Genomic DNA, 48,458 nt, shown 5'->3' on the forward strand with positions numbered 1-48,458 from the left:
GCTCAGCCCCTGCAGCGCCCTGCTGCTGCCCGCCTTCTTCGCGTACTCGATCGACTCGGCCGGCCGGCTGATGGCCCGTACCGGCATCTTCTACCTCGGCCTGGCCACCACGCTGGTCCCGCTGGGCGCCGCCGGCTCCTTCGCCGGACGGCTGTTCTACGGCCACCGCGACCTGCTGGTCTCGGTGGGCGGCTGGCTGATCGTCGCGCTCGGGCTCGCCCAGATCGTCGGGCTCGGCTTCGCTTCGCGCCGGCTGCGGGAGGCGTCGGGCCGGATCCGTCCGACCACGGCGCTGTCCGTGTACGCGCTGGGCGCGGTCTACGGGCTGGCCGGGTTCTGCGCGGGACCGATCCTCGGCAGTGTGCTGACGGTCGCCGCCGTGCGGGGCAACCCCGTCTACGGCGGGGTGCTGCTGGCGGTCTACGCGCTGGGCATGGCCGTACCGCTGTTCGTGCTGGCGCTGCTGTGGGAGCGGTTCGACCTGGGGCGGCGGCGATGGCTACGCGGGCGGGAACTACGGCTCGGCGGCCGGCTCCGGCTGCACACCACCTCGCTGCTGTCCGGACTGTTCTTCGTCCTGCTCGGCGCGCTCTTCCTCGCCTTCGACGGCGCGGCAGGACTGCCGGGGCTGACGGATGTGGACGGCGCGTTCGCCGCGGAGACCTGGGCCCGGCGGGTGGGCGACGCGGTACCGGACGGCGCGCTGCTGGCGGGGCTCGCCCTCGCGGCGGGCGCGGTGTGGGGAGTGCGCGCGCTGCGGAGCCGCCGCCGGAGCGCTCCCGGACCTGACGGAGGCAGAGTGCCTGAAGTGTCGGAAAAGTAACGGAAAGCACCTTGTGCCCGCTTAGTGTGAGGGGCATGAGCGAGGAACCCGAGTGGTCCGAGCACCGCGCCGAGGACCCCAGCACCGATCAGGCCCGTCACCCGCACGGCAAGCACGGCGGCCCCCGGCGCACCCCGGCCCGGAAGTGGCAGGACTTCAAGGACTCGCCCTTCTTCCCGGCCACCGTCCTGGTGCTGATCCTCGCCGCCGGCGCCGGTCTCTTCGCCGGGTCGTACACCTACGCGATGGCCAACCCGACCCCGCACCGTGTGCCCGTCGCCGTCGTCGGCGAGCCCGAGAACAGGCGGGACCGCAGCGAGTTCGTCACCGGCATGGAGAAGGCGCTCGGCTCCTCACTGAAGCTGCGGCACTACCGCACACAGACGGCGGCCGAACACGCCATCGAGGCCCAGCAGGTCTTCGCCATCATGCGGGTGGAGCGGCCGAAGGGCGTCGAGCTGGATGTGTCCAGCGCCTCCGGCGCCTCGGTGGCGGAGCTGCTGGAGGAGGCGGGGCCGAAGGTCGGCAAGAAGATCGGCGTCCCCGTCGAGGTGCGCGACCTCAAGCCCCTGGACCAGGGCGACCCGCGCGGCCTGGCCATCTTCTACATCTCGCTCGCCGCCGTCATCATCGGCTTCGTCGGCGCCATCCAGCTCAGCGTCCACGCGCGGGCCCTCAACCCGCCCGAGCGCATCGCCTTCACGCTCGCCTACGCCCTGCTCGGCGGCTTCGTCATCGCTGCCGTCGTCGACTGGGGGCTCGGCGCGCTGGACCTCCCGTTCGTCCACTCCTGGATGATCCTCGCGCTGACGCTGTTCACCAGCGGCATGGTCTTCACCATGTTCAACACCCTCGTCGGCCGCTGGGCCATGCTGCCGACCTGGGGCCTGATGGTGCTGCTGGGCAACCCCTCGTCCGGCGGCGCCGTCTCCTGGCCCCTGCTGCCCTCCGTGCTCGGCGAGATCGGCCGCTGGCTGCCCCCCGGCGCCTCCGTGAACGCCCAGCACACCGCGGTCTACTTCCCCGACCACCAGCTCCTCCAGCCCTATCTGGTGCTCGCCGCCTGGGCCCTGGTCTCCTGTGCCGTCTTCTGGATCTGGCGCCACCGCCACCCGGGTGGCCGCCCCCGCTCCTCGTCGCCCTCCCACGCCGCGGCGGCCGCGGGCTGAGGCCCGCACGCCGGGCCCTCGCCGTAGGGGATCAGATCAGCCGGAAGAGGTCGGCGGCGGCGTGGACGTCGGTGAGGTCCTCGATGGAACGGAGGTTGTCGCACAGGGCCCCCAGGACCGAGTCGCTTCCGGCGGCCTCCGGGGCGCCGACGACCACGCCGAACAGCCGGAAGCCCAAGCGGTGCTTGGCGTCGTTCCAGCCGCGCGTCCATTCCTCGGTGACGCCGCACTCGTCGTCGGTGATCATCACGATGTCGCCGCGCCTGCGGGCGGTGTCGTCGAACTCCTGCTCCAGCAGTTCACCGGCCGCGGTCAGCGGCGCCTGGTAGCTGGTCCCGCCGCCGAGGAAGCATTCCGCGAAGTCGAGGACCCGGGGCAGGTCGGCGGGCTCGTCCGCCGGGAAGCGGAAGACCTGGAGCTTGTCGGCGGCGGAGAACAGGACCCCGACGAAGTCCCGCCCCGCCTGGCGGGCCTGATCCAGCAGCGCCAGGGCACACGCCTTGGCCCACGCCTCCCGGGAGACCCCGCCGGGACCTGTCTCGTACATGGAGTGCGAGGTGTCCACACACGCGATGACGGCTCCCTTGCCGGTGGCCTGCTCCTCCTGGCTGTCGTAGAGCATCAGCTCCCCGGCGGCATACCGCACGGCGAACACCGCCCGCAGCTCGGGCAGACCCAGGTTGGCCAGCTCGGAGGGGATGACGCGGGAGAGGTCGTTGCCCAGCGTGACGCCGACCAGCTCCCCGGTGGCGTTCTCCACCTTGCGGGCGCGCTCACCACCGGCCATCTGCCGGAAGCGGCCGATCAGCTCGGCCCACCGGGCCAGACGGCTGGAGCGCAGCCGCTCGGCGAGCCGGGCGCGAGCGTCGAACGGCATCCGTTCCAGCTCGCCGGGGGCAACACCCCATGCCCGCATCAGCGCGGCCTCCTCCCGTACGGACCCGGCGGCCTGTGCCGCCGCGGTCCGCGCGCCGGCCCGCAGACCGGGGGCCGCCGCCGCGAGGGCCTGCGCGGCGGCCTGGCCGGCCTGCCGCGCAGCGGCCTCGGCGGCCCGGGCGGCCACGATCGCCTGCTGCACGGCGTCGTCGGCCGGGACCGGCACAGCGCCGGAGCCCGCCTCGGAGCCTGCCCCGGGACCGAACCCGGCCTCGGCCTCGGCCTCTGCGTCTGCCTCGTTGGCGGCCTCGGCCTCTGCCTCGTCGGCGGCCTGCCCCAGTGCCTCGCCCACCCCCCTCGCCGCGTCTTCGGCACCCCGCTGGGCAGTGTTCGCCTGCTCGGCCTGTTCCCAGGCGGCCCGGCAGCGCTCCAACAGCCCGCGCAGCGCGGGGGCCTGGGCGAGCACGGCCATGGCGGCGGCGTAGGGGTCACCGACCGTCTCCCGCCGCAGCTCGGCGAACTCCTGTGTCTCCAGCAGCGAGGTGATGACCTGGTGGTTGACGAGCCGGGAGGGAGCCATCTCCGCGCGCTCGCGCAGCCGCGGACCGGTCTTGTAGGCCGCCAGGAAGGCGTCGATCAGCAGGTCGGAGGTGCACTCGTAGCGCGCGCTCAGCTCCGCGGCCAGCTCGCGCAGCCCGGCCGACTGCGCGTAGGTGTCGCGCCATGCGATCCGGTCGAACCGGTCCGTGACGACGGCCGCGGTGTGCCGCCGCCCGGGATCGGCGGCCGACGGGCCCGGCCACGTCCCGTCCCGCCCCGCCGACTCGCCGAACTTTCCCGCTGCCCCGCCCACGCCGTGCCCCTCGCCCCTGATCCCGGTTCCTGGCCCCGTCTCCCCGTCCGCGTCGTCGTCGGTGCTCAGAGCTGGGCCTGCACCATGCTCGCGTCCACGCCGAGGGCCTCGGTGAGAACGCGGGCGCGGACGGCGCGCTGATGGCCGGTGACCCGGTCTATGGCGGCGGTGGAGCGGCCCGCGCCCGCCGCCTCCTCGCGCAGCTTCTCCAGCCGCTTCCCCGCCATGGCGAGCTTGTTGTGCGCCTTCTTGATGACCCACTCGCTCAGCGCCTCCCGGGACTGCCCGGCCATGGCGTCGAGCTGGGCCTCCAACTCGTCGAGGACGTCGGACAGGTCGAGTGCTTCCTTGGCGTCCGGACTGACCAGTTGCAGCACCTCGCGCTCGACGGTCGGGCGCTGGGCGGGGGAGTCCCACAGCACATGCGTCAGGATCGACAGATCGGTCTCGGCGACCGCCGGGCGGCCGTCGAGGTACGCGGACGCCTGGAGCAGGCCCACCGCCTGCCGCCAGCGGCGGTCGGAGGCGATGAGTTCCTTGCGGCGCAGGGCGGCCCGCAGCGTGCACACCGCGTCCACGATCGAGTCCGGGACCTCCACGGCCGGGACGGCCTCGGTCACGGCGTGCTGCAGCGCGGTCAGTTGGACCGTGGTCCGGGTCGGTGCCGTCGGGCGGCTGACGGCGGAGCGGACCAGCGCGGCGAAGTTCGAGGGGTCCGCCAGGTACCCGACCTCGACCCGCACCAGCAGCCGGTCGTAGATCGCGGCCGAGTCCTCTCCGCCGGGCAGTTCGTTGCTCGCCGTGATGGCCCCTATCAGCGGGCAGTGGATCGGCTCGCCGCCGCTCTCGGGATGGTAGATCCGCTCGTTGAGGTAGTCCAGCGTCTCGTTCAGCGCCGCCGTGGAGCACTTGAATATCTCGTCGATGAACGCGACGTGCGCGGTGGTGGCGCGGCCGTCGTAGACCTGGCGGTACTCGCCCCGGGCCAGCGCCGCGACATCGATGGGGCCGAACATTCTCGTCGGCGCGGTGAACTTCGACAGGAGGATTTCCCAGTAGGCCGCCCCCTCGATCCTGCCGGTCAGCTCCCGGGCCATCTCGGACTTGGCCGTGCCGGGCGGACCGAGTATCAGCGAGTGCTGCCCGGCCAGCAGCGTCACCACCAGCGTCCGTACCACGTCGGCCCGCTCGTAGAAGCGGTCCGACAGCTCGCCGGTGATCGCCCGCAGTCTCTCGGCCGTGTCCTGCGCGTCCTGTGCGCCCATCTGCAACTCCATGCCTGTGACGCCCTGTCGGGCTGTCGGGAGGGAGGCCCTTTCTCCCTCCCCAGAAACTACGACGGCCCCGAACGAGAGGTTCCGGCTGCCGACCACGATGCTCCCTGCGGGGCAGCCGCGAGGGCACTGCGGGGCAGCCGCTGCGGGGCAGCCGCGGGAGGAGGGGCCGGGCGGCTCGGGGGCGCATTGCCGCTGTTCCGGTTCCTTGGCAGCCTGATCGTCCACGGAACGCCGACGGGGCGAAGGGGCGAGAGAGGCAGGACCGAGGCAGGACAACGGAGAACGGCCCCGCCGAAGATCTTCGGTGGGGCCGTTTGCCCTGGTCAGGGCGGTGGTGGCTGGGGCCGGGGTCGAACCGGCGACCTTCCGCTTTTCAGGCGGACGCTCGTACCAACTGAGCTACCCAGCCCGGTGTTGCGGGGCCTGAGCCCCCGATCGGGCAGGCCATCAAGAGGCGAAGCGACTTGATGGCAGCGGTCCTGACGGGATTTGAACCCGCGGCCTCCACCTTGACAGGGTGGCGAGCACTCCAAACTGCTCCACAGGACCAAGTGTTTGTGCGAGCTCCAGTCTCGCACAGTGCGACGAGTGCTCCCAACCGTTTTCCGGGGCCTTTGGGGGCTCCCCAGCAGGCGTGACGTCGCCGGAAAAGAGTAACAGACCCCGGCGGCCGCCCCGAACCGTCACCGGGTGCCGGTGCTCCGTTCGGGGGCGCTCGCCCGCCACTGGCGGCCGATGGTCAGCAGCATCTGCTGGTAGACGCCCAGGTACCGGAAGGGCTTGATGCCCGCCATGTACAGGGTGCCGAGGGTTCCGTTCGGCCTCACCAGGACGGTCAGCTGCCCGCGGTACCCCCCGGGGGCTCTGCTGTCCGGGACCCAGCCGACGTGCATCACTCCCTGCATCGTGTGGTTGGCCAACTCGGCCGCCCATTCGTCGTGCGTCTGGTAGACGGAGGTGAACGGGACGGGCACCCCCTTGAGGTCCGGCCCGCGCGGGGCCTCCCGCAGATCGGCGGGGAGCCGGTCGCGCAGGGTGGGGACGCGGGTGCCGAGGCCCGATTCGGGGTCGTCCCAGCCCAGGAGTGCGCCGAGCTTCCAGCGGGCCGCGAACAGGAAGCGTGAGACGGCGGTGGACAGGTGCGCGTCGGCGCCGTTCGCCATCTGGTCGACGAGGTGGGCGAAGTCGTCGGGGCCGCCCGGAGTCGGGATCCGCCATACGTCCTCGACCCGGAAGTCGGGTGCGATCTCGTGGATGCGCCACGGGTGGCGGGTGTGCGCGGTGCGGGGAAGTCTCATGGCCGGCCCCTGTCTATACGGCTCCGTATAGCTAGCAGGCTAGCGCGATGTGTACGGTGCCGTATAGAGGCTTCATGAAAGAAGGCTTCAGACGTCAAAAAGCCCTGCCACCCACGAATTCGCGGATCACAGGGCTGATTGAAGGATGGTGCTGTGCCCCCAACGGGATTCGAACCCGAAATCGTTACCTCGCTGACCTGCAAGGATGCCGTAGAGGCGGGCAATCGACCCGGTTTCCATCGCCCTCGATCGCTCTCGATCGGCCTCGGTCTGGGTGCGGTGCTGACGTGTCAGCACCGCACCTGAGTCGTTGCTCAAGCAATCTTGAGCGGTTCTCCAGGCCGTCAGAGGTCGTCGGGCAGCAGTCGGAACGCCTTGTGGCCGGTCAGCGGTCGGACCATGCGGAAGTGGCGGTCGGTGGTGAACAGTACCTCGGTGCCGTACGCGGCTGCCAGCGCGACGTTCATGGCGTCCGTCATCCCGATCCCTTTTCCTCCGTCTGCGTCCGCGTAGCCCTCGGCGACGGCGATCGCCGCGGACAGGTGCGCGGCCACCGACGGCACCTCGAAACGGCGGGTGAGCGTGTAGCGCTCAACGAACCGTGCCGCGGTCAGGGCCTTGCGTGCCCCGGCACGCGCAGAGATCAAGTAGTCCAGCTCGGCCAGGACCATGGGCGAGATGACGAGGTGGCTGATCGCCGCGAGTCCGTCCTTATGTGCCTTGTGCTCCGGAAGGTGCGGATCGAGGAGCCGGTAAAGGGCATTGGTATCGGCAATAGCGATCACGAAGACGTCCCCATCCCCTTCAGCACGTCCTCGATCTCGTCATTGCTGAGATCGGGAAGGCCGAGGTCGGGAAGGTCGATTTCCCCCATGGGGTCGGTGGGGTAGTTGGGGATCTCATCCGCGATGGGCACCACGCGCGCGACCGCGACACCGTTCTTGGTGACGGTGATGGTCTCGCCCTGGCTCGCCGCTGCGAGGATCTGGGACGACTTCTGATTGAACTCCCGGGCCGTAGTCTCCATGTAGTACATGTTACTACCGTTGTGTCGTGCTGTGCGGCGGATGTGTCACCGGGATCGGGCTTACAGGCCGTGTTCGTCCATCAGCCGCATCAGGTTGCGCTTGCGCTTGTGGGCGGTGCGCAGGGCGGTGACGTACGCGGTGCACTCGTCCGGTGTGCCCAGACGGTTGTGGCAGTCGCGAATGCTCAGCAGCAGGCTGACGAGCTGTTCGTAGACGGTGTTGCCGGTCTGGCGGGTGAGCGGCTCGGTCAGGCGCAGGTAGACACCGAGTGCGTCAGCGGGGCGGTCGGCACGGGCCTGGTCGGCGAGGGTGAGCCACTGCCGCTCGTCGGCGCCGGATTCCTCAGCGGCGTGCCAGGCAGCGTCGGTGTCCTTGTCGTCGAGCAGGGCGTCGACCAGGACGGGGCCGGCGTGCCAGAGCTCCTGCGGTCGCCCGGCGTCGGCGCGCAGCAGGGCCAGCGCCCCCGCACGCTCGTCCTGCCAGCAGTCGGCGGCTCGCGCGGCGGCGCGCAGTTTCTGGTAGGCGAACAGGGTGGGGCGAGCACCGAAGTGGTCCCGGCGCAGGGCGACGGCGTCGGGAAGCCGGTCCGCCCGCGTGAAGCGGTCACAGAGATAGTCGATGAGAGCGGTGTCGACGGCGGCGAGGTCCCTCACGTCCGGGAGGGCGCGCTCCGCCCAGCTCAGGGCCTCCTCGGAGCGTCCTGCGGTGTCCAGTTCCCCGGCGATGACCAGGTGGGTGTGGCCGGAAGGCGCGAGGTCGGCCGCGTGCATCGCGACCACTGCGTCGACGTCGCCGCCCGCCTTGGCCAACCGCTCCACCAGGTATTTTTCGGCCCAGCCCGTGCGATTGGCCCGCCACGCCCCGACCGCCAGCTCCCGTAGAACGGCCATGCCCTGCTCGCCGAGCACGTCTTCGTAGTCGAGTGGATCGATGTCGGTGAGGTCGTCGAAGTCGCCGAGCACATGGCTGACCAGCCAGTGCGCGAGTTCGCCGGGGTCGGGGTGGGCAGCACGGCATGCATCGAGGTGGGCGTCGGCGAGGGCCGCGCCGATCTGGCCGAGCCATCCATCGGAGTCGTCGACGCTCTCCACCGATTCGGCCAGCAGCCGCATGGCCTCTCGGGCCAGGACGATCGCGTCGGCGGCCCGGCCTGATGCGGTCAGGGCCGTGATCGCGGACACCGACTGCCCGGCCTGGTCGGTGTAGGCACGGGCGTCGGCGTACGCGACGTACCCGTACTGCGCGAACGGGCCGATATCGAGCAGCTCACGGATGCGCGCCCGGACTCCGGCGAGGTCTCCCCGCGCGCTCGCGGCCCGCAGCTCCAGACGGCGGCGCAGCGGACCGGTCCTCGGCGATCTGCTCGTGCACGAGGGCGAGCAGCTCCTGCCTGGACAGGCCGGACAGCCAGGCGTCGAGGTCCTGTGCACGTTCCTGAGCTGATCTCCGTTGCTCCGGCAGGGTCTCCTGCTGAGCGAGCACGGTCAGTCCGAGGGCGACCAGGTGCTTGCAGAAGTTCCCTTCCAGGCCGTAGGGGCAGTCGCACTCCCCGGCCAGCCCTTCGGGGTCGTCCAGGATCAGCTCCACCTCGTACCGCTCGGTGCCGTGCACGGTCGCGGTGACCCAGGTGTCACCGACCTCGACTCCGGACACCGCATCGAGATACCCGAGCCCGCGATCGAAGGAACGGGCCCCAGCCAGCGCCCTGAGACTCTCCTCGCAGAGCCCGTGCACAGATCGCTCCATCCGACTCCACTCCTGCTAGTGCCGACGGTGAGCTTAGGCCCACAGGGCGGCCCACTCCGCCGATCCGCCGGAAAGCAGTCTCATGGACGACGCCCGGCGCAGCAGAGTGACCACCGACGGCCGCATAGCTCCCCACCAAGTGACGGCCGTTGGGAATCCCATGCCAACTGGACTACGTCGCCGTCACGCGTGCCCGCCGCCACCTCGACCCCGCAGGTCTGGCCTGGATCCATCGCCACCCCAATCCCCGCAGCGCTGGGTGAGGTGTTCCTCGCAACGATCTACGGCAGCGTTCCCGCTGGCCGTGCTCTCTTGTGAGGTGGTGTGGACCGTCGGCTATGGGGTGTCGTCGGCCTGTTGCGTCCGCGCGTGCTCAAGTGTGGGCCGCGGGAGTTCCGTGCCGTATGCCCGGGTTTGGTTGAGCAGCTTCGTCAGGCCGGCGGGGGCGTGGTGCCAGTGGTCGGTCAGGCTCACGTACGTACTGATGTCGTCCATGAGCTGGGAGATGACCCAGGCGGCTTCCGTGGGCCGGTCCCCTCCGCCGGGGCCCCACCACAGATGCTCCCCGGGGGTGCACGGCCCGGGGTGGATCCGGCCGTCCGTGGTCTGTATCCACACGGTGTCTTCCAGGATCACGGACTCGAGCTGGGCGCCTTGGTCCGGTAGCCGCAGTGGGGCCAGGAATATCCAGGAGACGTCGCGGGAGGACCCCTTGCGGACGGCGGGAATGCCGGTGGTGGGGTCGGTGTAGAAGGTCACGTCCTGGGCGCCGTTGGCAAGGACGGCGTGCACGGCGGTGGGGGTGCACGGCGTGAGTTGTTGCCCCCACCGGTGGGTGGCGGGGCCTCGGGCGCGTGCTTTGGTGTGCGGGCCGTACGGCAGGAGGTCGGTCGCGTAGTGCATGCCGATCTCCATCGGCTCGTAGGCTTCGAAGAGCTGGCTGGAGGCGATGGTGCGCCAGCCAGCGGCAAGCACGTCACGGTCACCGGAGCGGGGCAGGGGATAGACGTCGGTGCGGTGGCGGGCGGCGATGAGGAGTGCGTCGCCGTGGGGATGTCCACCATGCTTGCCGAAGATGCGTATCTCGCTGGCGAGGCTGTCGATGCGCTGATTGCGCATGGAGTTGGCCAGGTCCAGGAGCGCCGTTGCCGCAGCGTCGTCGGGCCATCGGACGGTGGCTGCCTGCCGCAGGGTGGTCTCCTTCTCGTCGGGCAGGACTTCGGCGAGGGTGACGGGTGCGCCCGGCGACCACTGGCTGACCACGTCGGAGCGTCGCAGCGCGTGGGGCCACCAGGGCAGCGGCTGGCCGACGAGGCGGGTGAGAAGGCCCCACTGGGCTTCGTACTCCAGGGACGGCTGTGCGACGTCGGCCGCGATCAGGGCCGGTCCTGAGAATCCGATGTCGCCGAACAGGGCGCATACGGTGATGACGCCCTGGGCGCCGGGGTCCTCGGCCAGTTCTTCGGCCATGGCGCAGGCCGCGCCATGGCGAGTGGTGTGGACGATGCGCACGACACCGAGGTCTGTTTCCCAGTCCATGGCCGGGCCCTGTGAGGTGGGCTGGAATCCGAGCCACTTGCCGGGAGCGACTGGCCGTGCGTCCAGGGACGGATCAAGCAGCACGGCTCCTTGCTCACGAAACCGGCTGGACCGGGCGGCCCAGGTGTAGACCGAGCCGCCGTCCCACGTCACGGAGGGCTCCTTGTCGAGTGCCTGGTCGAACAGGTCGTGATGTTCCCGGGACCCTTCAGGGAAGCCTTCGTCTTCCTCCAGCAGACGATCCAGCTCGCCTTCTTCCAGATGGAGGAGCTTCTCCACTTCGTATCTGTGCAGGTATGCCATGTTCCGCCCGGCCACGTTGGCCCCTCCTTAGTGCAGTTGATCCTCGAGCACGCGTGCACCGACCGTGTCCGCCACCGGACCTCGATGGGCCGCATCCATGAGATGCCGCGACCCCCCAGCTGCTACCAGCGACATTGCGTCAACTTCGTTCATGTCGTGCCCAGTTGAACACGATGGCTTCTACGATGCTGCCTCGGCCCAGTGGTGCCTGCCGTACGGGGCGTCAGGTGTCAGCCCCATACGGTTTCCCGTCGCTCTCGGGCCGCGGGATGCGTTCGCTGCTCAGAGGAAGGCGTGGATGCCGAGCGGAATCTGGCACCTGGAGCCCCGACGGATCCGACCCTGGTACGAGCGTGCTGTGACGGCGTCAATCGAGCACCCAGAGATCCGGGCGTATCTGGATCTGGACCGTCCGCGGGTTACGGACGAGCACTTGCGGCAGGCCTTCGACCAGCCCCGGCTCATCTCCGAAGTGCTGCGGGCCGATCTCTCCTACTCCGATCTGCGACGGAGGGCGGCGCGCGTCGACTCCTTGCGTCAAAAGTTCATCGAGTTCCGGGATCGATGCCGCGTCACACCCTTCCTGTCCGTCGTGTTCCTGGTGGTGCTCGTCTACTGGCTGGCTGATGCAGCGGTCGGAGTGCCCTGGTGGGCGGGGATCACGGTTCTTGTCTGGCCTATCGGCTACTGCGGCGTCAAGGAGTTCAGGGACGCGGACAACCGGAGGAACTTCGTCGAGCAGATGCGGACCGCCGTGTGCGGCGTGCTGTGGGCCGCCTGCGCGGCCGACACCGAGATGCGACTGGGCTGGTGGGCGCTCGTAAAGCTGAAGAAGACAATGGACCCGATCACGCGGCGTGAGATGACGGTGCTGCTCGGACCTGATCACGAGTCACTGCTGGTGGCCCGCAGCCATGACGGCCTCATCGACGCCGGCAACTCCCGGTACTGGATATCGACTCAGGTCGAGGCCACGCTGCAGCGCAAGCTCGACCAGATGAGCGGCGGCGCGATCGCGATCTGCGGCCCTCGGGGCGTCGGCAAGAGCACCCTGCTGAAGAAGGCCTGCCAGGGCCGACTCCCGTCTCCCGAACCCCATTTCCACACCATCGTCCAGACGCCGGCCAACTACCGCCCCGAGGAGTTCCTGCTCTCCCTGTTCCAGTCGGTATGCCGGGACTACCTCGCCCTGTACGGCCGCCGTCCGCGTGCCCCGTTTCTGTTCCGCTCGCGGGCCCGTGCAGCACAGCGCCCCCGGCGCCTTTATTACTCGGCCCGCCGGTGGGCCCAGCTCCTGGCCGGGCTCGGCCTGGTCGTCCTGGCGGTTCAGAGGGAAGTCCGCGATCTCGCCGATCTCGTCTACCAATCCGCTCACCCCGCCGCCGCGGGATGGGCGGTGGGTCTGTGGGAGTGGACGCTGACCGCATGGCAAGAGCATCCCGTGGTCTCCCGACTGGTGCTGCTGGTGGCAGGGGCGCTGTTGCTGTGGTGGGCCGATCCGAGGAGTTGGCTCACCAGGCGGCCGGTGCAGCGCTTGGTGCACGACTGCCACAACTACCTGAATCTGCTGCAGCACATCCAGTCCGTCGGCACCTCGACCTCGCTCGGCGCGTCGGCCCGCGCGCTCACCCTGGGATTCGGCCGTACCAGCGGCAGCAGCTCCCGCACCTTCACCTACCCGGAGCTGGTGTGGGAGTTCCGGAGTCTGCTGTCCCGCATCAGCGCCATCGAACGCGAGGACAACTGGAAGGTCTTCGTCGGCATTGACGAGCTCGACCGGCTGGGCTCGAGTGAGCAGACACGCGCGTTCCTTGCCGAGATCAAGGCCATCTTCGACGTACCGCGCGTGTACTTCGTGCTATCGGTGTCGGAGGACATCGGGTCGGCCTTCATCCGCCGCGGACTGCCCACCCGTGACGTCACCGACAGCTCGCTGGAGGACGTCCTGGTAATCGAGGCTCGCACCCTGGAGGAGTCCAGAACGCTGCTGCAGATACGGGTCCCGGGATTCACCGATCCCTTCGTCGCACTCGTCCACGCGCTGTCGGGCGGGCTCCCGCGCGACCTCATCCGCTACACCCGCAAGGTTACAGAGTCCCACCGGCGCACCCGGCAGCCCGGATTGGCGGTGCTCGCCCGTGAAGTGCTGTGGGAGGAGGCCGCACAGGCCCTGGCCGGATTTCGCGAGCTACTGGCTCGCCACGACGACTCCGCCGCCACCGCGCAGACCGTGCACGACCTGCACACCCTGATCACCCTGATCCGCGAGGCCGACTCCAGCCGGGCCAACCCCGAACTCGAGCAGCGCATCCTGCACCTGGCACATGCAGTGCCCCCTCCCCACCCCGAGGGCACCGATACCGTCGGCGAACCTGCCCAGCGGTGGGAGGAGTTCTCCTGCTACCTCTACTTCATCGGCACACTGCTCGAAGTGTTCGCGCGACGTAACTTCGCGGCCCGCAAAGAGGCCTATACCGGCACCGACAAAGCACCCGCCGATCTCCAGCGACTGGCCGAAGCTCGCCTGGAGATGACCGTATCTCCGCATAGCGCTCGCAAGATCCTGGAACAGTTCCGCGTGCACTGGGCACTGCGTCCAGCCACCCTTCCACGGATCGTGCCGCAGCCCGGAACGGACGCGGAGCCCAGGCGATCCGCTGCACGCGGCCCTTCCTGACACCGTCACCCGACGTCTGATCACCGACGGCCACCACGGGCGTGTCCGATGGGTCCCATGGCGGGTCTGGCGGCGGATCCCGTTGGCGAGAGCGAGGTGGGGTGGACAGAATCACCGCCTCCCGCAAGGCAACGTAGCAGTGACAGAGCGTCAGCTCCTCGGTCATCGAGCGACGGGCCGGAACCTTAGCGCCCCTGTAGTAATGCCGTGCAGGTGCATCTCGTGCACCGATCTGGCGCCGCGCTAGCAAGGGCAAGCAGGTCATCGTGGTGCCAAACACAACAGCTCCGACAGCGCCAAGGCCATCATCCGCTACGGCGACGACTCGAAGCAGCGCCCGACCCTCATGGGAAGCGGCGCGTTCGTCCGGGCGGCGGAGCTCTCCGCCGATATCCCCGCCCAGGGCGATCCGGGCCTCGCCCCCCACGTCCATGCCTTTAACGCATCCGGCGAGGAGATCTACAACCAGCAGAAGGAGCCGCAGTTTCCGACCAACCGTAGGCGGGCCCTTCAACTGCCTCGGTACTGCCCGGCGATGTATCGGGGGGCAGTGCTGACGGGCTCGGCTACCGACCGCAGTGTCAGTTGGCCCGCATCTGACGGCGCAGCTGATTCAGTACCGTGCGTACGTGATCCGTCTCAGGAGATTCCGTCCCCTGGGTGCGGAGCAGGTCGTGGTAGAGGGTAACCAGCACGTTGAACGCCTCCGACAGCCGGCCGGCAGAGTGCAGCAGCAGACCGTGCCGACGACGGGTGGTCAGGACGAACGTGTCAGTGGGCGAGAAAGCCTTATCCACCGCCTTCAGTACGGCTTCGAATGCTTCCAACGCTTGAGCCATTTCGCCCAGCTTCATCAGGCAATAGGCGATCTGACCACGGGCCTCCAGCCCTTCCGTGCCGTTCTCCGCTCCTCGGGCGGCGAGCGTGGCCACGAACTTGCGGTACAGCGGCAGCGCACGCCCATATTCCTCCTCCCCGAACAGAGCGTCCGCCTCCTGGAGGCTATCCGAGTCCACAGCCGGTGCCTTCTTGTCGGCCGAAGGCACGGCGAACCACGCGGGCTCCGGATGTACGAGGGGGCTGAGTCCGGACGGCTCCCCTCCCGCCACCCCCGTGCCAACCGACCGGTGCCCCCTCGGGAAGAACGGGAGAAGACGCGCGAAGACCTCCTGAGCAGTCGCGGGCCGGTCCTCCGGGCGCTTGGCCAGCAGGTCCAGCACCAGAAGGTCCAGCTCGGGGCCAGCCTCCGGGCGCAGCTCCCGCACGGGAACAGGAGGCTCGTGCACATGGTGATAGAGGAGACTGGCCGCGTTGTCCTGCGTGAACGGCGGTCGTCCGGTGAGGAGTTCGTAGAGAATGCAGCCCAGCGCGTAGAGATCACTCCGTGGGGTGAGCTCGACCGCTCGCGCCTGCTCGGGGGACATGTACCGAGGCGTGCCGACAGGAAAGCCCTCCGGGGTCAAGGGGGTGTGGTCGCCTTCGAGTAGCGCGGAGACGCCGAAATCCAGCACCATCGCGAGACCGCTGTCCGTGACCATGATGTTGGCGGGTTTCAGGTCGCGGTGGACGAGCGGCACACTCCCGGTGTACGTCAGCACCGAGCACAGATGCGCACCCAGGCAGGCCACCCACGGGATGGGCAGTCGGCCGAAGTTCCGGCAAATGTCGTTGAGCGGGGATCCGAACAGCCGCTGCATGACGATGTAGAGACGTCCACCGCCCGCAGGATCGGTGAAGATGTCGTAGATCTGCGGGATGCCCGGGTGGGCAAGCCGCGCCATGATCCGGGCCTCGCGGCGGAAACGGACGACGGCGGCATCGGAGCGGGTGGAGCCCTCCCGGGGGTGAATGAGCTTGATGGCGATGTGTCGGCCCAGTCCGGGGTCGCGTCCCGCCCAGACCTGCCCCATCCCTCCCCTGCCGATGAGTTCTCCGAGTTCGTAGCGACCCACGCGACGGTGTACCCCCGGCACGCTCACTCGCCCGTGTCCTGATGAACCTCGGCATTCTGGGGGGATTCGAGGTCCCAGAGAGCTTCGGCGAGGTCGGAGAGGCTGCCTTCGCCGGGGACCACCCAGAAGCGAGGACCCTGGACAGCACTCCATGCCTCGCGCCAGTCGGCACGCTGCCAGATGTGCCGGATCAGTCCGTTGATCGAGTACAGACGCCCGTCGGCTGCCCAACGCAGCGGCTTCCGGGGATCGTTGTTCCAGGTCGCGAGGTAGCGGAGAGGGTCCTCGTCGAGCCAGTGGGCGATGGCCGCTTCTTCCACTTTCCCCGGCTGATACAACACCTGCGTCCCGTCAAGAATCCGTCGGTGAGCGACGAGAAGCTGGGCGGATCCCGGCCTTCTCCGCGGTTTCGGCGGGGACGCGACCACAAGCTGTGGGGTTCGCTCCACGTAGGCGAGAGTGTGAAGAGCCGCATCTGCGAGTTGGTGACAACGTCCGGTCTCCCGGAAGGTCGTCGCGACGAAGGAGTTTCGGCCGAAGAGGTCGTCCACCAGCGGGATCAGAGCTGCCAGCACGGAGCGTACGAGCCCGGGCACTTCGTCCAGGAGCTGTTCCCATTCGGCGTCGGGCTCGTCGATACCCTCAGCTCCGCGGAGCCGGAAGACGAGATGGGTGACGAGCAGGGTTCCGCGCTCGGCGATGGCTGCCGAGCGCCCGTTCAGACGGGGTCTTAGTTCGTGGAGGGCTTCTCGGACGGCGCGGAGTAGGAGGACAGAGCGCCAGATCTGAAGTGCGCTCGGCTGTCGTCCGAATAGGCGGGTGTAGGCCCCCTCCGACGTCGCTTCCCACAGGTGCTCCGTCGACGCATTGGCCAGGGCGCTGAGGGAGGCGTTGGGGTGGCCGCATGCGAGCGCCACGGCCGCCTCCTCCAATGAGCAGCCCGCAGCAGGAGTGGGGATCAACTCGCCTCGCCTGAAGACGTACTCCTTGTTGAGGTTGATTCGAAAGTCGTCCCGGATATGTCCCTGGACCTCGTCGAGGGCAACGAAGTCCCGGGCCTCGGTGTGGTGTTGAGTATTTGTTGCGGCACCGACGGAGCGGGCGAAGTCCTCGGGTGCGTTTGCCCGGGAGATGAACCGCACCTGGACACTGGCCTGCACGACGTTCTGGGGATGCATAGTGTGCGCGTAGTAGATGGAGGCGACGGTCTGGGCGCCGTTGACGACCGTGGCACCTGTGAGCCGCAGTCGTACGGGAGCGCCTTCGACCGGGCGGGAGAAGAATTCGGTCTCGATGGAGTCGCACAGCACTGTGATGCCGTTGTTGAAGTACCAGAAGTTCTCGGGGACGGTCCGCAGCGTCTCCACGATCCCGAGGTTGGGCGGGGTCATGCCGAGGGGGTTCCGGATGTTCCGGTCGAACAGGCGGGCACCGTGCTCCTCGTACCAGAGCGCGACCTCGTCGGCGTTGACCGACCCGACGACAGCCCGATGGGGGAAGTCCCGCGCGAGCCAGCTGCCGGGCAGGGTGGCGACGAGTTCGACACTCTGGGGCAGTGAACTTTGGTGGGCGGCGGAGTGGAAGTCGGGGAGCGCCAGGACGTGACACTCGACCTCAGAACCGAAGTCCGCAGCGGCTTGCTCGATCAGCTGGCGGGCCTGCTCCTTTGTCGCCTGTTCGCCCATGACGGCCACGACCAGGTGCACACGGCACTCCGGTGATTCGAGGATGTCCCGGACACGGGCGGCGTGCCGCTGCACCCGGTTGTTGAACCGGTCGAAGTGGCGGTTGTCCAGCTGCCGAAGACCATGCAGCAGTTTCAGGGCACCGTCCACCCCGAAGCTCGGGGTGGACTGTGCCCTTGTCGCTCCACTTGGCCTGGACCAGCCACAGGTCGGGTGCCGACGTGGAGTACCCGATAGCATCGATCCCCTGGTCGTCCCGCCCGTCGGTGATCGATGCTGCGGCCTCGTCCGGCGAGCAACCAGTGAGCAGCTGGAGTGCCGAGGCGGCCAACGCGCGGGAGGCGAAGACCCGTGCGGACTCGAAGGCCGTCCGCTGGTGCGTGTCCCCGAGGTCGATGAGCCCGGCGTACTGGCGGGTGAGGAAGTCCCGGATAACCTCGGCGGCCTGGCCGCGTCCCGTCCCCACATCGTCGCCCGCACCCATAATTACCCCTGGTATGGTCCGACGGCCGCAATCCTACGTGCGCGGGATGAACTGGCCTGCACATAGTCAGTACGCGGTGGACGCGACATCGCCACAGACGGCATCTCGTACGGGGCCAGCCGCTCCGGCAGTCCGGGCTCGATCTGCACCCGAGGCGGCGAACGGTGCCCTCGTGCTTGCCACTCGGAGTGCTGGACACCTCCGTCAACTGCTCAATATCGGCCCGTTCGCGCAGCACGGGTACGTCGCGTACACCGACGCCCGTGCCTACTCCGACCGGCCGGGCAGACGGTATCCGCGATCACTGCTCCCCATCTTCACCAGTCGAGCCGCAGTCCATGGCCCGAACGATCTGCTTCATCTGCAGCGGCGGGGAGAAGTGATACCACGAGTCCGCGCAACATGATCAACCAGTACGGGAGTGGAAGAGGGGCTGGAAGCCGAATGTGCCCAGGTTGCAGCGGTTCTTGATTGTTCGTGTCAGCACCCTGATGTTGACGCGTCAACACGCAGAAACGGGACAAAAGAGCCCTCCTGCCTGCGTTTCCGCAGGTCAGGAGGGTGATCATTGGTGCCCCCAACGGGATTCGAACCCGTGCTACCGCCTTGAAAGGGCGGCGTCCTGGGCCACTAGACGATGAGGGCGAAACGGCCCGGCCGGGCGCCTGAACAGCGCTTCGGCAGGCTCGGGCAGCATATGGGATGCACGGACGGTTCGCCAAAACATATTCGGGCGCGGGCAGCACCCGTCCCCCGGCGGTCGTCGGCCCCGGCGGCCCTGCGGTCACTGGTCCCCGGCGGTCGGCGCCCCCGGAGTCCAGCGCCCTCGGCGGTCAGCGGCCCGTCGCCGGGCTCGTACCGGTGGGGCTCGACGAGGAGGGGGACGGCGACGGGGACGAGCCGGGCTTTATCTCCTCCGGAAGGTGGCGGGAGACCTCCGCCTTGGACAGCCCGAGCCCGCCCAGGTTGATCTCGTCCCACGCCTGGAGCCGATCGCTGTCCCGGTCCAGGTAGAGCACGGAGGCCTGCACCTTGTCGGGCGTCTCCCCCTCGACGGCGCGCAGCCCGCTGCCGCCCGTGGAGCCCTCGATCATCAGCCGGGTGCGGTGCTGCAGCACCCGCGTACTGCGGTTGTGGGTGTGCCCGGCGAGGGCGAGGGGGACGAGGCCGTCGGTCTGCTCGGCCAGTACGGGGTTGTGGCCGACGGCGATGTCCACCGGGGTGCCGGCGTCCCGCTGGGCACGCAGCGTTTCGGCCAGTTTGCGGCCCTCCGCCCGTTCCGCCGGGTCACCCTCGGGGGCGACCGAACGGTCCGGGGTGAACTGGGGGTCGCCCCAGCCGGAGATCCGCAGCCCGGCGACGTTCACCGGTTCGCCCTTGTCCAGCACGTGCACCTGCGACCCGCGCTCGTCGGCCAGTTCCTGAAGGGCCTGCTGGGTGGTTTCCGAGTCGTGGTTGCCGCGTACCCACACATAGGGCGCGCCCAGGTCCGGGATGGGCTCCAGGAATCCGTTCTCGGGGGCCGTGCCGTGGTCCATGGTGTCGCCGGTGTCGATGATCACGTCGATCTTGTACTGCTCGACCAGCGACCGGATGATGTGCCAGGCGGCCGGGTTGAGGTGGATGTCCGAGACGTGCAGCACCCGCGTCGTCGAGGGGTCCGGCTGGTACGCGGGGAGGGTCGAGGCCGCGTCGTACAGCTTCGTCACATTGGTGACCAGGCGCGCCAACTCCTTCTGGTAGACGTCGAACTCCGTGGCGATGCTGCGGGCGTTGCCCACCACGGAAGGGGCGCTCGCCAGCAGCCCGGAGAACCGCGGCTCCAGCACCGACTTCGGGTTCCAGGTCGCCGCCGCCGTCGCGCCGCAGGTCACCAGCAGGGCGAGGGAGAGGCCACCGGCGGCGAGCGCGGTGCGGGGGCGGCGGTAGACGGCGAGGGCGAGCGCACAGGAGCCGGTCAGTACCGCGACGGCCGAGCGCAGTCCGAGGTCGAGGGCGCCGGCCCGGACGTCCCCCGAGATCTCGTCCTCCAGGCCCTCGATGCGCTCCGGATGGTCCACGAGCGCCGTGGCGCGCTCCTGGTCGAGCTGGTCGACGTCGACGTCCAGCCGCAGCGGCGCGGTGTGGCTGTGCAGCTCCAGGGCGCCCAGCGGGGAGACGTTGATCTTGGTGCCGCCGGTGAGGGAGGGGCGCAGCGTCATCGTCGTGTCGACGGGGCCGACGGGCGTCCGGACGTTGCCCACGACCAGCAGCCCCAGCCAGGCGCCGAGCAGAGTGACGGCGGCCAGCCCGGCGGCGCGCCGGTAGGGGCGAAGGCGGGGGCGGGGGCGGCGGACGGTGGCGGAGAGCCGGTCGGCGAACTGTCTGAACCAGCTCCCCGCTGCACGCGACGGCTTGGAGACAACGCTGGCCATGTGGGCCCCTATGCCCTTTGTGCGGCATCTGTATGCCCGCGGGCGGGCCGGCGTATGCCTTGCGGGCGGGTGGCGTATGCCCGCGGGCGAGGCGGCGGCGGAAGCCGGAGGGATGATGCCTCGGCGCGGATGCTGGTCGACAATGGGCGCGTGCTGGAGATGACGCGTGAGGACTTCGAGGAGCTGGTCGCCGAGGCCCTCGACCGGATACCGCCCGAACTGACCAGGCTCATGGACAACGTCGCGGTGTTCGTGGAGGACGAGCCCCCGGCGAGCGACCCCGAGCTGCTCGGGCTCTACGAGGGGACGCCGCTGACCGAGCGCGGCGAGTGGTACGCGGGCGTCCTGCCGGACCGCATCACGATCTACCGGGGGCCGACGCTGCGCATGGTCGAGCGGGAGAGCGCCGAGGAGGGCGAGGCCCGGGAGGGGGTCGTGGAGGAGGTCGAGATCACGGTCGTCCACGAGATCGCCCACCACTTCGGGATCGACGACGACAGGTTGCACGCGCTCGGGTACGGGTGAGCGCTTGCACCCGCTCGGGTACGGGTGAGCGCTTGCACCCGCTCGGGTGCCGGGTGAGCGGAGGCCGCGGGGTCGAGTGGGTGGGGCCGAGCGGGTGCGGGCGGCGCCCTCGGTGGGGCGCCTGTACGGGAGAGCGCGCGCGGCGCCGCGCGCCGTGGGCGCCGTGCGGCGTGACCTGTTGGGGTGATGGGGAGTTGGGCATGGCACTCGCCCGCAGTCCCGCGCAGGAGGTCCCGCCGTGCGCCGCTCCCGTACCGCCGTGCCCACCGCCACCGTCGTCGCCCGGACGACGACCGCCGGCGCCCTGATACTCGCGGCGGTCTCCACCCTCAGCGGCTGTATGACGGTGCAGGGCACCGGCGACGCCGGTGAGGGCGCTGCTCCCGTGGGAAGCAGGGCCGACGACGACGGCGGGGCCACCGAGCCCGAGGGCGGACTGGACGGCACCGCGTACCGCAAGGGCCACGCCGGCGAGGACCACGGCGGTGCCGACGGGCGCGAGGGCCGGGACCGCGACAGGGACGGCAAGGGCAAGCACGGGAAGCGCGGTGCGCACGACGACGAGCGGTCCGGGGACCGGGACCGCTCCGACGCCGACGGCACGGCGGGCCGGGACGCCTCCTCGGGGGCCGACTCCTCCGGCTCGTCGTCGGACAGCGACCGGCACCGGCCCAGGCCCCGTCCGAGCGGGGACGGCGGCGGTTCGGGCGGCTCCGGAGGCAGCGGTGGCTCGGGCGGTTCCGGGGGCGGCTCGGGCGCGCCGACAGGCTCGCCCAGTCCCACCCCGCCCAAGCCGGACCCGGAGCCCTCGCCCACCCGGACCACCGCCTCGCCCGGGGGTGTCTCCCGGTCGGCGACCGGGGGAGAGGACACCCTCGCCCACCGCATCCAGGCCAGCACGGCCTGAGGGCACGGCCGTGCCCGGGGCCGGGGCGTTCCCGGGTCCGGGGGCCGCCCCGGACCCCGTTTGCGCGTTGCTCCCCGAGCCGCGTATGCTGGTAGATCGTTTGATCCCATTTGCCCGGCGCCGTCAGCACAGCGCGCCGTGTGGCGCGTTCTCTCCGGCCGTGGCTGACCGCATCGAGGCGGTTCTTTGCGAATTTCACGGAGTTATGGGCGCGTGCCGAATGACTCCGGAAGGTTGTCGCAACTCGCATGTCTGTCACCACCCCTGCCGCCGTACGCCCCGAGGACTTCCCCGAGCCGACCGCTGAGACGGTCGCCGAAGCGGCCCCCGAAACCACTGGAACGGCCCCCGAGATGACGGAAGCGGCTGCCGCGGCGGCCGAGGTCGTCCAGACCGACACGGCGGCCGAAATCACCGAGGCCGTCGAGACGGAAGGCGCGGCGGAGGCGGCCGAGACGGCCGAGACGGCCGAGACCGCCGAGACGAAGATCACCTTTGGCGCCCTCGGGCTGCCGGACTCCGTCGTACGCAAGCTCGCCCAGAACGGCGTGACCGCGCCGTTCCCCATCCAGGCCGCCACCATCCCCGACGCGCTGGCCGGCAAGGACGTGCTCGGCCGTGGCCGTACCGGCTCCGGCAAGACGCTCTCCTTCGGCCTGCCGCTGCTCGCCCGCCTCAGCGGTGGCCGTACCCAGCGCAAGCGCCCGCGCGGCGTCATCCTCACCCCGACCCGCGAGTTGGCGATGCAGGTCTCCGACGCGCTGCAGCCGTACGGCGACACGCTCGGCCTCAAGCTGAAGGTCGTGTGCGGCGGTACGTCGATGGCCAATCAGATCTCCGCGCTCGAACGCGGTGTCGACGTCCTCGTCGCCACCCCGGGCCGGCTGCGCGACCTGATCAACCGCGGCTCCTGCTCCCTGGAGGACGTCGAGACGGCCATCCTCGACGAGGCCGACCAGATGTCCGACCTGGGCTTCCTGCCCGAGGTCACCGAGATCCTCGACCTGGTCCCCGAGGGCGGCCAGCGGATGCTCTTCTCCGCCACGATGGAGAAGGAGATCGACTCGCTGGTGCGCCGCTACCTCGTCGACCCGGTCTCGCACGAGGTGGACGCGGCCCAGGGCGCGGTGACGACCATGACGCACCACGTGCTGGTCGTGAAGCCGCGCGACAAGGCGCCGGTCACCACAGCCATCGCCGCCCGCAAGGGCCGCACCATCATCTTCGTCCGTACCCAGCTGGGCGCCGACCGCGTCGCCGAACAGCTGCGCGAGTCCGGCGTCCGCGCCGACGCGCTGCACGGCGGTATGACCCAGGGCGCGCGCACCCGCACGCTGGCCGACTTCAAGGACGGCAAGGTCAACGTCCTGGTCGCCACCGACGTCGCGGCCCGGGGCATCCACGTCGACGGCATCGACCTGGTGCTGAACGTCGACCCGGCCGGCGACCACAAGGACTATCTGCACCGCTCCGGCCGTACGGCGCGCGCGGGCGAGTCCGGGACGGTCGTCTCGCTGGCACTGCCCCACCAGCGGCGGCAGATCTTCCGGCTGATGGAGGACGCGGGCGTCGACGCCTCGCGGCACATCATCGGCCGCGGCGACGTCTTCGACGAGGACGTGGCACGCATCACAGGCGCCCGGTCGCTGACCGAGGTGCAGGCGGAGTCCGCCGCCAACTCGGCCCGCCAGGCCGAGCGCGAGGCCAAGCAGCTCAGCCGCCAGCTGGAGCGGCTCCAGCGGCGCGCCGCCGAACTGCGCGAGGAAGCCACCCTGCTGACCGCGCGTGCCGCGCGGGAGCGTGGTGAGGACCCGGACGCAGCTGTCGCAGCCGCCGCCGAGGCGGAGGCGGCCCAGGCCGCCGAGGAGGCCCGCGCCGAGGCCCGCCGCGAGGCGAAGGCCGAGGCCGAGCGCCGGGAGCGCGCCGACCGCGAGCGCCAGGACCGCGACCGCGGCGACCGGGGCGGACGCTCGTCCTCCGACCGTCGCGACCGCGGCGACCGCCGCCCGTACGACCGGGGCGGAGACCGCGGCGGCGACCGGGGCGGCTTCCGCCGCGACCGTGACCGCGACGACCGCCCGTACGGCCGCGACCGCGACCGTGACGACCGCTCGTACGGCCGCGACCGGGACCGCCGGGACGGCGGCAAGGACAGTGGCCGCGGCGGCTCCGGCGCGGGCTACCGCCGCGACGACGTCCGCCGTGACGACCGCCGCGAAGGCGGCGACCGCGGCTTCCGCCGCGAGGGCTTCCGTGGCGGCGAGCGCCCCTACCACCGCGACCGCCGCGACGACCGCCGCCCGCACGGCCGCGTCGGCGAGCACCGCTCCGGCTCCCCCGCCCCCGGCCGCAACGGCGCCCGCACCCCGGACCGCCGCGCGGACAAGCCCCGCTGGAAGCGCAACGGCTGACGGCCGGTGAGGGCCACGGCCCTCCGCACACGTACTCGACAGCAGCCTCGAAGGCATTCAACCCGGAATGCCTTCGAGGCCCGCCCGACCCCCGGGCTATGCTGCTCCGTGCGGGCCGTTAGCTCAATTGGCAGAGCAGTGGACTTTTAATCCATTGGTTGTGGGTTCGAGTCCCACACGGCCTACCGCCAGCAGGGCGGGCTTCGTCCGCTGACCTGCAAGGAAGCGCCCGGACCGAGTGATCGGTCCGGGCGCTTCGGCGTTTCGGAGCGCTGTGCCGTCGGCCTCGCACGCGGCGGCACCGAGCTCGGCGCCCGGCCCCGACGGATCAAGTGGTTCAGCAACACCGCCTGCCGAGCGCATCGCGGAACTCACCCGGCGTGGTCGAGGAGGGGGACGTTCGCTCCGTGATCGCCGCTGTCCTGCTGATGGAGGCCATTGCCGAGGCCCGCCGCGGGCTCGGACTCGAGGCGGGAGGTGTACGAGGAAGCACGTCATGGGCACGGTACGCGCGTGGTGCGCCACCCACCTCGTGTCCCTCGGCTTCTGTGACGTCAGTAGGCGTTGTGCGGGGGAGCCTTGCGGGTACGGGGCCGCGTGGTGGCGCTGCGGCGCAGGAGGAGGAGCAACAGCCCTGCCGCGCACACCACCACGGGTACGGCGATGGCGGGCACGGTCCACCACGGGATGCCGCTCCACACCGCAGGCAGGCCGACTCCGAAACAGGTCACGCTGATGGTGATGAGCAGCCAGGTGCCGTACGGCCTCCAGGTGAGGGGCTCAGGGGCACCGGGCCTGACCAGTCGCGCCGTACCGAGGGCGAAGAGCTGGGCCGCGAAGAGCCCGGCGAACACACCGACGGCGGCGTTCATCTGGAGCTCGTCACGGGGCGCCTCCGAGGTGTTCTGCCGTACACCGTCCTTGCTGAGCGCCACGATGTCGCGGCGCCAGGCGGTGGCCGCGACCCGGTCGCCGGGTTCGAGCTGCGCCAGGAGCGGGCCGGGGTCACCGAAGGACACCGTTCCCCGCCAGGAGCCGTCCTGGTCCTTGAGGGTCGCCTCGTAGGAGGAGCTTCGCCCGGCGGACTTGTTCACCGTCTTCTCCACGGTGAGGTGCCAGGTGCTCAGACAGTCCGTCTGTCCCCGCTGCATCGCCCGGGAGGAGCACGACTCGGCCGCGCGGTAGTCCTGGTAGCGCTCGCTGTCGGAGGGCAGCCACCAGCTGAACGCCAAGTAGCAGCCCGCTGCCGATACCAGGGACAGCAGGATCAGCAGCACGCCGGCGAACCGGGACCGGCCCGGCGACCGACGACGACCGGTACGGCCCTCGCTCGGCGGCTCGCCTTTGCTGTGCATCGTGGCCCCCACCCGTGTAGTCATCGCCTGCCTCCTCCGCCTCAGCTTCCGTCAGTCGGAAACCGGCACACAACGAGGTCGGACGGCAGCCTGGGCGGGACAGCGGCTGCCGTGTCCCGGCAAGTGCGCAGCGGCGAAGGGGCCCGTGACCTCCTCATGGCGTACGGCCCGTTGGCCGGCGACGTCACCTGCCCCTGTCGGAGACGAGCTCGGCCAGGTGGCGCAGCGAGTCGGGGAGGTGTTCAGGGGCGAACGGCGGGAACCGGATGTACTCCCGGATGGACTGCGGCACCGCCGACCAGTCGTAGGTGAGTGTGACCTCGGTCTTCGACGGGCCGAGCGGCGCAAGGTCGTACCGCCAGCTCCAGCCGCCGAACTCCAGCTGGCCGTCGTCCTTCTCCTGCCCTGTCAGCCAGCCGATGGAGAGGGGCGGGGCGAGCAGGTGGACCTTGTTGGCCACCCGGTAGTCACCGTCGGGATGGTCGGCGTGGTACATGTCCATCCGGAAGATCTGCCCCACCTCGGTCAGTGGCGCCCGGTCGACAGCTTCCTGGACCCAGCCGGTGCCATCGATCGCGGAGTGGGTCACCGGGTCCGACAGCACCGAGAACACTTTCGTGGCGGGCACGTCGACAGTCAGTGTGGCGCTCACGTTCTCCTGGGTCATGGACTCCTGATCGGTGGTGTGCACGCTCGCTCCTTGTCGTCTCGTCCCCGGTCTCCCGCAGGTGCGGAAGGGGAGGCTTCCACGGTGCAGACGGTGTGGCGGGACGGAACTCATCGGTCACCTCCCGGGGCTCTGCGGTGGCGGCAGGCGTTCGGCGGGCGGCGTATGACGTACGGCGTATGACGTGCGGGGTGCGGCTGGCAGCGGTGGGGCGGGCCTTCCCGCCTCGGCTCCTGCTGCTTGCCGGTGCCGACGGGGCCCACCGTGACCTTCTCGTCCGCACCCGCCTGGACCGGGATGCTGATGCTGACCGACAGGTTCTCGCCCCCCCCGTGTGGGGCTTCGGCCCGGGAGTGGGTGGCGTGCCCTCTTCAACCGGAGGTCCGCACGGCGGCGTCTGTCCCGCACGGTGCGGAGGTTACGTACGGCTCGCGGGGCAGGCGTGGGGAGTCTGGTTCTGGTGCGCGGCGTGCTGCACGGTGTCGCAGGAGTACTGGGCTTCGTCCATCAGTCGGGTGGCCTCGGCCAGGAGGATCCCGTACGGCCGGGAGGGGTCGCTCAGGGGAAGCGACGTGTTCCGGGTGCGTTCGATCAGCTGAACACGCCTGTGCTGGGCGGCTTCGGCGGCCTCGCACAGCTCCCGGGCCTGGTGCGGGAGCTGCTTCTCGTCGATCCCGCCGAAGTGGTCGATGATCGTCGCGAGGGCTTCCAGCAGCTCGGCGAAGTTCTTGAGGAAGTCGCGGCATTCGTCGCCTGTCTCGTCCTCCGGCCAGTGATGGAGACTGCGGGTGGTCGAGGCGACCTGATAGGTCACCCGCTCCAATGCGTTGAGGATCTCGCCGTAGGCCGTGAAGTGCTGGTGGTGCCGGCGGCGGGACAGCAGGAGGCGGGGGTTGTAGCGCTTGCTCTCCTGCGCTGTGCGCAAAGCGGCCTGGCTCCGGCCGGCGGTCTCGCCCAGGTCGGCGGCGCGCTGCCGCCACCCGCTGGTGCGCCGTTCGTCGAGTTCCGCGTTCCGCAGCGCCGGGTACATGTCGGCCAGCAGGCAGCACAGTGAGGCGGCGAGGCGGCGAATGCCCTCTTCGGCGCTGCGGTGACGTATCGGCGGGAAGATGAGGACGTTGACCAGAAGGCCCACCCCGCAGCCGATGCCGACCATGGCGATGATCAGGGAAAGCTGCTGGATCCGTTGCGGGTCACTGGTCGAGGCGGAGTAGGTGGAGAAGGCGAAGAAGGCCGCGGTGGCCGCCTGGGTGCCCTGCGAGCCGAGCCGGTTCCAACGGGCCAGGCCCAAGGAGATCAGCGCGACCAGGAGGAAGGTCATCAGGTCGGGTCCGGCCAGGAAGCCCAGCGCCGACTGCACCGCCACCCCCGCACAGACCGCGGCCATGTACCGCAGCGCCTGCCACAGGAACTGGTAGACCGTCAGCTGAAGGATCAGTACGGCCGAGAAGGGTGCGAAGGCCGGCGTCTGGGCCCCGACGAGGTCGTGGGCGATCCACCAGGAGACGGTGGCCGCCACCGTGCCCTTGCCGACCTGTTCCAGCGCGTGACGCTCCGGCCCGCCCGGCCTCTTCGCGCGGGCCGCCCACCGCGCCAACCGCGCCCATGCGCCCGGCGGCCCCTTCGGTCCGTCGCCCGGCGGTCCTTTCGGTCCGTCGCCCTGTGGCCTCTTCGGTTCGCCCCGCGCCGCGTCCGTGTCCCGTCCGCCCACCACCCGCACCGTTCGCCCTCCCACCGCTCAACTGTTCGCTCGGCATCGGAGACCTTCTTCGGCCCGGCGCGCCGGTTACCCCTCGGAACACCGGCTCATTCCCTCCCAGGAGCCCCGGCACGGGGAGCCGGGGTCGGACACGCCGCCCTCGGTCAAACGCCGAGGGTGAAGTCTCAGGCGGTGCGGGTTGAGGCCCGAGCGAGGGGAAACCAGCTGGAAGTCGGCAGCGGGAGGTTCACCCGCCTGCTGGCCGACTTCGAGCAGTCCGTCAGCGACCACGCCGACCACGCCGAGCACGAGGAGCAGGAGGAGTTCCCCGCGCTGCGCACCCGGCTCAGCGAGGAGGACCGCACCAAGATGGGTGAGCGCATTCTGGCGGTGGAGAAGACCGCGCCCACCCGACCCCACCCGACAGCGGCCGGCTCTCCGGCTCTGCAGTGGACGGTGGGCCCCTTCGCCTCCGTGCTGGACCGTGCTCGCGACGCGGTCTCCTCCACGGGTTCCTCCTCGGGCAGATGACGGCCGGGCAGGCACCGGCGCGCAACGTTTCCGCATCCGGGAGGTCACATTCGGCCGTGGCCTGTTTGCCGCCCGGAGTACGCGGCAACGCACCGGGAGGCGCGAAGTGACGTCCTTCGCGCAGGCACCGGCAGGTTGGTCCGACAGCCGCCGGTGCCGCCTTGTGTTTCAGTGCGCTCGGCACCCCCGGTGTCCGCGGCGCTCGCCGTGTTCGCGGCGCTTCCGATGTTCGGCGCCTTCCCATGGTCGCGGCGGCTGCCCGCAGGGGATGTGCGGTGCATCCGGATGAGAGAGGGCTGCCGAGCGTGTGTCGGCCGCAGCGGGTCCGTCGGCGGACGCCCGGCCGCGGGGTATCCGTGACGGCATGATGAAGCGCGCACTGTGGCAGGGACTCCTCGCCGGGGCGGCCGGGGTCGCGGTCATGACGCTGGGCGAGAAGGTGGAGCAACGGCTGACCGGTCGGCCCGACTCCCACGTCCCGGCCCGGACGCTGGAGCGGTTGACGGGGATGCCGGAGCGGCCGGGGCGGCAGCCGGTGGCGGTGAACTGGGCCATGCACCTCGGCCAGGGCGCGCTGCTGGGCGTGCTGCGGTCGGTGATGGCCCACGCCGGGCTGCGCGGGCCGTGGTCGTCGGCGCAGTTCGCCGTGGTGCGGCTGACGAACGACCAGATCCTGGAGAACGCCACGGGCGTCGGTGCCCCGCCTCCGGCCTGGCCGCGCTCGGAACTGGCGGTGGACCTCCTGCACAAGGCCGTCTACGCGCTCGCCACGGGGGCTGTCGCCGACGCGCTCGCCACCCGCTCCGATCCCGCTCCTGGACTGCTGCACGCGGCGATGCGGCCGGGGCGGCACGCGGATGTCGGACCACCGCCGCGCCGCGAGACCTACGGACGTTAGGCCCGGCCGGCCCTACCGGCACCCGACCCCGGAGACCGGTCCTGGCGCGGCAGGGGGACGCCGACGGACACGTTGGACGCCGAAGGACACGAAGGACACGAAGGACGCCGAAGGGGCTGTCCGTGCGTGTCTGCGCCAGTCTTGTCCCGTAATGCAACGGTATACACCCTAAGGTGGCGTGCGGGCGAGCGAGAGTGTGACGACATGAGACCTGTCCTTGCACGGGGTGGCTGGCGTCTGGCAGGGCAGATGCTGCTGCTCCAGGTGGGGGTCGTGGTGCTCGTCGTCGGTATAGGCGCCGCGGTGAGCATCGGCTTCTCGTTGCGGGCGGCCAACGCCGAGAGCCGCGACCGGATGCTCGCGATCAGCCGGACGCTCGCCCGGGCGCCCGGTGTGGTCGGCGCCGTCCAGTCCTCCGATCCCTCCCGTCTGCTGCAACCCGTGGCGCGGAGGATCCAGGAGGACACCGGAAGCAGTTTCGTGGTGTTCATGAGCCCGAAGGGCATCCGCTACACGCACCCGAATCCCGACCGGATCGGGCAGCACTTCGTCGGGAACATCGAGCAGGCTCAGCGCGGCAGGGCGTTCACCGAGACCTACCGCGGCACGCTGGGCGAGTCCGTGCGTGCCGTGGCACCGATCGAGGACGACGGCCGGGTGGTGGGGCTCGTCTCGGTGGGTGTCCTGCTCCGTCAGGTCAGCACGGAGGCCTCGCGCCAGATCCCGGTTCTGGTGGGACTGGCGGTGCTGGCGCTGGCCATCGGCACCGCCGCCTCGGCCCTGTTGGCGCGCCGGGTACGTCGGCAGACGCTGGGGCTGGATCCGGCCGAGATCGCCCGGCAGTACCAGCACCATGACGCGGTGCTGCACGCGGCACGCGAAGGCATCCTGCTCGTGGACGGCGACCGGCGGCTGACGCTGGTCAACGACGAGGCCCGCCGCCTGCTGGAACTGCCGCCGGACGCCGAGGGCGCCCGGGTGGACCAGCTGGACCTGCCCCGGGGCAGCGCGGCACTGCTGTTGTCGGGGCGGGAGGCCACTGACGAGATGATCACGGTGGGTGACCGGCTGCTCGCCGTGAACCAGCGCCGCACCGACGAGTACGGCGTTCCGGGCGGCACCGTGGTGACCCTGCGCGACTCCACCGAGCTGCACGTACTAACCGGCAAGGCCGAGTCTGCGCGCAGGCGACTGGAACTGCTCTACGACGCCGCCGCCGACATCGCCACCACCTTGGACGTGACCCGGACGGCGGAGGAACTGGTCCGGGTCGTGGTGCCGCGGCTCGCCGACTTCGCCAGCGTCGATCTGGCGGAGCCCGTGCTGCGGGGCGAGGAGCCGGCCCTGGTGCACGGCCTGGTGCCGGTGCGCCGGGCCGCGATCCACGGCGTCCGCGACGATCACCCGTTCTTTCCGGCGGGCGCCGAGCTCACCCTGCCGCCGACCACGCCGCAGGCCGGGGTGCTCGGCGGCGAGGGGAGCGTGCTGATGGCGGATCTGCGTACCGCCTCCCGCTCGTGGATGGCGGTGGACCAGGAGCAGGCGCGGCGGGTCGTCGACTACGGCATCCACTCCCTGATCCTCGTCCCGCTGCGGGCCAGAGGGGTGCTGATGGGGATGGTCAACTTCTGGCGCGGCAGCGGTTCCGAACCGTTCGGGGAGGAGGACCTCTTCCTCGCCCAGGAAGTCGTCGCCCGTGCGGCTCTCGGCGTGGACAACGCCCGCCGCTACACCCGGGAGCACGCCACCGCGATGGCGCTCCAGGAGAATCTGCTGCCCGGCGCCCAGGTCACCCACAGCGCGCTGGAGGTGGCGCACCGGTATCTGCCCGCCAAGGCCCTGGTGGGCGGGGACTGGTTCGACGTGCTTCCGCTGACCGGGTTCCGCGTCGCGTTGGTGGTGGGAGACGTCGTGGGCCACGGTCTCCAGGCCACGGCCACCATGGGCCGTCTGCGGGCGGCCATCCACACCCTCTCCGACCTGGATCTGCCGCCCGACGAACTCCTGGCCCGCGTGGACGAGTTGGTCACCCGTATCGATCAGGAGGAGACGGCACCCGACCGGACCCCCGTGGCCGGGGCCACCTGTCTGTACGCGATCTACGACCCGGTCGGCGGCTGCTGCACGCTGGCCCGCGCCGGGCATCTGCCGCCCGCGCTGGCCACCCCGGACGGGGAGGTGGAGTTCCTGGATCTGCCGCCCGGCCCGCCGCTCGGGGTGGGAGGTATGCGATTCGAAGCGGTCGAGCGGCAGCTTCCCGAGGGGAGCCGGCTGGTCCTCTACACCAACGGCCTCGTCGAGGACCGCCGACGGGACGTCGAGGCGGGCCTCGACCTGCTGCGCCAGGCGCTCGCCGGCAGCGGCCCGACGCCGGAGCAGACCTGCACGGAGGTCCTCAGGACGGTGCTGCCCGCGCATCCGTCCGACGATGTCGCTCTGCTGGTGGCCCGCACCCGGCTGTTCGGCGCCGACCAGGTCGCCCAGTGGGACCTCGAACCCGATCCGACGGCGGTGGGGCGGGTGCGTGCCGCGGCCACCGACCAACTCGTGGAATGGGGGCTGGAGGAGACGGCGTTCACCACCGAGCTGGTGCTCAGCGAACTGGCCACCAACGCCGTCCGCTACGGCACGCCGCCCATCCGGGTCCGGCTGATCCGTAACCACAGCCTCTTCTGCGAAGTCTCGGACACCAGCAGCACCTCGCCCCATATGCGGTACGCGGCCGAGACGGACGAGGGCGGGCGCGGCATCTTCCTCGTCGCCCAGCTGGCCGAAAGGTGGGGAACGCGGTACACCCCGGCCGGGAAGATCATCTGGGCGGAGCAGGCCCTCCCCGCGATCCCTGAGCCGCCGGTGCCGTCCGGGCCTCCTGAGCCGCCGGAACACTCCGAACGTCAGTCCTGAGCACACCTGAGGCTGTCCGCCTCGTCCGGTCCTGTCGCACGGCGCGGCGGCCCGGGCCGGGCGGGTAGCGTGACAGCGTGCGATGGTTGCGATTCGGCGTCTTCGCCGACGAAGAGGGCTTGCAGTTCGTCCGGAACGTCATCCGGCGGGAGCTGGCCGCCCGGCGTGTGCCGGTGGTCGGCCCGCTGCAGGAGCGCGACCGACTCGACGACGGCTGCACGGCGGAGTATCTGCACGGCGATTTGCGGGAGCAGTGGGAGATCGAGCATCCGGGCCAGGACGCTGGCAGGCGGCGGCCGCTGGAGGTCGCGGTGCGGGTGAGGTGTTCGCTGCGGGTCTGGCGGGCGGTGCGCAAAGGCATCGTCCGCGGTCTGTGCCCGGAGGGGAACGGTCCGCATGTCTGCCGGGTGCCTTGGACGGCGTGCTAGCGAATCAGCGAGCGGTACGGCGATGAGTTCTCGCGGGCCGGCCGGTCTGTTCTGTCGAGCAATCTTTCGACAAAGGAGGGGCCATGTCCGAGCTGGAGACCCGCACCCTGGAGGTTCCCGGTGCCACGCTGCGGTACGACATCCACGGTGAGCTGAAGGGCGGTCAGGGCGCCGGTGCGACAGACCGGCCCGTGCTGATACTGGTCGGCTCACCGATGGCGGCCGAGGGGTTCGGCTCCCTCCGGTCGTACTTCACCGATCGCACGGTGGTCACCTACGACCCGCGCGGTGTCGGCCGCAGCGTCCGTACCGACGGGGCCGAGGAGACCGTGCCGGAGGAGCACGCCGACGATCTGCGGCGGGTGATCGAGGATCTCGGCGCCGGTGCCGTGGAGATGTTCGCCAGCAGCGGCGGCGCGGTGAACGGGCTCGCCCTGGTGGCCGGCCACCCCGAACTGGTGCGCACGCTGGTCGCCCACGAGCCGCCGACCGCGCAGGTGCTGCCGGACCGGGAACACGCCCTGGCGGCCTGCGAGGACATCCACGAGACCTACCGGCGCAGCGGAATGGGGCCGGCGATGGCCAAGTTCATCGCGCTGACCAGCGCAACGGGTCCGTTCTCGGCCGACTGGGCCGAGCAGCAGGCGCCCGACCCGGCCGCCTTCGGGCTGCCGACCGAGGACGACGGCAACCGTGACGACCCGCTGCTGGGGCAGAACATGCGCGGCTGCACCGGCTACCGACCCGACTTCGACGCCCTCCGCGCCGCCCCGACCCGCCTCGTCGTCGCGGCCGGCAAGGAGTCCGAGGGGCAGTTCGCGGCCCGCGCGGCGGCCCGGATCGCCGACCGCCTCGGCATCGCGCTGACCGCCTTCCCCAGCCACCACGGCGGCTTCCTCGGCGGCGAGTTCGGCCAGCAGGGCGAACCGGAGGCCTTCGCCACGACCCTGCGTGAGGTGCTGGCCGCCGACTGAGGTCCTGCACGACCGTTCTCGTACATCAGCCGTACATCTGTTCCTATAGCGTATGGCATATGTACGGCGATGGACCGATACGGAACCGGACGCCGCGAGCGGACAGGGTTGATGTCGATGTGGTCACCGCTGTGCACGCCGCGTACGCCTCCTTCCTCCCCAGCCTGTGGAAGTCCCTCCGGGAGCAGACCCGCCCCCGCTGGACCTGGTGGGCCGCGATCGACGGTGGCGCGGACGAGGTCGCCGACGTGCTGCGCGGTTGCGGGGCCGCGCTGGACCCCCGGGTGCGCGTCGGCGCACACGGGGGCGCTCCCCTCGGCCCCGCGATCGTCCGCAACCTCGCCCTCCACCGGGGCGGGGCCGCTACGTCCCGTCGGCACCCGGACCAGCGCTCGGAGCGGAACCGTAGCTCGTTGGTGGAGGGGCTCCAGGTGCGCGGCGTCCGCAGTCGGGTGGCCGGGTCGTCGGCGTTGCCGCCCTGGAGCGGGTGAACGGCGGGCAGCGCCGCCCTCAACCCTCCGGCAGCGCCGATCCGTTCAGCCAGCCGGGGAGGGGCCGGTAGACGGTCAGCGAGGTGGCGGGTTTGTCGATGAGCAGGGTCGGCGCCGAGGGTGCCGTCTCGCCGTCGTAGGAGCACAGGGTGCCTTCCGGTATCCCGGCGAGCTGCAGTCGGCGTCCGCGCGCGGCGGCGTGCACGGGGGAGCGGTGCAGTACGCCGGCGAGGGCCGAGGCGACCAGCCGGGTGCGGGCCCAACGGCCGGCCCGGACGAGGTGGATGTCCAGCATGCCGTCGGAGAGGTTGAAGCGCCGCGCCCCACCGGGCCCGCCCCCGACCGTGTGGTACGAGCAGTTGCCGACGAACAGCAGCCACAGCGACCGCAGCCGCCCGTTCACCCGCACCTCGAACGGGCGCGAATGGCGCAGCACATGCACCGCGGCGACCAGTCCGGCCGCCCACGGACCGATCCGGTCGCGCCAGCGGTCCCGTACCTCGACCAGATCGCCGTACGCGCCCAGACTGAAGGTGTTCACGAAGTAGCCCGGTTCGAGCGAAGCGTCCTTCGCGGACTCCGGCTGCGGCTCCGTCGCCGGCTCCGCCGCTGCCCGGCGGCCCCGCCCGCGCGGTGGGGCGAAGCGGGCCACGTCCACCGCGATGGCGTGTCCGGCGGCGACCGCGTCGGACAGGTCGGCGCAGCGGCCGATGCCCAGATCGAGGGCGAGGTGGTTGTGGGTGCCGCCGGGCAGCACCGCGAGCGGCACTCCGTGCGTGAGCGCGGCACGCGCCGCCGCGCCGACCGTGCCGTCACCGCCGTAGACCCCCAGCGCCCCGCCCTCCTGGGCCGCGCGCCGCGCCTCGTCCCCGAGCAGCTCGGTCAGCGATCCGGCGTCCGGGTCCCAGTGGACGACGCGGGCCGCGGGCAGCGCCTCGCTGATCTCGCGGGCGGACGCCGCCGAGCCCGAGCCCGGGTTGACCACCACCGACAGACCGCGCCCGGCGGGCAGCGCCGGCGCCTCGACCAGGGGCTGGGCCGGGGGCACCGGGCGCCGGGTGTCCAGCACCGCGCGTACTCCGAAGGCGGCCGCGGTGCCGAGCGCGGCGCCCACCAGTACATCGCTCGGGTAGTGGACGCCGGTGTAGACGCGGGAGAAGGCCACCGAGGCGGCCACGGGCAGGACCGCCGCGCCCCAGCCGCGTGACTCCAGCGCCACCGCGGTGGCGAAGGCGGCGGCCGACGCCGAGTGCCCGGAGGGGAAGGAGGTGCTGACCGGCAGCCGCTTGAGACGGCGTATCACCGGTACCTCGTCCAGCACGGGGCGGGTGCGGCCGAACGCGCCCTTGCCGACGGTGTTGACCACCGTGGAGGCCACCGCGACCGAGGCCAGTCCGCGTAGCGCGCCGCGCCGGGCACGGGGCCCGCCGACCCCGGAGAGCACGATGGCCGCCGCCGTGCCCAGCCACAGCTTGCTGTGATCGGCGGAACGGCTCAGCCGGGGGAGCACCCCCTCACCGCGCGGCCAGTGGCGCTGGGCGACGCTGCGGAACAGGGCGCGGTCCCAGGTACCGAGCGTCCTGCTGACGGTGGCGCGTACGCCCTCGGCACCGGCGCGCGGACTCCCGCTCCCTGCCCGGTGGGTCTCCATCGGTGCCCCTCGCTTCCCTCGCGTCCGTCGCGTCCTTGGAACGTCACAGGCGGAGTGCCCGGTGGCGTGCAGGACACACCGTACTCACCGCGAGGAGTGGCCGGGGCGGGGTGCTTCCCACAGCTTGTGCACCGTGCTGACCAGCAGGGCGACCACCGTGCGCAGCGTCAGCCCGCCGATCACGTCGGTGGGCCGGTGCACGCCGAGATGCACCCGGCTGCCCCCGGCCAGCAGGCTGAGCACCGCCGCGCCCGCCGGGAGCGCTCGACCCGTGCGCCGGGTCCGCCGCGCGGCCGCGTCCCGCTCCTCGGGGGCACCGGGACCGGAACCGGGACCGGCGCCGACCGCCTGTGGAGCCCTCGCGGGGCGAGGGCGTCGGGCGCGTCGTCGGTCGGTGGCACGTGGGAGGGCCCCGGGGTTTCGGCGGTTTCGGCCGGGTCCAGAGGGAACTCCCCGCTCATCGGTGGGCTCCTTGTGCGACTGCGCGAGATCGAAGGCCATCCGGTACCTGTGGGCCTCCGGGGCTCAAGTAGAGCCGGGGGCGACCGGGCGGGCGCGCGGAACGCCGCCGAGCGGGTGGCGCGGAGCAGGCGGACCGGCGTACGCGGAGCAACCGGACCGGCGGGGCGTGGAGCAGGTCGTGGACGGGCACGGTGTTCGCGCCCGTCTCAGCAGGTGGTGGGGAAGGAGGCGCTCAGCAGGAAGCCGTCGTCCTCGGTCGGTCCCGCGTGGCAGGCGCCGCCGAGCAGCAGCGCACGCTCCCGCAGACCGAGCAGCCCGTGACCGCCCTCCGGGTACTCCTGCGGCTCCGGCGCGGCAGCGGGAGGGCCGTTGCGCACCTCCACGGCGAGCTGCCGGCCCGCGCCACCGGCACCGTCCATCCGCACCGCGACCCGGACGACGGCACCGGACGCGTGCTTGCGCACGTTCGTCAGCGCCTCCTGGACCGTGCGGTACGCGGCGCGTTCGACGGCCTCCGGCAGGGCGGCGGGCGACTCCAGTTCCGGGTCGAGGTCCAATGTGACGTCCAGCCCGCTCTCCCGCGTCAGCACGGGCAGGTCGACCAGCCTGGGCTGCGGGGCCGTCCCGGTTCCCGTACCGCTGCCGGAGCGCAGGGCGCCGACCATGTGCCGCAGCTCCGTCAGTGTCTTGACGGCGAGCTCGCGCACGGTCTCGGCCAGATCCCGGGACCCGTCGTCGCGGCAGGTCGCGCGCAGGGCACCCGCCTGCACGCTGATCAGGCTCACCTGGTGTGCGACCACGTCGTGCATCTCCCTCGCCAGCCGGGCCCGTTCGACGGTCACGGCGCGTTCGGCCAGCAGCTCCGCCTCCCGGTGCCGGGTCGCGGTGAGCTCCTGGACACGCTCGTGCAGCTGCCGCCGGGTACGGGTCCAGCGCCCGAACACGGCCGGCGCCGCGCCCTGGGCGCACGAGTCGAGCACGTCGAGGACGTCCTGGCGGCCGAAGGACGGGGCGAAGCCGTCGAGGGGGTAGGGGACGTAGTGCGCGACGGCCAGCGCCACGGCACCGGCCACCGCCCAGCCGGTGCCGACGCGTCGGGAGGCGACCGTGTAGAGGGCGATCAGCGGAGCGAACCAGATGTAGCCGACGTAGATCCCCAGCAGCGTGACCACGAGCACGGCCACCGGCCACCGGCGCCTGACCAGCAGCGCGAAGGCGGCCGCCAGGGACACCCCGAGCTCCGGGCCGGGGCGGGCGCCGTTGACCAGGAACGCGTCGGCGACACCGAGCGCCACCGGAAGGAGGAGGCGGACGAGGCCGTGCATCCGGCTTCGAGCGGACGCCCGACCGTTCGGGAGCTTCACGGCGCCGTGCCGTCGGGAGAGCCGTCCGGTGAGTGGCCCGAGAGCTGTCCCACCAGTCCGGCCCGGTCGGCGAGGACCGCCGCCTGCACCCGGTTGACGCCGCCCAGCTTGGCCAGCAGCGCGCTGACGTGGTCCTTGACGGTGCCGTGCGCGAGGTGCAGCCGCCGCGCGATCCCGCTGTTGGACAGCCCTTCGCCGACCAGGGCCAGCACTTGCCGCTCGCGGTCGGTGAGCGTGGCCACCCGGTGCCTGGCGTCCGCGTCGGGTCTGCCGCCCAGATAGCCGCCGATCACGGTGGGCGTCACCCCGGGGGCGAGCACCCGCCCGCCGTCCGCCAGCACCCGCACGGCGTGCACCAGCTGTTCGGGCGCGGTGTCCTTGAGGAGGAAGCCCGCCGCGCCCGCGTGCAGCGCGGCGCCCAGATACTCCTCCGCGTCGAACGTCGTCAGCATGGCGGTCCGCGGCGCCTCGGGCAGGGCCTCCAGCTCGCGCAGTACGGTCAGCCCGTCCACGTCCGGCATCCGGATGTCCAGGAGCAGCACGTCCGGACGGTGGGCCCGCACCCTGTCGACCGCCGCGGCGCCGCCGCAGTCGGCGACCACCTCGATGTCCGGCGCAGTGCCCAGGATCAGCCGCAGCCCGGAGCGCACCAGCTCCTCGTCGTCCACGACCACGACCCGGATCACCGTCGCGCTCCTTGCGTCCTGTGCCTGCTGCTCCCTCCCCGGACCAACTCCTCCCCGCCCTTCGGAGAGGCTACGGCAGGGCGGCGGGCGGCCGGTGCGACCTGCAGAGGAGATCGGTGTGTCCGCTACCCCGCCGGTCGGCGGGGTGGGCTGTGGCCCGGCGGGGGACCCGCTTCCGCGCGCTCACGCCTTGGTCGCGACGCCGATCACATGCGCGAGGCGCGGTGTGAACGTGCAGGGTGCGAACGGGAAGCGGTCGGCCCGGTCCAGGGTGAAACCGGCGGACCGGATGGCGGCCTCGGTGTCGCGGTTGGGGTGGCACCCGCCGCCCACCCGGGCCCACAGCGGTGTGATGGCGTCCTGCACCAGACCGCCCAGCCGGCGGCGTGACCGTACGTGCTCGTAGTAGCGCAACTGCCCGCCCGGGCGCAGCACCCGCGCCGCCTCCGCCAGCGCGGCGCCCGGGTCGGGAACGCTGCACAGCACGAGGGAGAAGACCACACCGTCGAGCGTCCCGTCCCCCGCGGGCAGCGCACCGGCCTGCCCCGCGACGACCGTGACCGGCACGGGCGCAGCGGCGGCCGTCTGCCCCGCGGCGGCGCGCAGGGTGTCCTCCGGTTCGAGGGCGACGAGTTCGGTGACCGCCGAAGGGTAGTACCGGAAGTTGCGCCCCTGCCCCGCGCCGACCTCCAGCACCCGCCCGCTCAGCCCGTCCAGCAGCTGCCGCCGGTGCGCGCTGCCGCCGCGCCTGTCCATCTCGGCGGCGATCCTCAGGTACTGGCGGGCGAAGCCCGGATGCTGCAGGTCCCGCCGGGTGGGCGGCGTGGCGTCCGTGTTCACGGGCACTCCTCGCGTGCGTCGGGTACGCGGGCCGCGGCGCCCCTTCCGGCCGTCCCGCGGCTACGTAGTCGAGCACCGGGACGGGATCCGGGCAAGGGACCCGGCGGACGGCGCACCGGAAGAGTGAGGGAAGAGCACTCACCATGGCAGCCCGGTGGCGTCGGTTCTGGGCGCCGGTCCTGGACGCCGGTCCTGGCGTCAGTCCTGCTGGGCGCCTGTCGGCAGCTCGCGGATCTTGAGGTTCTTCGCGCTGTCGGAGCCGAATCCGTGGTCGAGCAGCTTGGCGGCGTCCTGGTAGCGGTCCTTGCTGTTCAGCACGGTGCCCACCAGGGTCTTGCCGTCGCGGGTCGCCGCGAAGACCAGGCACTTGCCCGCCTCGTCGGTCGTGCCCGTCTTGATGCCGATGGCACCGTCGTACGCGCCGAGCAGCTGATTGGTGTTGGTCCAGGTGTAGGTGCGGGTGCGGCCGTTGGCAGCCGGGGCGTCGCCCTTGTACTTCTCGGTCCCCACGACCTTCCGGAAGGTGTCGTTGTGCAGGGCGTGCCGGGTCAGCTTCGCCAGCTCGACGGGCGTGCTGGAGTCGTCGCGAGTGCCGTCGAACGTGCCGAACGTCGTCTTGTCCAGGTGCAGTCGGCGGGCCGTGGCGTTCATCTTGCCGACGAACGACTTGACGCGCTGGGCTCTGGTGGCGCCGGTACCGAAGGTGTCCGCCAGGGCGTACGCGGCGTCCGCGCCGGAGGGCAGCAGGGAAGCGTAGAGCAGCTGGCGGACGGTGACCCGGTCGCCGGTCTGCAGGTCCGCGGTGCTGGCGTGGTGCTTGGTGACGTAGTCGCGGTACTGCTGGCGGACGGTCACCTTGCGGTCCAGATCGAGGTTCTCGGTGTCCAGCACCACGGTGGCGGCCATGATCTTCGCGGTGCTCGCCATCGGGCGGGGCTTGTCGGCGTCCTTGCCGTAGAGCGAGTCGCCGCTCTCGGCGTCCACCAGCGTGGCGCCCTTGGCGGTGACCGTGGGTGCCGGGTCCCCGGAGGTGACGGCCTTGGCGACCAGCGGGGTGCCGACGAGCAGCGTGCCACCGACGGCGACGGCGGCAACGGTCTTGCGTACGGTCAGGAGTTTTGCAGTCATGGAGAAAGCTCCGCATCTGCGCATCGTGGGGGGAACTGCGGTGCTGCGGGCGCACCGGAAGCGCCCCGGGGCGTGGCGTGTGTGCGTAACCAGCCCTGGTGATCGGGTCGGACACCGGTGTTGGATGGCTGGTCCGGTCGAAAAGTTCACGGCTCCGGGGACCGAATGGTTCAGAGGGCTTCAGGGCTCGAACCGGCGTGGCGGAGGGGGAGTTCCGCGGATTCCGCGCTGCTGAGGGGGCGCCCCGTTACAACCGGCTCTCCGGATGGCGCTCCGACCGGCGTTCCGCCGGGTCCCGGCCCCGGGTTCGTGCACGCTGACCGGGCGCGCCGCGTCGGCGCCGTGCGCGGCCGGGGCGCTGCCGGGCCCCGCCGCGGCGCCCGACCGGCGCGGACCCGCCCACGGCGGAGGCGCACAACGCCGTGGGCCCCGACCGGCGAACGGTCGGGGCCCACGGTCGGCCCGATGTTGCGGAGTTGAGCGATCAGGTGCCCGAGGCGGCGTCCGGGCTCAGCTGCCCGGGGCGGCCGTCCGGCTCAGGCGCCCGCGGTCACCTGCTCACGACTGGACGAGGTCGAACCGGTCGAGGTTCATCACCTTGTCCCACGCCGCGACGAAGTCGGTGACGAACTTCTCCTTGGCGTCGTCGCAGGCGTAGACCTCCGCGAGCGCACGCAGCTCGGAGTTGGAACCGAAGACGAGGTCGGCACGGCTGCCCGTCCACTTGACCTCACCGGTGGCGGCGTCCCGGCCCTCGAACGTGTTCTGGTCCCCGGAGGCCGCCTTCCACGCCGTGCCCATGTCGAGCAGGTTGACGAAGAAGTCGTTGGTCAGCCTGCCCGGGGTGTCGGTGAAGACACCCAGCTTCGACTGGTCGTGGTTGGCACCCAGCACGCGCAGGCCACCGACGAGAACCGTCGTCTCGGGCGCGCTCAGCGTGAGCAGGTTCGCCTTGTCGAGCAGCAGGTACTCGCCCGGCAGGCGGGCCTCCTTGCCGAGGTAGTTGCGGAACCCGTCGGCGTTCGGCTCCAGCGCGGCGAACGACTCCGCGTCGGTGTGCTCCTCCGTCGCGTCGACCCGGCCCGGGGTGAACGGCACCTCGATGTCGACGCCGGCGTCCTTGGCCGCCTTCTCCACCGCCGCGCAGCCGCCGAGCACGATCAGGTCGGCAAGGGAGACCTTCTTGGCGCCGGCGCCGGAGTTGAACTCCTGCTGGACGCCCTCCAGGGTGCGCAGCACCGTCGCCAGCTCGTCGGGGTTGTTGACCTCCCAGCCCCGCTGCGGCTCCAGGCGGATGCGGGCACCGTTGGCGCCGCCGCGCTTGTCGCTGCCGCGGTAGGTCGAGGCCGACGCCCAGGCGGTGGTGACCAGCTGCGAGACGGACAGCCCCGAGCCGAGGAGCTTGGCCTTGAGGGCGGCGATGTCCGAGGCGTCGATGGTCTCGCCCTCGGCCTCGGGCAGCGGGTCCTGCCACAGCAGGGTCTCTTCGGGGACCTCCGGGCCCAGGTACAGCGACTTGGGGCCCATGTCGCGGTGGGTGAGCTTGTACCAGGCCCGGGCGAACGCGTCCGCGAACTCCTCGGGGTTCTCGTAGAAGCGGCGGGATATCGGCTCGTAGACCGGGTCGAAGCGCAGCGCCAGGTCCGTGGTGAGCATCTGCGGGCGGTGCTTCTTCGACGGGTCGTGCGCGTCCGGGACGATCTCCGGGGCGTCCTTGGCCACCCACTGGTTGGCGCCGGCCGGGCTCTGGGTGAGTTCGTACTCGTACTCGAAGAGGTTCTTGAAGAACCCGTCGCTCCACCGGGTCGGCGTGGCGGTCCAGGTGACCTCCAGACCGGAGGTGATGGCGTGCGGGCCCTTGCCGGTGCCGAAGCTGTTCTTCCAGCCGAGGCCCTGCTCCTCCATCGAGGCCGCCTCGGGGTCGTTGCCCACATGGTCGGCCGGGCCCGCGCCGTGGGTCTTGCCGAAGGTGTGGCCGCCGGCGATCAGGGCGACCGTCTCTTCGTCGTTCATCGCCATCCGGCGGAACGTCTCACGGATGTCGCGGGCCGCGGCGAGCGGGTCCGGGTTCCCGTTCGGGCCCTCCGGGTTGACGTAGATGAGGCCCATCTGGACGGCGCCGAGGGGAGTTTCCAGCTCGCGGTCGCCGGTGTAGCGCTGGTCGTCGAGCCAGGTGGTCTCGGGACCCCAGTAGACGTCCTCCTCCGGCTCCCAGACGTCCTCGCGGCCACCGGCGAAGCCGAAGGTCTTCAGCCCCATCGACTCCAGGGCGACGTTGCCGGTGAGGATCAGCAGGTCGGCCCAGGAGAGGCTCTGACCGTACTTCTTCTTGACCGGCCACAGCAGCCGGCGGGCCTTGTCCAGGTTGCCGTTGTCCGGCCAGCTGTTGAGAGGGGCGAACCGCTGCTGCCCGGCACCGGCGCCACCGCGGCCGTCGCTGATCCGGTAGGTGCCCGCGCTGTGCCACGCCATCCGGATCATGAGCGGGCCGTAGTGGCCGAAGTCGGCGGGCCACCAGTCCTGCGAGGTGGTCAGCACCTCCGCGATGTCCCGCTTCACGGCCTGGAGGTCGAGGGACTTGAAGGCCTCGGCGTAGTCGAAGTCCTCGCCGAGGGGGTTGGCCACGGCGGGGTTCTTGGCGAGGATCTTCAAGTTGAGCCGCTCGGGCCACCACTGGCGGTTTCCACCACCCTGGGTGGGGTGCAGGGCGCGACCGTGCGCGACGGGGCAGCCGGCGGTGTCCTCCGGCTTCTCGTCTGTGACGATCGCGTCGTGGTTCTCAGTCATGGGAATCCTTCCGGACTGGGCGGATCACGGTGCTCGGGAAATGCCGGTGGTGGAACAGCCGGGGCACAGCTCCCGTGCAGACCGCCGCCTTCTCGACCGGGTCGCGGATGCGGTTGTGAGCGGGCCAACTGCTGAACCGTCACGTGTTTTCCTGCTGTGTCCTGCCCCTTGGCTGTCGCTGGAGCCGATCCTACGATGGACAAATTCCAAGTCAATACGGAAGCCAGACCCGTAAGGATTTCCCTCGGCAGACGATGGTTAGGCTGGTGGTCATGAGTGACCTGCTGGAACGGCTGCGCGGACGTGGCTGGCGGATGACCGCCCAGCGCCGGGTTGTCGCCGAGGTGCTCGACGGCGAGCACGTCCACCTCACCGCGGACGAGGTGTACACCCGTGCCACCGCCCGGCTGCCGGAGATCTCCCGCGCCACCGTCTACAACGCGCTCGGTGAGCTCGTCTCGCTCGGCGAAGTGCTGGAGGTGGCCACCGACGACCGGGCCAAGCGCTACGACCCGAATGCTCACCGGCCCCACCACCATCTGCTGTGCTCGCGCTGCGGCACCATCCGCGACGTGCACCCCACCGGTGATCCGCTGGCCGAACTGCCCGACTCCGAACGGTTCGGGTTCACCGTCTCCGACGTCGAGGTGACCTACCGGGGACTGTGCCCCGACTGCACCACCACCTGACCCGCCCCCGGCCCCGGCGCCCGGTCTCCGAGCCCCGGTCCCCATGTGCTCGTCTCCGGCGGCTGTGCCCTCCAGGCCGGGAGGCCGGCCCACGGCCGTGACCGACCGGAGACGGCTGCAACTGACAGGCGCTCTTCCCGGCCTGCCGAGAGTTGCCCAGACTGTTACGGAGACGAGGGGCGCGGGGCGGGCGTGTGGGGGACCGGGATGGTTGCTCGACGGCGGGGTCGGCGATCGGTTGGACGGAAGCGGCGCGCGGCGCGGCGGAAAGCAGCCGCGATCGCAGCAGGACTGTCGTTGGTTCTTTTGGTGGCCTTCTGGTCGACGATCTGGCCGTATCTCGCGGGAACCGCGCTCGCGGGTGGCGTCGGTGCTGCCGGCTGGTGGCTGTGGCGCAAGGACCGCGCCGCACGGGGCAGTGACCGTCGCTGGCGGGCGGAGGAGGCCGTGAAGGCGGGCCGTCGCACTCTCGCCGAGGTGGACGTGATGACGGGGAGGGACTTCGAGGAGTTGGTCGCCGACCTGTGCCGCAGGGACGGGTGCACGGCAGTGCGCCGGGTGGGCGGCTCCCACGACAACGGCGCCGATGTCGTGGGGCGTCTGCCGGACGGCCGCTCCATGGTGATCCAGTGCAAGCGCTACGCGCCGAGCAGCTCGATCGCCAGCCGGGAGATGAGGGACCTTCTGGGCGCCAAGGTGCACTTCGCAGCGGATGTGGCCGTCTTCGTGACGACCACCCGTTTCAGCCGCCCCTCCGAGGCGTTCGCCGTGGAGCACGGCATTCTCGCCGTCCACCGTGACCATCTGGGCATGTGGAACAACGGTGCTTCCCTGGAGTCGCTGATCGGCGTCAACGGTGCGGGGCAGGGCGATGGACGGCACCGCACGCGGTGGAAGAAGACCTACCGGGCATAACGCTCAGGGGTTGCGCGGTGTCGCGGCCCCGGAGGCCGGTGGGCCGCCGCGTACGGATCGTCACCGGCTGCCGGGCTCCGGCCTGCCGCCGTCCGCGCAGTGCCGTGTCGTGGGTCCCGTGCCGTGCGTCGTGCACGGTGGTGGTCAGGCGCAAGGCGAGGCCGGCGGTCTGCGCGGCCGGGCGCGGCTGGTCGCCGCTCACCTTTCCCCTGTCACCTGGTGCTCGCGGGGCCCGCCGCGTCGATCTCGGCGATGAGTGCCTCGATGCGGGTCCTGATCTCGTCGCGGATGGGGCGTACGGATTCCACGCCCTTGCCTGCCGGGTCTTCCAGTGCCCAGTCGAGGTACTTCTTGCCGGGGAAGACGGGGCAGGCGTCGCCGCAGCCCATGGTGATGACGTAGTCGGACGCCTGGACGGCCTCTGTGGTGAGCACCTTCGGCTTCTGGTCGGAGATGTCGATGCCGACCTCCCTCATCGCCTCGATGGCCGCCGGATTGACCTGGTCGCCAGGGATCGAGCCCGCGGAGCGGACCTCGATGCGGTCGCCCGCGAGGTGGGTGAGGAATCCTGCTGCCATCTGCGAGCGTCCGGCGTTGTGGACGCAGACGAACAGCACGGACGCGGCGGGGGTGGAGGGCATCAGTTCATCCTTCGCGGTCGGTTCAGCGGCTTCGCGGTGCGCTTCAGCGGGGCCGCGGCCGGCGGGGAGCGGCCCGTGCCGTGGCTGCACACGAACAGCGCTCGGGTCACCCCGTGTCCGGGGCCGCCCGGATGCGGGCGAACGCGTCCGGGCGCTCGGGTGGACGGCGGCCGTCCCGGGCGGCGGCCAGGGGCCGGGTTGGCATCAGCTTCGAATGATGTGACAGTATCAGTCCATGCTGACGTCAGTCGACACTGACCTGATCCGGGTGCTGGCCGACCCGCTCAGGATGAAGATCGTGCACCTGCTGGCGCGTGAGACCTTGTGCACCACGCATCTGGTCGAGGAGACCGGCGCGCGCCAGACCAATCTGTCCAACCATCTGCGGGTGCTGCGCGAGGCCGGTGTGGTGGAGACCGAGCCGTGCGGCCGCTTCACCTACTACCGCCTGCGGTCCGACGTCATCGCCGCATTGGCCGGGCAGTTCACCGACCTGGCCGAGACCGCCCGTGCCACCGCCGCTGCCGACATCAAGAGGGCCTGCCCATGAGCACCACCGAAGAGACCACCAGCCCACCCGCGGACGACGCCCCCGCCGCAGTCGGGGGTGTCGTCGGCAAGCTCTCCACTCTCGACCGCTTTCTGGCCGTGTGGATCCTGGCCGCCATGGCCGTCGGGCTGGGCCTGGGCCGGGCGATTCCCGGTCTGAACGACGCGCTGTCCAAGGTCGAGATCGGCGGCATCTCGCTGCCGATCGCCGTCGGCCTGCTGGTCATGATGTATCCGGTCCTGGCCAAGGTCCGCTACGACAAGCTCGACGCGGTCACCGGCGACAAGAGGCTGATGATCTCGTCCCTGGTCGTCAACTGGGTCCTCGGTCCGGCCGTGATGTTCGCCCTCGCCTGGCTCTTCCTGCCCGACCTGCCGGAGTACCGCACCGGACTGATCATCGTCGGCCTGGCCCGCTGTATCGCCATGGTGATCATCTGGAACGACCTGGCCTGCGGCGACCGGGAAGCCGCCGCCGTACTCGTCGCCCTCAACTCCGTCTTCCAGGTGCTCGCCTTCGGCCTGCTCGGCTGGTTCTACCTCGACCTGCTGCCCCAGTGGCTGAACCTCGGCGACGGGCAGGGCCTGGACGTCTCCGTGTGGCACATCGCGCTGAACGTCGTCGTCTTCCTCGGCATCCCGCTGCTGGCCGGGTTCCTCACCCGCCGCCTGGGCGAGAAGAAGATGGGCCGCGAACCCTACGAGCAGAAGTTCCTGCCCAAGATCGGACCGTGGGCCCTCTACGGCCTGCTGTTCACCATCGTGCTGCTCTTCGCCCTCCAGGGGAAGACGATCACCTCGCAGCCCTTGGACGTGGCCCGCATCGCGCTGCCGCTGCTCGTGTACTTCGCACTGATGTGGTTCGGCACCTTCGCCCTCGGCAAGGCGCTCGGCCTGGCCTACGACCGCACCGCCACCCTGGCCTTCACCGCCGCCGGAAACAACTTCGAGCTGGCCATCGCGGTCGCCATCGCCACCTTCGGCGTCACCTCAGGCCAGGCCCTCTCCGGCGTCGTCGGCCCCCTCATCGAGGTTCCGGTGCTGGTGGCGCTGGTCTACGTATCCCTGGCCTGGCGCGGGAAGTTCGCCGGGCGGTGACGCAGCAGGCCGACGTGGTGGTCGGCGGCGGCCAGGCAGGGCTCGCCGCCGGGTGCGCTCGGACGGGACTCTCGTCCGCCAACCGGCAGAACCCGGTCGAGGATCTTCTCCACGGCATGGGCGCGCCGGCGACGATGGCCGACCGCATCCGACAGCCGGCCCGGTTCCGTGCTGCGCGGGTCAGACGATCGCCGGACTGCGGCGCTCGACCAGGGCGACGTCGCGCCAGCGGCCGTGGTGGCGGCCGATGCGCTCGCGGGTGCCGATGACGCGGAATCCGGCGCGCTGGTGGACGGCGAGGCTGGCGGTGTTCTCCGGGAAGATGCCCGACTGGATGGTCCAGATCCCGGCGGCCTCGGTGGAGTCGACCAGTGCTTTGAGCAGCGCGGAGGCGATGCCCCGGCCGCGTGCGCCAGAGTGGACGTAGACGGAGTGCTCGACCACGCCGGCGTAGGCGCAGCGGTCGGAGACCCTGGTGGCCGCGATCCATCCGAGGACCGTTCCGTTCGCGTCGAGGGCGGCGAAGCGGTGGTCGGGCAGCTTGGCCGCGTCGAAGGCGTCCCAGGTGGGGGCGGTGGTCTCGAAGGTGGCGTTGCCCTCGTCGATGCCCGCCTGGTAGATCGCCAGTACGTCGTCGGCGTGCTCACGGGTCAGTGGGACGACGCGCGTGCTCGACGGGTCGGGGCGGCTCATCGTCAGGCGGCTGCGGGGGCTGTCGTCAGGATCTGGCCCATCGCGGCGAGCACGGAGGGGGCGACGCTGTAGTAGACCCAGGTCCCGCGCCGCTCGGAGAGCAGCAGCCCGGCCTCCTTCAGCTTCTTCAAGTGGTGGGAGACGGTCGGCTGGGAGACGCCGACGTCGGAGATGTCGCACACGCACGCCTCGCCACCCGCGTGGGAGGCGACCGCGGAGAACAGCCGCAGCCGCACCGGGTCGCTGAGCGCCTTGAACATCCGCGCGGCGGTCTCGGCCTCCTCCGCGGTCATGGGGCGCTCGGTCAGCGGCGGGCAGCACGGCACCACCTCGGCCAGCGGCAGACTCGTCTTCGACATGCCTCTATTTTGACACGGGTCGAAACAGTAGGCCAGGGGTGCGGAACGCCACTGCCTTCCGGGCGCTGGTGCCGCACCCCTGAACTCGTGTCCCCCTGCTTACAGGCCGACGGCCGCAGGGGCCTTGCGGACGTGGGCGACGAGCGGTGGAATCACGTGCCCGGCGTCCCGGGCAACGCCGCGCAGCGTGTTCGAGGCGAAGGAGCGCTGGAACTCCAGGCCGAGGTGGACCAGGCCGGGGTGGGTCAGGGACAGGCCGCCGCTGTGCAGTGGCATGCCGCTCTCGTCCAGGGCGCCAAGCGGGTGCAGATAGGGCAGGTCGGGCCGGTATCCGGTGGCCAGCAGGACCACATCGACGCGCTCGCGCTCCCCGTCGGTCCAGACGACGTGTTCCCCGTCCAGGGCCGCGAACATCTCCCGCCGCTCGAGCAGGCCCTTCTTCAGAGCGCGGTGGTAGTCGCCGGTGTCCATGACGAGCGTGCCGGGAACGGCTCGGGCGAGCCAGGCGGGCGGCAGTCGGTCGAAGCCGCTGGTGGCCGTCCAGTGGTGGATGTCCTTGCCGTCCCTGATCTGCGGCAGGAACCGGATCGGGGCGCGGGTGGCGAGCGTGACCTGGGCGATCCGGGCGAGTTCGTAGCCGACCTGGACGGCGGAGTTGCCGCCGCCGACCACGACCACGCGC

General features: G+C 71.0%; 37 protein-coding genes, 4 tRNA genes and 3 pseudogenes. 17 read left to right on the forward strand and 27 right to left on the reverse strand.

Annotation, left to right across the window (positions count from 1 at the left end; all coding sequences use genetic code 11):
• Together KBY19_RS23985 and KBY19_RS23990 are read left to right on the forward strand one after the other, a co-directional pair.
• On the forward strand, nt 1-823 hold an 823-nt coding region (locus KBY19_RS23985; protein WP_210966682.1), incomplete at its 5' end, for a cytochrome c biogenesis CcdA family protein.
• A 35-nt stretch (nt 824-858) separates the two neighbouring features.
• Complete coding sequence (locus tag KBY19_RS23990; RefSeq protein WP_185017711.1) at nt 859-1,992, forward strand: ABC transporter permease; 1,134 nt, start codon at nt 859-861, stop codon at nt 1,990-1,992.
• Nucleotides 1,993-2,023: 31 nt separating this feature from the next.
• On the opposite strand, the gene KBY19_RS23995 is transcribed toward KBY19_RS23990, so the two are convergent.
• The 9 genes and pseudogenes from KBY19_RS23995 to KBY19_RS24035 all read right to left on the reverse strand — a co-directional run bounded on the left by KBY19_RS23995 (nt 2,024) and on the right by KBY19_RS24035 (nt 10,927).
• The gene (locus tag KBY19_RS23995) at nt 2,024-3,721 is read right to left on the reverse strand and encodes a VWA domain-containing protein (RefSeq protein ID WP_099883133.1); all 1,698 of its coding nucleotides are present in this window, start codon (nt 3,719-3,721) and stop codon (nt 2,024-2,026) included.
• A gap of 65 nt (nt 3,722-3,786) precedes the next feature.
• Nucleotides 3,787-4,986, reverse strand: a complete 1,200-nt coding sequence (locus tag KBY19_RS24000) for an AAA family ATPase (protein WP_210966683.1) — start codon at nt 4,984-4,986, stop codon at nt 3,787-3,789.
• A 344-nt stretch (nt 4,987-5,330) separates the two neighbouring features.
• Nucleotides 5,331-5,407: transfer RNA gene (locus KBY19_RS24005), tRNA-Phe, on the reverse strand.
• 65 nt (nt 5,408-5,472) lie between these two features.
• Nucleotides 5,473-5,547 (reverse strand) — tRNA-Asp (locus KBY19_RS24010).
• A gap of 134 nt (nt 5,548-5,681) precedes the next feature.
• Nucleotides 5,682-6,296 (reverse strand): DUF2867 domain-containing protein, encoded by a 615-nt coding sequence (locus tag KBY19_RS24015; protein WP_099883137.1) that lies wholly within the window; start codon nt 6,294-6,296, stop codon nt 5,682-5,684.
• Nucleotides 6,297-6,640: 344 nt separating this feature from the next.
• The gene (locus KBY19_RS24020; protein ID WP_185017727.1) at nt 6,641-7,081 is read right to left on the reverse strand and encodes a PIN domain-containing protein; all 441 of its coding nucleotides are present in this window, start codon (nt 7,079-7,081) and stop codon (nt 6,641-6,643) included.
• On the reverse strand, nt 7,078-7,332 hold the full coding sequence (locus KBY19_RS24025; protein WP_247691358.1) for a type II toxin-antitoxin system Phd/YefM family antitoxin: 255 nt from the start codon (nt 7,330-7,332) through the stop codon (nt 7,078-7,080). Before KBY19_RS24025 ends, KBY19_RS24020 begins: the two co-directional genes overlap by 4 nt.
• 51 nt (nt 7,333-7,383) lie before the next feature.
• A pseudogene (locus KBY19_RS24030) lies at nt 7,384-9,070 on the reverse strand (SWIM zinc finger domain-containing protein).
• Between the two features lie 336 nt (nt 9,071-9,406).
• On the reverse strand, nt 9,407-10,927 hold the full coding sequence (locus KBY19_RS24035; RefSeq protein ID WP_210966684.1) for a hypothetical protein: 1,521 nt from the start codon (nt 10,925-10,927) through the stop codon (nt 9,407-9,409).
• A gap of 136 nt (nt 10,928-11,063) precedes the next feature.
• On the opposite strand from KBY19_RS24035, the gene KBY19_RS24040 reads away from it, so the two are divergent.
• Nucleotides 11,064-13,589, forward strand: coding sequence for an ATP-binding protein (locus KBY19_RS24040; protein WP_210966685.1), 2,526 nt, complete (start codon nt 11,064-11,066; stop codon nt 13,587-13,589).
• A 581-nt stretch (nt 13,590-14,170) separates the two neighbouring features.
• On the opposite strand, the gene KBY19_RS24045 is transcribed toward KBY19_RS24040, so the two are convergent.
• The 4 genes from KBY19_RS24045 to KBY19_RS24060 all read right to left on the reverse strand — a co-directional run bounded on the left by KBY19_RS24045 (nt 14,171) and on the right by KBY19_RS24060 (nt 20,124).
• Nucleotides 14,171-15,568: a serine/threonine-protein kinase gene (locus KBY19_RS24045; protein WP_307843603.1), complete on the reverse strand. Its 1,398-nt coding sequence runs from the start codon at nt 15,566-15,568 to the stop codon at nt 14,171-14,173.
• Entirely contained in the window at nt 15,565-17,376 is a 1,812-nt protein-coding gene (locus KBY19_RS24050; RefSeq protein WP_210966687.1) for an AIPR family protein, read from the reverse strand. The genes KBY19_RS24045 and KBY19_RS24050 overlap by 4 nt, the downstream gene beginning before the upstream one ends.
• A 903-nt stretch (nt 17,377-18,279) precedes the next feature.
• A tRNA-Glu gene (locus KBY19_RS24055) sits at nt 18,280-18,355 on the reverse strand.
• A 188-nt stretch (nt 18,356-18,543) separates the two neighbouring features.
• Nucleotides 18,544-20,124, reverse strand: a complete 1,581-nt coding sequence (locus tag KBY19_RS24060) for a metallophosphoesterase (RefSeq protein ID WP_185017732.1) — start codon at nt 20,122-20,124, stop codon at nt 18,544-18,546.
• Nucleotides 20,125-20,283: 159 nt separating this feature from the next.
• On the opposite strand from KBY19_RS24060, the gene KBY19_RS24065 reads away from it, so the two are divergent.
• The 4 genes from KBY19_RS24065 (at nt 20,284) to KBY19_RS24080 (ending at nt 24,152) form a co-directional block, all read left to right on the forward strand.
• Nucleotides 20,284-20,649 (forward strand): metallopeptidase family protein, encoded by a 366-nt coding sequence (locus tag KBY19_RS24065; protein WP_099886667.1) that lies wholly within the window; start codon nt 20,284-20,286, stop codon nt 20,647-20,649.
• A 238-nt stretch (nt 20,650-20,887) separates the two neighbouring features.
• On the forward strand, nt 20,888-21,556 hold the full coding sequence (locus tag KBY19_RS24070; protein WP_099883139.1) for a hypothetical protein: 669 nt from the start codon (nt 20,888-20,890) through the stop codon (nt 21,554-21,556).
• Nucleotides 21,557-21,804: 248 nt separating this feature from the next.
• Entirely contained in the window at nt 21,805-23,967 is a 2,163-nt protein-coding gene (locus KBY19_RS24075; RefSeq protein WP_210966688.1) for a DEAD/DEAH box helicase, read from the forward strand.
• A gap of 112 nt (nt 23,968-24,079) precedes the next feature.
• Nucleotides 24,080-24,152: transfer RNA gene (locus KBY19_RS24080), tRNA-Lys, on the forward strand.
• A 369-nt stretch (nt 24,153-24,521) separates the two neighbouring features.
• On the opposite strand, the gene KBY19_RS24085 is transcribed toward KBY19_RS24080, so the two are convergent.
• The 3 genes from KBY19_RS24085 to KBY19_RS24095 all read right to left on the reverse strand — a co-directional run bounded on the left by KBY19_RS24085 (nt 24,522) and on the right by KBY19_RS24095 (nt 27,724).
• Nucleotides 24,522-25,346 carry a hypothetical protein gene (locus KBY19_RS24085; protein WP_247691359.1) on the reverse strand — a complete coding sequence of 275 codons (825 nt, stop codon included), beginning with the start codon at nt 25,344-25,346 and terminating at the stop codon, nt 24,522-24,524.
• 160 nt (nt 25,347-25,506) lie between these two features.
• Nucleotides 25,507-26,013 (reverse strand): polyketide cyclase, encoded by a 507-nt coding sequence (locus KBY19_RS24090; RefSeq protein WP_307843604.1) that lies wholly within the window; start codon nt 26,011-26,013, stop codon nt 25,507-25,509.
• Nucleotides 26,014-26,407: 394 nt separating this feature from the next.
• Nucleotides 26,408-27,724 carry an aromatic acid exporter family protein gene (locus tag KBY19_RS24095; RefSeq protein ID WP_307843605.1) on the reverse strand — a complete coding sequence of 439 codons (1,317 nt, stop codon included), beginning with the start codon at nt 27,722-27,724 and terminating at the stop codon, nt 26,408-26,410.
• A 141-nt stretch (nt 27,725-27,865) separates the two neighbouring features.
• Here KBY19_RS24095 and KBY19_RS24100 point away from each other — a divergent pair, with 141 nt between their 5' ends.
• The 6 genes from KBY19_RS24100 (at nt 27,866) to KBY19_RS24125 (ending at nt 33,914) form a co-directional block, all read left to right on the forward strand.
• On the forward strand, nt 27,866-28,219 hold the full coding sequence (locus KBY19_RS24100; RefSeq protein ID WP_210966689.1) for a hypothetical protein: 354 nt from the start codon (nt 27,866-27,868) through the stop codon (nt 28,217-28,219).
• 364 nt (nt 28,220-28,583) lie between these two features.
• Nucleotides 28,584-29,117 (forward strand): hypothetical protein, encoded by a 534-nt coding sequence (locus KBY19_RS24105; RefSeq protein ID WP_099886671.1) that lies wholly within the window; start codon nt 28,584-28,586, stop codon nt 29,115-29,117.
• Nucleotides 29,118-29,321: 204 nt separating this feature from the next.
• Nucleotides 29,322-32,021 carry a SpoIIE family protein phosphatase gene (locus KBY19_RS24110; RefSeq protein WP_210966690.1) on the forward strand — a complete coding sequence of 900 codons (2,700 nt, stop codon included), beginning with the start codon at nt 29,322-29,324 and terminating at the stop codon, nt 32,019-32,021.
• Nucleotides 32,022-32,098: 77 nt separating this feature from the next.
• Nucleotides 32,099-32,449: a hypothetical protein gene (locus tag KBY19_RS24115; protein ID WP_210966691.1), complete on the forward strand. Its 351-nt coding sequence runs from the start codon at nt 32,099-32,101 to the stop codon at nt 32,447-32,449.
• A gap of 83 nt (nt 32,450-32,532) precedes the next feature.
• The gene (locus tag KBY19_RS24120) at nt 32,533-33,423 is read left to right on the forward strand and encodes an alpha/beta fold hydrolase (RefSeq protein WP_210966692.1); all 891 of its coding nucleotides are present in this window, start codon (nt 32,533-32,535) and stop codon (nt 33,421-33,423) included.
• Between the two features lie 59 nt (nt 33,424-33,482).
• Entirely contained in the window at nt 33,483-33,914 is a 432-nt protein-coding gene (locus tag KBY19_RS24125; protein ID WP_210966693.1) for a hypothetical protein, read from the forward strand.
• Between the two features lie 19 nt (nt 33,915-33,933).
• Here KBY19_RS24125 and KBY19_RS24130 read toward each other — a convergent pair whose 3' ends face one another.
• The 7 genes and pseudogenes from KBY19_RS24130 to katG form a co-directional block, all read right to left on the reverse strand.
• The gene (locus KBY19_RS24130) at nt 33,934-35,565 is read right to left on the reverse strand and encodes a bifunctional phosphatase PAP2/diacylglycerol kinase family protein (RefSeq protein WP_210955964.1); all 1,632 of its coding nucleotides are present in this window, start codon (nt 35,563-35,565) and stop codon (nt 33,934-33,936) included.
• Nucleotides 35,566-35,649: 84 nt separating this feature from the next.
• A pseudogene (locus tag KBY19_RS24135) lies at nt 35,650-35,829 on the reverse strand (phosphatase PAP2 family protein); the annotation flags it as partial.
• Nucleotides 35,830-36,233: 404 nt separating this feature from the next.
• Nucleotides 36,234-37,352, reverse strand: a complete 1,119-nt coding sequence (locus KBY19_RS24140) for a sensor histidine kinase (protein WP_210966694.1) — start codon at nt 37,350-37,352, stop codon at nt 36,234-36,236.
• A 35-nt stretch (nt 37,353-37,387) separates the two neighbouring features.
• On the reverse strand, nt 37,388-38,077 hold the full coding sequence (locus KBY19_RS24145; RefSeq protein WP_210966695.1) for a response regulator transcription factor: 690 nt from the start codon (nt 38,075-38,077) through the stop codon (nt 37,388-37,390).
• Between the two features lie 183 nt (nt 38,078-38,260).
• The gene (locus KBY19_RS24150; protein WP_210955967.1) at nt 38,261-38,917 is read right to left on the reverse strand and encodes a class I SAM-dependent methyltransferase; all 657 of its coding nucleotides are present in this window, start codon (nt 38,915-38,917) and stop codon (nt 38,261-38,263) included.
• A 198-nt stretch (nt 38,918-39,115) separates the two neighbouring features.
• On the reverse strand, nt 39,116-40,045 hold the full coding sequence (locus KBY19_RS24155; protein WP_099883155.1) for a D-alanyl-D-alanine carboxypeptidase family protein: 930 nt from the start codon (nt 40,043-40,045) through the stop codon (nt 39,116-39,118).
• Between the two features lie 558 nt (nt 40,046-40,603).
• The gene (gene katG / locus KBY19_RS24160) at nt 40,604-42,832 is read right to left on the reverse strand and encodes a catalase/peroxidase HPI (protein WP_210966696.1); all 2,229 of its coding nucleotides are present in this window, start codon (nt 42,830-42,832) and stop codon (nt 40,604-40,606) included.
• 272 nt (nt 42,833-43,104) lie between these two features.
• Between katG and KBY19_RS24165 the strand changes: the two genes are divergently transcribed.
• Nucleotides 43,105-43,521: a Fur family transcriptional regulator gene (locus KBY19_RS24165; protein ID WP_210966697.1), complete on the forward strand. Its 417-nt coding sequence runs from the start codon at nt 43,105-43,107 to the stop codon at nt 43,519-43,521.
• Nucleotides 43,522-43,818: 297 nt separating this feature from the next.
• Nucleotides 43,819-44,436 (forward strand): restriction endonuclease, encoded by a 618-nt coding sequence (locus tag KBY19_RS24170; RefSeq protein ID WP_307842455.1) that lies wholly within the window; start codon nt 43,819-43,821, stop codon nt 44,434-44,436.
• A gap of 212 nt (nt 44,437-44,648) precedes the next feature.
• On the opposite strand, the gene KBY19_RS24175 is transcribed toward KBY19_RS24170, so the two are convergent.
• Nucleotides 44,649-45,077: an arsenate reductase ArsC gene (locus KBY19_RS24175; protein WP_210966698.1), complete on the reverse strand. Its 429-nt coding sequence runs from the start codon at nt 45,075-45,077 to the stop codon at nt 44,649-44,651.
• A gap of 235 nt (nt 45,078-45,312) precedes the next feature.
• Between KBY19_RS24175 and KBY19_RS24180 the strand changes: the two genes are divergently transcribed.
• Nucleotides 45,313-45,627 (forward strand): helix-turn-helix transcriptional regulator, encoded by a 315-nt coding sequence (locus tag KBY19_RS24180; protein ID WP_099883160.1) that lies wholly within the window; start codon nt 45,313-45,315, stop codon nt 45,625-45,627.
• Nucleotides 45,624-46,724 carry an ACR3 family arsenite efflux transporter gene (gene arsB / locus KBY19_RS24185; RefSeq protein WP_099883161.1) on the forward strand — a complete coding sequence of 367 codons (1,101 nt, stop codon included), beginning with the start codon at nt 45,624-45,626 and terminating at the stop codon, nt 46,722-46,724. The genes KBY19_RS24180 and arsB overlap by 4 nt, the downstream gene beginning before the upstream one ends.
• A gap of 180 nt (nt 46,725-46,904) precedes the next feature.
• On the opposite strand, the gene KBY19_RS24190 is transcribed toward arsB, so the two are convergent.
• The 3 genes and pseudogenes from KBY19_RS24190 to KBY19_RS24200 all read right to left on the reverse strand — a co-directional run.
• Nucleotides 46,905-47,417, reverse strand: a complete 513-nt coding sequence (locus KBY19_RS24190; protein WP_210966699.1) for a GNAT family N-acetyltransferase — start codon at nt 47,415-47,417, stop codon at nt 46,905-46,907.
• A 2-nt stretch (nt 47,418-47,419) separates the two neighbouring features.
• On the reverse strand, nt 47,420-47,776 hold the full coding sequence (locus KBY19_RS24195) for a helix-turn-helix transcriptional regulator (protein WP_099883163.1): 357 nt from the start codon (nt 47,774-47,776) through the stop codon (nt 47,420-47,422).
• Between the two features lie 99 nt (nt 47,777-47,875).
• Nucleotides 47,876-48,458 (reverse strand): annotated as a pseudogene (locus KBY19_RS24200) (NAD(P)-binding domain-containing protein); the annotation flags it as partial.

Origin of the sequence: Streptomyces sp. B15 (assembly GCF_018070605.1) — a bacterium.
GTDB lineage: Bacteria > Actinomycetota > Actinomycetes > Streptomycetales > Streptomycetaceae > Streptomyces > Streptomyces smyrnaeus.

Coding starts and splice junctions, on each gene's coding strand:
- katG (WP_210966696.1), bottom strand. CDS start 42,832: ATGACTGAGAACCACGACGCGATCGTCACAGACGAGAAGCCGGAGGAC.
- KBY19_RS24165 (WP_210966697.1), top strand. CDS start 43,105: ATGAGTGACCTGCTGGAACGGCTGCGCGGACGTGGCTGGCGGATGACC.
- KBY19_RS24065 (WP_099886667.1), top strand. CDS start 20,284: ATGACGCGTGAGGACTTCGAGGAGCTGGTCGCCGAGGCCCTCGACCGG.
- KBY19_RS24075 (WP_210966688.1), top strand. CDS start 21,805: ATGTCTGTCACCACCCCTGCCGCCGTACGCCCCGAGGACTTCCCCGAG.
- KBY19_RS23990 (WP_185017711.1), top strand. CDS start 859: ATGAGCGAGGAACCCGAGTGGTCCGAGCACCGCGCCGAGGACCCCAGC.
- KBY19_RS24110 (WP_210966690.1), top strand. CDS start 29,322: ATGAGACCTGTCCTTGCACGGGGTGGCTGGCGTCTGGCAGGGCAGATG.
- arsB (WP_099883161.1), top strand. CDS start 45,624: ATGAGCACCACCGAAGAGACCACCAGCCCACCCGCGGACGACGCCCCC.
- KBY19_RS24025 (WP_247691358.1), bottom strand. CDS start 7,332: ATGTACTACATGGAGACTACGGCCCGGGAGTTCAATCAGAAGTCGTCC.
- KBY19_RS24040 (WP_210966685.1), top strand. CDS start 11,064: ATGTCGTGCCCAGTTGAACACGATGGCTTCTACGATGCTGCCTCGGCC.
- KBY19_RS24085 (WP_247691359.1), bottom strand. CDS start 25,346: ATGACTACACGGGTGGGGGCCACGATGCACAGCAAAGGCGAGCCGCCG.
- KBY19_RS24000 (WP_210966683.1), bottom strand. CDS start 4,986: ATGGGCGCACAGGACGCGCAGGACACGGCCGAGAGACTGCGGGCGATC.
- KBY19_RS24130 (WP_210955964.1), bottom strand. CDS start 35,565: ATGGAGACCCACCGGGCAGGGAGCGGGAGTCCGCGCGCCGGTGCCGAG.
- KBY19_RS24120 (WP_210966692.1), top strand. CDS start 32,533: ATGTCCGAGCTGGAGACCCGCACCCTGGAGGTTCCCGGTGCCACGCTG.
- KBY19_RS24105 (WP_099886671.1), top strand. CDS start 28,584: ATGATGAAGCGCGCACTGTGGCAGGGACTCCTCGCCGGGGCGGCCGGG.
- KBY19_RS24180 (WP_099883160.1), top strand. CDS start 45,313: ATGCTGACGTCAGTCGACACTGACCTGATCCGGGTGCTGGCCGACCCG.
- KBY19_RS24190 (WP_210966699.1), bottom strand. CDS start 47,417: ATGAGCCGCCCCGACCCGTCGAGCACGCGCGTCGTCCCACTGACCCGT.
- KBY19_RS24195 (WP_099883163.1), bottom strand. CDS start 47,776: ATGTCGAAGACGAGTCTGCCGCTGGCCGAGGTGGTGCCGTGCTGCCCG.
- KBY19_RS24125 (WP_210966693.1), top strand. CDS start 33,483: ATGTACGGCGATGGACCGATACGGAACCGGACGCCGCGAGCGGACAGG.
- KBY19_RS24015 (WP_099883137.1), bottom strand. CDS start 6,296: ATGAGACTTCCCCGCACCGCGCACACCCGCCACCCGTGGCGCATCCAC.
- KBY19_RS24140 (WP_210966694.1), bottom strand. CDS start 37,352: ATGCACGGCCTCGTCCGCCTCCTCCTTCCGGTGGCGCTCGGTGTCGCC.
- KBY19_RS24155 (WP_099883155.1), bottom strand. CDS start 40,045: ATGACTGCAAAACTCCTGACCGTACGCAAGACCGTTGCCGCCGTCGCC.
- KBY19_RS24175 (WP_210966698.1), bottom strand. CDS start 45,077: ATGCCCTCCACCCCCGCCGCGTCCGTGCTGTTCGTCTGCGTCCACAAC.
- KBY19_RS24060 (WP_185017732.1), bottom strand. CDS start 20,124: ATGGCCAGCGTTGTCTCCAAGCCGTCGCGTGCAGCGGGGAGCTGGTTC.